This window comes from Arthrobacter sp. BE255, assembly GCF_031457335.1.
Lineage (GTDB): Bacteria > Actinomycetota > Actinomycetes > Actinomycetales > Micrococcaceae > Arthrobacter.
In genome coordinates this window covers 57672-114495 of record NZ_JAVDWK010000007.1, presented here as the reverse complement: position 1 = coordinate 114495, position 56824 = coordinate 57672, and the positions used below count along the sequence as shown (strand labels likewise).

Sequence of the window (56824 nt, the reverse complement as noted above, 5' to 3'; positions counted from 1 at the left end):
GCCGCAGTGACGACATGATCATCCTCCGCGGCGTGAACCTATTCCCGTCCCAGATCGAGGAAATCGCGCTGCGGATCCCCGAACTGAGCCCGCACTTCCAGCTCGAACTCACCCGCCCGGAAGGCCAGCGGATGGACCAGCTGACCGTCCGGATCGAACGCCGGGACGCCGTCACCCCTGAGCAGAGCGCGACGGCGGCGCGCGCCCTGAAGGAACAAATCAAGATCCACGTCGGTTCTTCGTGCGCCGTGGACGTGGTGGAGCCGGGGTCGCTGGAGCGGTCCAACGGCAAGCTGCGCCGGATCTACGACCTGCGGCCGAAGGGCTGACCTGCCGTCCCGGCCTGCACCGACTGACCGACCGTTCATGAGAAACTAGCCACTATGCCCAGCAGCGAAGTATCCAGCCCCGAAGCCCCCACCAAGCGCGGCCGTCCCGGCTATGACCAGCAGTCGGTCCTGGTCATCGCCGTCGACGTTTTCAACCGGCACGGCTATGACGCCACGTCCATGGGCATCCTGGCCGAGAACCTGGGCATCTCCAAGTCGGCGATCTACCACCACGTGCCGTCCAAGGGCGACCTCCTGAAGCTCGCCCTGGACCACGCACTGGGCGGCCTGGAGGCCATCCTGGAGCGCCCCGAAGCGAAGTCCGGGGCCGCCGACGCACGGCTGGAATTTGTGCTCCGGCAGACCGTGGCGGTGCTGGTGGACCGGCTGCCGTTCGTCACGCTGCTGCTGCGGCTGCGGGGCAACACGGAGATCGAACGCGACGCCCTGGAACGGCGGCGCGCCTTCGACCACAAGGTGGCGGAACTGATCTCCGCTGCCCGGGACGAAGGCTCGCTGCGGCAGGACATCGACCCGCGGACCGTGACGCGGCTGCTGTTCGGCACCATCAACTCGATCGTGGAATGGTACAAACCGGGCGGCTCGCTCTCACCTGAAAAGCTGGCCGACGACGTCATCACCATCGCGTTCGACGGGCTCCACGCGCAGGCCTAGCACCCCGGGCAAATCTGTCCGGGACAGGTCAGATGATAAGGGTGCTTGGTATTACTGCCGTTCCCCGGCTACGGTGGAAGGAATCCAGCGTCCCCGGGGAGGTTTTCCTTGAAGCCGCATGCCAGTACCACCGGCCACCGTTCCCTGCGCTGCAACGCCGCGCTTCTGCCCTTGCTGGTCGCTGCAGGACTGTCACTGGGTGCCTGCACGTCGCCGTCGCCCTCGCCTACTCCGTCCACCGCCACAACGGCCGCGCGGTCCTCCACCTCAGCATCCCCTGAGCAGAGCGCCGGCCCGGACGCGTCCACCCCGATCACGGAGATCGTGGAAAACCTCTCCCCCTCCGTGGTCACCATCTTCACCGAGGACGGGCTGGGCAGCGGCGTGGTCTACTCCGAGGACGGCCTGATCCTCACCAACGAGCACGTCATCCGCGGCCAAACCAAGGTGGAGGTGGCCTTCGCGGACGGCCAGCGCGTGTCCGGCACGGTCAAGGCGACCGACCCGGTTACAGACCTTGCCCTGGTGCAGGCGGAGCGCACCGGCTTGCCCAAACCCACTTACCAGACCACGCTTCCCAAGGTCGGGGAAGGAGCCGTTGTTCTGGGTTCGCCCCTGGGTTTTGAGAACACTGCCACCGCGGGCATCATTTCTGGCCTGCACCGGTCCATTCCCGGGTCGGCCCAGGACAGCCTGTCCCTGGTGGACCTGATCCAGACCGACGCGCCCATCAGCCCGGGCAACTCCGGCGGGGCCGTGATTAACATGCGCGGCGAGATCATCGGCATCAGCGAGGCCTACATCCCGCCGTCGTCCGGTGCGGTGGCACTGGGCTTCGCGATTCCGGCGGCCACCGCCGTAGAAGTGGCCGAAGAGCTGCTTGCGGACGGCACCGCCGAGCACGCCTATCTCGGGCTCACGCCGGGCGACTTGACCCGGCAGATTGCCGAGCAGCTGGGCACCGACGCCAACTCCGGCGTCGTCGTCCTTTCCGTTGCCGACGACGGGCCGGCCGGGGCCGCCGGAATCCGCCCGGGCGATGTCCTGGAGTCCATGGAGGGCGTGCGGTTGGACAGCCCCGAGCAACTGCTTGCCGAGCTCAGGAAACGCAACCCGGGCGACACCGTGGGATTCACGGTCAAGCGCGGCAACGAGAGCCTGGATGTAAAAGCCCAACTTTCCGAACGGCCGGCCAGCCGCTAATTCCACACGCTCATCCCAACAAAGGAAAGGTTAGTCATGACGCACCACAAGGAACCGGATCCCGGCTTTGTTGTTCCCGACCCCTCCAGTCTTCGGGAGGACATCCAGGGCGACGCGGGCGACGAGGCGAACGCCATCCGCTTCAGCGAGGAGCAGGCACTGATCGAGGAGCAGTCACACGGAGTCCGCCCGGACACGTACAGCGTGCCTCGGGGCGGACCCACCATGGAGGAAGCGCGCGGCAACATGGACCTGACCGATACCGGCACCGGCCCGTCTGATGACAGCAGCGACAATGGCATCCACGGCGGCGCTGAATCCTAGACGCCGCGCCGGCACGTTGGCGCCTGCAGGATAACCAGGCAGGAGGGGAGTCCCCGTTCGCTGGGACGCCCCTCCTGCGGCCGTTGCCGGGCCTGTATTCAGGCGGCACAGTATTCAGGTCAGAGCTGGTACTCCATCTGCGTTCCCAGGGTTTCGTGGACGCAGAGGATGTTGTGCTCCGTGTCCATGAACCAGGCGCACTTCTCGGAGTCCGTGGTACAGATGTGGTTCTCCGTCTTCAGGTTGGGCAGGTCATAATCCTGGAACCGGACGCCCTTGGCTTCCATGTCCTGAACGATCCGCTCAATGTCGCGCACCTCGAAGCTGAGGGCGGTGTGGGCGGAGTGCTTTCCGTCCGAGACCGGCATCAACTGCAGCATCGGGCCGCCGTCGCTACCGAGTAATTCGCTTCCATCGTCTGTCATTCCGTGGTGCGGGAGTCCGAGTTTTTCGGTGTAGAAACTCCGGGCGCGTGCTGCATCATCGACTGGCAGGATGGTTGTGGCTGTGTTCAGGGCTAGGTTCATTTCGCCACCTCCTACGGAGGAAATTTTACGCCTCAGCGGCCCGGAAAGACCCCGGACCCTCTCGCAGTACCTGTCGCTTAATCCCGGACCCTCTCGCAGTACCTGTCGCTAAATCCAGGACCCTCTCGCAGTACCTGTCGCTAAATCCAGGACCCTCTCGCAGTACCTGCACGACGCGCCCCCGGCCATTCGTGAGAAACTGGCCACTATGCCCAGCACAGCCAGCATGCCAGTTTCGAGGTAGTCCCATCTCCACTGACCTGATCTTCAGCAAACTCTCCCGGCTCCGGTCACGGGTGGTCCCGGCACGGTGGGAACGGGCCTTGAATTCGCGCGCCGGCCTGCTCTGGGGCTACCTGGTCATCCACCTGGCCTTCCTCGCTTTTTCCCTGGCCTTTTCGTTGCGGGGGGCAGCCCTCGGCGATACTGCCATTTACCGCGACTGGATGATTTCCGGCTTCAGCAGCGAGAATCCCACCGGCGGCCCCAGTGCTTCGGTGTATCCCATCCTGGCAGTGGTGCCCATGGCGTTGGCCGGGGTCGTCGGACCCAAGCTGTATTTCACCGGATGGGTCCTCATGGTCGCGCTGCTCAACGGCCTTGCCTTGGCCAAGCTGACCAGGTGGGGCCGGGATCACCATGCGATCAGGGCAGCCTGGTGGTGGCTGCTGTTCCTCTCGGCGCTGGGCTTCGTAGGGTTCTCACGCGTTGATGGGGTGACGGCCCCGGTTGTCCTCGTCGCCCTGGCCTTTGGTGTGTCGGCACCCTTCGTCGCCGCTGTGCTCCTCAGCGTGGGCACCTGGATCAAGGTCTGGCCGGCCGCGGTGCTGCTGTCGTTGTTCGCGGTGAGCAGGAACCGGGTGCGGCTGGTGGCGGCCGGGATCGCGGTCACGGCACTGGCGGTGGGACTCGCCGTCGTGATGGGCTGGCTGCCCAAGCTGCTGAATTTCCTGACGCTGCAGGGCGACCGCGGCATGCAGCTTGAAGCCACCTTCAGCACGCCGTGGGTGTGGCTTTCAGTGCTGGGCGTCGAAGGTTCGCGGACCTACCTGAACGTGGGGATCGGCTCCATGCAGGTGGACGGGCCGGGGACTGAATTCATGTCCGTCCTGATGCAGCCGCTGCTTCTCCTGGCCGCTTTCACGGTGGCTGGCCTGATTTTCTGGGCCCTGCACAACGGCAAGCAAAGGGGCGGCGCTGACCGCACGGAGCTGCTGCTCGTGGGTTCGCTGACCCTGGCAACTGCCTTCGTCGTGTTCAACAAGGTGGGCTCGCCGCAGTTCGTGCTGTGGCTGGGTCCCGCCGTGGCCGTGGGGTTGGCCTACAGCTGGAAGGCATGGCGCGTTCCGGCCGCCCTGGTGATGATCATCGCCGTCGCTACCTTTTTCGTCTTCCCGGTGCTGTTCAATCCGCTCAGCAACGGCCATCCCCTTGCGGTCCTTGTGCTGACCATCCGCAATCTCCTGCTGGTGGTGCTGCTGTGCTGGTCAGTGCGGCGGCTCTATGCGCTCGGGAAGGGCGTTCCCGCCCACCCAGTGCTCCCCCTCCCGGAGCTCCCCCACGAGGGGAGCCCCGGGAGGGAGCAGCAGGAAGTGAGAGAGCGTCCGGGAAAAACCCGCAGGAAGTGAGAGAGCGTCCCCTGGGGCGAGGGGACTTACTTCTCCACGAGGGTGAGGACGTCGTAGGTGGCCACGATTTCGTCGTTCTGGTTGGTCAGGACCGCGTCCCAGGCCACCTCGCCGTATTCGTCGGTCTCGCGCGGGGTGATCTTCTTCGCGGTGAGGGTCACCCGGATCGAGTCCCCGGCGGCAACAGGGGTAATGAAGCGCAGGTTCTCCAGCCCGTAGTTGGCCAGGACGGGGCCCGGCGCCGGCTCCACGAACAGCCCTGCACCCCAGGCAAGCAGCAGGTAGCCGTGCGCCACGATGCCGGGGAAGAACGGGTTGGCTTCCGCTGCCTCCTGGTTGGTGTGCGCGTAGAACGTGTCCCCGGTGGAGTTGGCGAACGCCGTGATGTCCTCCAGGGTGACCTGTCGCAGGTCGGACCGGACGGCGTCACCGATCCGCAACGAAGCCAGCGGCTTCCGGAACGGGTGCGCCCCCTCTGAATCCACAGTGAAGTTCCGGTCGGCGCCCGTGTGCCAGACACCCGTGACGGCGGTGAGCATGTTGGGCGACCCCTGGATGGCGGTGCGCTGCATGTGGTGCATGACCGAGCGGATGCCGCCCAGTTCTTCGCCGCCGCCGGCCCGGCCGGGGCCGCCGTGGACCAGGTGCGGCACCGGCGATCCGTGCCCGGTGGACGAACGGGCGTCCTCGCGGTTAAGCATCAGGACGCGGCCGTGGTGGGCCGCGATGCCCATGACGAGTTCCTGCGCCACCGCGGGATCGTTGGTGCAGACCGAGGCCACCAGCGAGCCGCCGCCGCGGGCGGCGAGGCGGACGGCGTCGGCCAGGTCCGTGTACCCGATCACCGAGGTGACGGGACCGAAGGCCTCCAGCGAGTGGATCGCCTCCGTTTCCGGGTTGGCCCAGCTCAGCAGGACCGGGGACATGAACGCGCCGCCCTCCACCACCCCGGTGGTTCCGTCCGCGGAGGTGACCGACGGCGAATCGAGCGTTCCGTACGCCAGCTCACCGCCGGCGTCGAGCATGGACTGCACGGCGGCCCGGACGTCGGCGAGCTGCTCCAGGGACGCCAGGGCGCCCATGGTGACGCCCTCGGCGCGCGGGTCACCAAGGACCACCCGCTCCTCGATGCGCTTGCCGATCGCGGCGGAAACTGCCGGCACCAGCTCCTGCGGGACGATGGTCCGGCGGATCGAGGTGCACTTCTGCCCGGCCTTGACGGTCATTTCGGTGACCACGGACTTGATGAAGGCGTCGAACTCCGGTGTGCCTTCCACGGCGTCCGGGCCGAGGATGGCGGCGTTGAGGGAGTCCGTCTCGGAGGTGAAGCGGACGCCGCCCTTGACCACGTTGGGGTGCGATTTCAGCGACAGCGCCGTGGATGCGGACCCGGTGAACGCCACCAGGTCGCGGTAGTCGAGCACGTCCATGAGGCCGCGGACCGAGCCGGAGATCAGCTGCAGCGCGCCCTTGGGCAGGATGTTGGATTCGATGATCGCCTTCACCACGGCCGCGGCCACATAGCCGGTGGGGGTGGCGGGCTTGACGATGGTGGGAACCCCGGCGATGAAGGCGGGGGCGAGTTTCTCCAGCATGCCCCAGACGGGGAAGTTGAACGCGTTGATCTGCACGGCCACGCCCGGGATGCGGGTGTAGATGTGCTCGCCCACGAACGAGCCGTCCTTGGACAGGACCTCCATGGGGCCGTCCACGACCACCTGCGAGTTGGGCAGCTCGCGCCGGCCCTTGGACCCGAAGGTGAAGAGGACGCCGATGCCGCCGTCGATGTCGATCATCGAGTCGATTTTGGTGGCGCCGGTCTGGGCCGAGAACGTGTAGAAGTGTTCGCGGCGGGCGTTCAGGTACTGCGCCAGTTCCTTGAGCTTGAGCGCGCGCTGGTGGAACGTCAGCTTGCCGAGTTCCGTCTGGCCGGTGGTGCGGCCGTAATCCACGACGGCGGCGAGGTCCAGTCCGTTGGTGCTCACCTTGGCCAGGACTTCGCCGGTGCTCGCATCCCGGACGGGGACGGCGGAAGCTGCCGAACCGGCGTCGGGAGTCCACCAGGAGTCCTGCACAAAACTGGGGACGGTCTCTACGGTGTCGACTGTGGCTTCAGCTGTTGCGGTGGTGGTCATCGTTGACGGGTCCTTCCAACACGGGGACAAACAAAGTCGGTCAGAACATTACTGACCGGCCGTTCGGTAATATACCTACAGTACATGAATGTCCCGTGCCGCACACTAGAACTTCCAGCAATGCCACAAAGGAGAACCCATGACCGCCCCATCCCCGGACAGCACCGACTCAGCCCCGGAGGTCGCCGACGCCGCGCTCTGGAAGATCACCCTGGGCGAACTCGACGAGAAGATGGGCGTGAAGATCGTGGAGGAATCCGTTCAGCGCGTGGTGGCCACGATGCCGGTGGAGGGCAACAGGCAGTCGTTCGCCCTGCTCCACGGCGGCGCATCCCTGGCGGTGGGCGAGGCTGTGGGCTCCTGGGCCGCCGTCATCCACGCAAGCACCATGGGCAAGACGGCCGTGGGCGTGGACGTCTCCGCCACGCACCACCGCTCCGCGCGCGACGGCCAGATCACCATCACCGCGACGCCCATCCACCTCGGCGGCACTCTGACCACGCACGAAGTCCTGATCACCAACGACGCCGGCCAGCGGCTCTGCACCATGCGCATCACCAACCTGCTGCTGGACCGGAAAAGTAGCCGCGCACCCCGCTCCGCCGATCTGCCGTCGCTTGCACCCGAAAACGTGCGGGGGCGTCGCCAGATCCATGGAGACAAGTGAGAGAGCGTTACCCGAATCCTTGCGAAAAGTGAGAGAGCGTTCTAGGGGCGGGGGGTACGGCGCTTCTTCCGGCGCCGGACCAGCACCATCAGGACACCGCCGACGGCGATGGCCGCCAGCGCTGCGCCCGCTGCGGTCAGCGGGCCGTCGGCTCCGGTGTTGGCCAGTCTTGTGTTCGCCAGACCGGTGCCCGCAGCGGTGGCAGCTGGAGGTTCGACGACGGTCGCGGCACCTGCCGGGGCCACCGTACTGGGGGTGAGGGGTGCTTCCGCCGCCGGCGGGGCGGGATCCGGTTCGGTGACCGGAGGTTGCGGTGCCGGTTCTACGACGGGCGGCAGCGGGTCCGGGGTCCCCGCTCCTGCCGGCGCGAACTCGAAGGCGACAGCCCCCGAGGCGCTGAAGCCGTTGACGGTTTCGGCGGTGAAGCTAAGCGCTCCGGAGGCAGCCGCGGGGGCATCCTCAGGCGCCGTGAACTGCCAGTTCCCCGCACTGTCCACGGGCACGTCGAAGGGTGCCTGCCCGGGGACGGTGATCCGGACGGCGGACCCGGCCGCGACGGCGGAGGCGGGGGCTGCGGGCACGGTCCCGGTGACGGTTTGCCCGGGCTCGAACGTCCCGCCGGGGGCGGGAGCTGTCACCGTGGGCTTGTTGAGGAAGAGTTCCAACTGGTAGCCGGGGAGGACCGCCAGGGCATCGTCCAGAGTGGCGGCCACCGCGAAGTTCACCGGCGCGCCGGCGCCCTCCCCCGCGGCGTGGATGCCCACCGCATAGTTGCCGCTGAGCCAGGGGCCGCCGGAGTCGCCGCCGCTGGACTGGACGGCGAACGACAGGAACCCGCTGAAGGCCCTCAGGTCCGCGGGATTGCCGGAGCGGCCCTGGACCACGTAGATGCCCACCTCGTCGATCGTGCCGCAGGACCACGCGGAGGTCCGTCCGGAGCGGCATACCGGCTGTCCCTCCACAGGGGCCGCGGTGCCGATGATCTTGACGTCCGGGCCGGCCTGGGACGGATCATTCCAGGTGCTGGCGGCGGGCTGCGGTTCAAGTCCCGCCGCCATGGAGCCGATCACGGCAATGTCTGTCCCCACGTTGCCGGGGTTGTCCTCGTCCCCCACGATGCTGGTGTTGCCGGGGCCGCCGAACTGGCTGAACCCGAAGGTCCCCAACGGTCCGGCTTGTGTCCAGGCCGGAAATTCCAGGGCGGCCTGCTGCGCGGCACCGTCGTCGGAACAGTGCCCCGCGGTGAGGACCGACGGCAGGCCGTCAGGGTCGAATGCAGAGAAGCCCGTGGAACAGATCTCGCCGGTATCGGCGAAATAGCCCTGGCCGCCCACGAGGTCCGCTTCCGGCGCGAGGTCCGTGCCGGCGTCGAGCTTTACGTTGGCAAACCGGGCCACAAAGTCCTCGGCGGACATCTTCCCGGCCGCTGCCGCCGGGGAACCCCCAGGGAGCGTCCTGCCCGCAGTCGATTCGGCGGCATTGGTTCCGCCGGTGCGGATGACAAATTTCCCGTCGGAGTAGGCCACGGCCTGCAGGCCCTGCGGTCCCACCTCCCGGACGTAGGCCTGGAAAAGCTGCTGCGTACTGAGGGCCAGTTCGGTTCCGGTGGTGTCGGGCGTTCCGTCGGCGGCCTCCGGGGCAGGTGGCTCGAGGGCCAAGGCGGGAGTCGTGGCGGCGAGCTCCGCCACCCTTGCCTCCAGCTCCGGCCCGGAGCCGCTGACCAGGATGCGGCCGTCCTGCAGGCGAGTGCCGGTGTAGCCGGGGACGCCGCGGAGCGCCGCTGCAGCCTCCGCGGCCTGCCGGCCAAGCTCGCCCGCCGCAATGAACTCCTCCGGGGTGAGGCCGAGGTCCCGGTAGATTGCTTCGGCCAAGCCGGCGTCGCTGACACCGGCCTTGGCGGACATGCCGCCATGGAGTCCGTCGCCCGCTACTGGAGCAACCGCCGTTTCGGCCGACGCCGGGCCAGCCGCCAGCGCCGAACCCAGCATCAGGCCTGCCGCCGCACCAATTGTCAGAATCCGCTTCAAACCAGCCCCCAGATATGGTCCAGATTTCATCGAGCCACCGTGACGCCGAGGACGGACCGGACAGCGTGGAGTTCAGCGTCGGTGAGACCGTGCCGCAGCAGGAACCTCTCAGTGTCCAGGTCCCGGACGAAGGCCACCACGGCGCGGCCACGTTCCTCCAGCACAGGCGCCAGTTCGGATTCCTCGAGGTAGCGTTCGCGGTCGTGCGGCGGCCCGTGCGTACGGTATCGCTCGTTGATGCCGCGGGCAGCCTGCGCGTAGCCGTTGGCGATCTGCCCGTCCGAATCGCCGGCCAGGTCCTGCAGCATGGCGGCCACCATGCCGCTGCGGTCCCGGCCCGCCGCGCAGTGGACCACAACCCCGCCGGCGGATGCGGAATCGGCGATGGCGCGAAATACCGCGACGATGTGCTCCGGAAACAGCCGGACATTGTGGACATAGTGGGCGGGGTCGTTCAGGTACGGCCCGCACAGGGCGGTGAACCGCGGGTCATCGGGTTCCTCGGTGGGCGCGGACACGATCTGCACGCCGGACCAGGCCGCCTCTGCCACGGCGGGGTCGGTGTCCCGGCGCCGGGCTTCACGCGCGTTACGGAGATCCACCACGGTGCGGATGCCGTCGTCGAACGCGTTCTGCCAGCCCGCCGCCGTGAGCCATTCGCGGCGGCCCATCCGGTAGACGCCGCCGGCCACGTGCCAGCCATTTACGGCCCCGTCCCAGTCCAGGGGTCCGCCAGGTTTCTCCATCCGGACAGCTAACCACACGCCGGTGAACGCTGCACGCGCAGGAATAGGTAGTGTCGGCCAAAAATTAGGGTACGCCGGGCCAGTGACCGTCGCCCGGCGCAGGCGTACCGTGGCACATACTCACCCGTGCACTTGATCAGCTAAGGGGAACCCCAATGACAAACCCAGCAGTACGACGGCGGCGCCCGGCTTTTGCGGCAGGCCTCGCCGTTTTCGCCATGGCACTAGGCTTTACCGCTATACCGGCCGATGCGGCGCCGCCGGTTCCCGACGTTGACCTTGTTGCCGTTGGTGATTCCTACACCGCCGGGACCGGAGCCGGGCCGTTCATCCCCAATTTTCCCTGCGACCAGACAGCTGGTGGTTACGTCGACAACCTTAAGGACCTGGCCATTGTTGACGAGGTCATCAATGGGGCATGCCACGGCGCGCTCCTGGACGCAAAGGCATCAGGCATCGTCCCCAGCGTCATGGGGCAGATCGCAGCCCTGACCAGCTCTGGCGGACTCTCGGGCCGTACCGAACTCGTTACGCTGACTGCGGGGGCGAATGACCTTGATTTCAACACCGTCCTGTTCACCTGCGCCTTCTCCACTTCCGAGGCCTGCCAGCAGGTTGTCCTGGGGGCGAGCGCGAAGTTGCCCGCAATAAAGGCAAATCTCGTCAAAGCGCTGACCGCAATCCACCGAGCTGCCCCTCGCGCCAAGATCGCAGTGTTTGGTTACCCGCTCCTGTTTGATCCCGTGGGCGGGATTCCGCTGATCTCGGTGGAGAGCCAGGCCCTGGTCAACGCAGGTACTGGCGCCTTGAACGCCACCATCGCTGCAGCTGTTACCGAGGCCAACGCAGTGTCCAAAGCCAACGCACAATACATCGATGTCACAACACCGTTCGCCCCACATGCGGCCAACACCCTGCAGCAATGGATCGTTCTGGACCTTGTGCCACCCATTGAGTTCGCCGATGACACCTTCCACCCCAATGCGGCCGGACATGATGCTTACTCCGATGCCCTCACCGCTGTGGTGAACCTCCAAGCGCTGGCACGGCGCTGACCTGCACAGGCCCGCCAGGCGCCCTACCGGCGCTTGGCGAGCCTGTACTCCAGGCCGTTCCGGACCATAGGCCACTCGTGCTCGAGGATCGAGAACACCACGGTGTCCCGCAGCACGCCATCAGCGGTGCGCGAGTGGTTGCGCAGCACGCCGTCCTGCTTGGCACCCAGCCGGGCTATCGCTTCCCGGGACTGGTGGTTGAGCCAGTGCGTCCGGAACTCGACTGCCGGGCAGCCGAGGGTCTCGAACGCGTGGCCCAAAAGCAGCAGCTTCGAATCCGGGTTGGTTCCGGTGCCCTGTACTGACGCTGCGTTCCAGGTGGAGCCGATCTCGACGCGGGGCGTGCCGGCGTCGATATTCATGTAGGTGGTCATCCCGATGATCCGCCCCGGGGCGCCGGTGGCAGGATCGATCAGACGCGTGGTGAACGGCAGCATGGACCCCTGCTCCTGCAGGTTGAGGCGGCGGCGGATTTCCGCGGCCATCCCGTCCGGCGCAGGCACGGACGTGTACCAGAGGTTCCACAGCTCGCCATCCTGCGCCGCCGCCACCAGGCCGTCGTGGTGGGACTGGCTCAGGGGCTCCAGGATGACGTGCCTGCCGGTCAGGGTGAGGGGTTCAAAGAGGGTCACCCGAAAATCCTACTCAGGCCAGTCGAAAAAGCCCTTGCCAGTCTTCCGTCCCAGTTCGCCGCGGGCCACCTTGTCGCGCAGGATCTGCGGCGGCGCGAACCGCTCCCCCAGCGTCGAATGCAGATACTCGGCGATGCCCAGCCGCACATCAAGGCCAACGATGTCCGTAGTCCTCAGCGGGCCGGTGGGGTGCTTGTAGCCCAACACCATGGCGGCGTCGATATCCTCCGCGGACGCCACACCCTCCTCCACCATGCGCATCGCCTCCAGCGCGATGGCCACGCCCAGGCGTGATGAGGCAAAGCCCGGAGCATCGTTGACGACGACGGCGGTCTTGCCGAGTGCCTCCACCCACCTTTTCGCGTGGGCGGCCAGGTCCGGGGACGTCTGCTCGCCGAGCACCACCTCGATAAGCGTGGAGGCCGGGACCGGATTGAAGAAGTGCAGGCCGAGGAAATTCTGCGGCCGCTTCAGTTCGCGGGCCAGCCCGTTGACGGACAGGGAGGAGGTGTTGGACGCCAGGAACGCGTCGTCAGCCAGCCGCTCCTCGATGCCGCGCAGCGAGGTGACCTTCAGGTCCCAGTCCTCCGGAACGGCCTCGACCACCAGTTTCCGGTCCTTGAAGTCGTCGTAGTCCACCGTGACTGTGAGCCGCGAGGCCATCTCGTCAAGGTTGCCGTCAACTGCTCCGCGTTCGATGCTCTTGGCGGCTGCGGATTCCACCCGTTCCCGGGCGGCTTCGGCGGACGCCTCATCGCGTTCCACCACCAGGACGTTGGCGCCGTTGATGAGGAAGGCGTGCGCGATTCCCGCGCCCATGCGGCCGCCGCCGAGGACGCCGACGGTGGAGGGGAGGTTCGGGTTCGTCATGGTTTCTTCTTCTCTGATTTCTTGTCGAGCTTCTTGTCGAGGAAAGCCTGCATGCGGTCGAATTTGGCCTGGGATTCAAAGAGGATCCCCTGCGCCAGCTGGTCGATCAGCGGGTGTGCCTCGGCCGGGGCGTGGAACACGGCCTTGGTGATCCGCACTGCCAGCGGATCCTGCCGGCCGATCCTGTCAGCCAGGTTGTGGGCGGCGTCCATCAGGTCCGGTGCCTCGTGGATTTCAGTGATGAGGCTGGCTGCCAGGGCTTCTTCGGCCCGGAGCACCAGGCCGGCGAGCAGGATCTGCTTGGCCAGCGGCTCGCCCACGAGTTCCTTCAGGCGCCAGCTGGCCCCGGCCGCGGCGAGGATGCCCAGTCCGGTTTCGGGGTTGCCGATCCGGACGCTCGGGGTTCCGATCCGGAAGTCGGCGGCGTAGGCGAGCTCGGCGCCGCCGCCCAGGCAGTAGCCGTCCAGTGCGGCAATGACCGGCATGGGCAGCTTGGCAATCCGGACGAAAATCGTGGAGTTGATGCCCTGCAGGGCGTCGTCCCGGCGCCGCTCACGAAGCTGGGCAATGTCCGCCCCTGAGGCGAACACCCCGTCCACGCCGGCGATGATCAGGACCTTGGGATTCTGCTCCAGCGCGGCGCAGACCACGTGCAGCTCATCCACCATCTGCTGGTCGATGGCATTCCTCACCTCGGGGCGGTTGAGCAGGACCACCACACGGTCCTCACGCTCCTCGACCAGCAGGGTGCTGAAGTGTCCGGCCGCGAGGTCCGGGGCGGCCATTACACGCGCTCCAGCAGCATCGCGGTGCCCTGGCCCACGCCGATGCACATGGTGGCGAGGCCGATCCTGGCGTTCTCGCGTTCCATCCGGCCCAGCAGGGTGATGGCGATCCGCGAGCCGCTGGAACCCAGCGGGTGCCCCAAACTGATCGCGCCGCCGTCGTTGTTCACGATCTCCGGGTCCAGGCCCAGCCGCCGCATGCTGGCCAGCGACTGCGTGGCAAAGGCTTCGTTAAGTTCGACGGCGCCCAGGTCACCGACGCTGAGGCCACTGCGCTTGAGGACCTTCTGGGTGGCGGGGACGGGACCGATGCCCATGATTTCGGGTTCGCAGCCGGCGGAGGCGCCGTCGATGATGCGGGCCCGGGGTGTCAGGCCCAGACGCTCGATGGCGGCCTCGGACGCGACGATGATGGCGGAGGCGCCGTCGTTGAGCGTGGAGGAGTTGCCCGCGGTGACCACGGCGCCGCCGGCAACGACGGGCCGGAGGCCGGCGAGGACGTCCAGGGTGGTGCCGGCGCGGGGGCCTTCGTCGGTGTCCACAACTGTTTCGGACTTGCGGGATTTGACCGTGACGGGGACGATCTCGTCCTTGAAGCGTCCCGCCGCGATGGCGGCGAGGGAGCGTTCGTGGGAGCGTACGGCGAAGGCGTCGGCGTCCTCCCGGGTGATGCCGTCTACCCGGGCCACTTCCTCGGCGGTTTCCGGCATCGAGTAGGTCATCTTCCCGTCCCGGGCGAGGGCGCCCTTCTGGAAGAGCGGGTTGACGAAGCGCCAGCCGATGGAGGTGTCGAAGATCTGGCCGGGCTTGGCAAAAGCGGCGGAAGGCTTTTCCTGGACCCAGGGCGCGCGGCTCATGGACTCCACCCCGCCGGCGATCACGATGTCCGCGGCGCCGGACTTGATCATCTGGCTGGCCTGGATGATGGCGCTCAGGCCCGAGGCGCAGAGCCTGTTGACGGTGATCCCGGGGATGTGGAGGGGAAGTCCGGCCAGGAGGGTGGCCATCCGGGCCACGTTCCGGTTTTCCTCGCCGGCGCCGTTGGCGTTGCCCAGGATGACCTCGTCGATGGTGTCCGGATCCAGCCCGGTCCGGGCCACCAACTCCCGGATCACCAGCGCGGCCAGGTCGTCGGGGCGGACGGCGGACAGGGCCCCGCCGTAACGCCCCACCGGGGTGCGGACACCGCCAACAAGGAAAGCCTGCGGTCCTGCGGTAGCTGACGCCATGGAAACACCCTTCACGCGATAAACGGCACTGTCATCGTCGGCGGCCAAGGGAAACCATCCACTTACCGACCGTTCGTTCTGTAAAGACTACACTGCACGCGCAAGGGGCACCAAGGAATCTAAGCGCGAACGTACACTTGAGGCCCTTCGCGGGGCCCCCAAAGGTACGTTCGCGCCCCTCCCCGTACGAGGCTAGAGAACCACAACTCCCAGATGGGCGGCCAGGAGCGGGGCGAGGAGGCTTAGCTGGTAGTCGTCAATGATGACCCCGGCGAGGCTGCCCAGGCCGCTGATGGTGCGGAAATCGGTGCCGCGGAGGTCAAAGTCCTTCAACCTGGCGCCCGTGAGGTCAAGGGTGCCGATGGTGCAGTTCTTCAGCGTCACCCGGGTGGCCGCCGCGGAGCCCAGGTCCAGCTCGTTGATAATGCAGTCACTGATGAGCACATCGGTCAGCTTGGCACCGCGGAGGTTGAGGAAGTCCAGTTTTCCGCCGTCGATCCGCACGGACTGCCAGCCGCTTTCATACATTTCAGCGGAACCGAGCCGGGGGTTCGCGATGTGCACGTCGCGCCAGGTGGTGCGGGCCGCGGTGAACACGGGGGCATAGAGCTCGGCCAGGATGCAGTCGCGGAACGTGGCGCCGCGCAGCTGGGTGTCGTTGAAGGAGACGCCCTGGAACTCGCACTCGGCGAAGTCCGTGCCGCTGAGCTCGAGACCGTCGGCCGCCGCACGGCTGTACCGGACGCCGTCGTACCGTTCTCCCCGCTCGAATTCCGGTGCGGGATCGTCCCTAAGGTCCTCCAGGAGGACCGGCGAGAGCCGGGGTCCGGTGATCTTGGGTGCCTTTGCCGCCACTAGAGCGATTCCGCTTTGGCCGCGATTTCCGCCAGGTCCTTGGCCAGCGCCTTGCGTGTCATGCTCATGCCGATCTTCCCGAACAGTGCCATGGTGATCTTGCTGAACACGGTGGGCTTAACGACGTCGGCGCCGAAAGTCAGCGTCAGGTCCGTGCCGCCGTCGCGCTCGGCAAGGCTGAACCGGGAGGTGTAGTCGGCGCCGCCCTGGAGGGCCTTGACCGTGGTGCTGCGCGGCGGGTCAGCCTGGGCCACCCACATTTCGACCGTTTCCGATCTGCCCATCATGGTGCGGGTTTCCTTCCAGCGGGTCCCTTCGCCATACGGGCCCTCGCTGAGCATCTGGATGGAATCAATGCCGGACAGCGTGGCCGCCGAGCCTGGAATGTCCGAGATGACGGACCAGACCTTTTCCGGCGACGCGTGGATGTGCTGGGTGAGGCTGGTGGTGTGTTCCATGATTCGAGCCTAGTCCGGGGCAACGACAATCAACAGATAATGGGGTATCCCGGGGACTTGAAATAGTAAGCATGCTTCGTGTTATGGTGAAAAGGCATTGTTTGATCCACCGGAAACGAAAGGCGGCACCACCATGGGCCTCGGAGACAAGATCAGTAACGCAGCAGAAGACATGGGCGGCAAGGCCAAGGAAGCAGCCGGAAACGCCACGGACAACGACCGCCTCAAGGCTGAAGGCCAGAAGGACCAGGTCAAGGCCGACGCCAAGAAGGTCGGAGAAGACATCAAGGACGAGTTCAAGCGCCACTAGTCCCCCCGCCGCTCCCCGGAGCGGCCACAGACGGGCGACGGCGGATTCCCATGGGGGATTCGCCGCCGCTCTTTTTGTGCCCCGCGATTTTGCGCCCCGCGGCTACCCTTAGGCCATGACGCACGTTGACCTCAGCCCCGAGAGCACCGCGGCCGGCGGCTCCGCTTCCCTTGGCGGCTACCTCGCCACACCGTCCGGCACCGGCCCGTTCCCCGCCGTCGTCATGATCCACGAGGCATTCGGGCTGAACGACATGACCCGGCGGCACGCGGACCGGCTGGCACGCGCCGGCTATCTGACTCTGGCCCTGGACCTGTTCAGCGACGGCGGCACCCGCCGCTGCCTGGTCAGCACCATGCGGAGCATGCTCAAAGGGAGCGGTCGCCCCTTTACGGACCTGTCCACGGCCAGGAAGTGGCTGGCCAATTCGCCGCTGTCCAACGGCAAGACCGGCGTGATCGGGTTCTGCATGGGCGGCGGATTCGCGCTGCTGGTGGCCCGCGACGGCTTCGACGCGGCCTCGGTGAACTACGGCCGGCTGCCTTCCGACCTTGAGGACTCGCTCCGTGGCGCCTGCCCCATCGTGGCCAACTTCGGCGGCAGGGACACGACCCTCAAGGGTGCGGCAGGCAGGCTTGAGGCGGCCCTGACCAACCTGGGTATCCCGCACAGCGTCAAGGAATTCCCCACTGCCGGCCACGCGTTCCTCAACGACGCCGACCTCGGCCCCGCGGTGTTCCGGCCGCTGATGCGGGTCATGGGCATCGGCCCGGACCCCGAGTCCACCCCCGAGGCGTGGCAGCGGATCGAAGACCACTTCGCCCGACACCTCAAGTACTAGGCATCTCAAGGACTCGGCGCGAACGTACACTTGAGGCCCTGCGCAGAGGGCCCCAACTGTACGTTCGCGCCTCCCCAAGGGCCGCAACTGTACGTTCGCGTTCCTCCCGGGGAGAACGACGACGGCGGGCCGCCGAGAGGGTGACCCGCCGACGTCGTACTGCTTGAGTTGAAAAGCCTTAGCTGAAGAGCTCGCTCTTCGGCTCGTTGTTCCGGACCTTCTGCCAGCCCAGCCACAGGACCAGCGCGAAGAACGGGATGGTGCCCAGGGTCCAGAGGCCGAGGTGGAAGACCTCGCCGGTCTTGCTGGTCATGGTGTCGAAGCCGATCAGCACCGTGATGGCCAGCAGGGCAACCAGGCCGGCCCAGCTGCTCCAGGTTCCGCCCGGCGCAGGCAGGGAGGAGACCTTGCCCTTCTTCTTGCGCAGCGCGATCTGGCTGGCGAAGATGGCGCCCCACGTGAAGATCACGCCGATCGAGGCGGAGTTAAGTGCGAGGTCGAAGGCGTGCGAGCCGCCGAGCCAGATGTTCAGCAGGATGCCTACGAGGTAGACCGCGCCGATGGCCAGGATGGCGGCGTACGGCACGTGGCTCTTGGACATCCGGGTCAGCCACTCCGGTGCGTGTCCGTTGTTGGCCATGGTGCGGAAGATCCGGCCGATCGAGTACAGTCCCGAGTTGCAGGAGGACAGCGCGGCGGTGATGACGATCATGTTCATGACGTCGCCCATCCAGCCGAGGCCCATCTGGCCGAACACGGTGACGAACGGCGAGGTGCCGGCCACGTATTGGTCCGAGGGCAGCAGCATGGCCAGGAGGGTCACTGAGCCGACGTAGAACACCACGATGCGGAAGACGACGGCGCGGATGGCCTTGGGAACTTCCTTGGCCGGATCCTGCATTTCGCCTGCTGTAATGCCGACGAGCTCAATGCCGTTGTAGGCGAAGATCACGGCATTCAGGACCAGGATCATCACCAGCGCGCCCTTGGGGAACATCCCGCCTTCGGCCGCGAAGAGATTGTTCACCGAGGCGTGGCCGTCGCCTACCTGGGCGTTGGTGACCACCATGAAGGTGCCCACGGCCAGGAAGATCATGATGGCGCCGACCTTGAGGCAGGAGGCCCAGAATTCGAATTCGCCGAACGCCTTGACGCTCAGGAGGTTGACGCCCACGAGCAGCAGCAGCGCTGCGATGGCAGACAGTTCAACAGGTACGTTGGGGAAGAAGAACTGGAAGTACAGTCCGATCGCGATGAGTTCGGCGATGCCGGTCATGGCCCAGTTGATGAAGTACATCCAGCCGGACAGGTACGCGCCCTTTTTGCCGAACATTTCGCCGGCGTAGCTGACGAACGAACCCGACGTCTGGCGGTACATGATCAGCTCGCCCAGTGCGCGCATCAGCAGGTAGGCGATGACGCCGGCAATGGCGTAGGAGAAAATGAGGGCGGGGCCCGTGGAGGCCAGCCGCCCGCCGGCACCCATAAAGAGGCCGACGCCGATGGCGCCGCCCATGGCGATCATGGTGACCTGGCGGCCGCTCAGGGATTTTTTGTAGCCCTCGGCGCTGAGGGTGGAGTCGACGACGGCGGATGGCGCCGTCGGGCTCGCGAGATCTGTGGGGGTACTTTGAGGCACAACAATTCCTTGTGGGTAGGGGATTGGCCGGCACCCTTGGCAGCGGACTTTCATCCCGAAAATTCGGCTTCGTGTTGTTTGAAGGAATTTTCTGTATGGAAAGTCTCAGTACGTCGAAGGTTCGCGCGGCCTACCCATCCTACAAGATTCGAACCACAGCAAGTGACGCGGGCTACACCCAGCGCGGGTTAAGCCGAACTATTGGCTCACATCCCGGGGCTTTGCAGAACAATGTTCTGTTCTGCATCCTCCCGGACGCTGTATGTGCGCAAAGGTTCGGCCCCGGTGCTGGAGCACCCAGTTTCCAGGCTGAACGCGTGCTGGTGCAGCGGGCACATCACGACTTCCCGGTCGATGGTTCCGTCGGCGATGGGACCGCCCTTGTGCGGGCAGACCGCGGACAGGGCGCGCAGGGTCCCGTCCCGCAGCCGGAAGACGGCCACCTGCTCGCCGTCCACTCCAAAGGCCCGGCCCTCTCCGAACGGGATCTGGTCCACCGGGCCCAGGATGTGGCTGCTGGCGGTGATCGAATCCGCGTTCGTCGGGTCGGCGCTCATCGGACCGGCACCTGGGGAAGGACTGTAAGCGGCAGGGACGTCCGGAACTGGCCGGGCGTAAGCGGGTCGTCGCGTTCACTCCACGGGTCCACGTAGCTGTCCACCGACGCCTGCATGGCCGCATCAAGCGCCTCGGCGAGGCCTTCCGAATCCTCGACAATGACCGCCCGGAGATGTTCGATGCCTACCCGCGGCACAAACGAATAAGTCCGTTCCAGCCAGTTGGCGTTCTCACGGTAGTACTGCATAAAGCGGCCGGTCAGGACCTTCACCTCCTCCGGGTCGTCCACGGTGGCCAGCAGGTCGCCCTTGCGGATGTGCGCCCCCGCCGCTCCCCCGACGTAGAGTTCCCAGCGGCCGCCTTCCACGGCCACCACGCCCACGTCCTTGACCAGCGATTCGGCGCAGTTCCGCGGGCAGCCGGACACCGCCAGCTTCAGCTTGGCCGGCGACTCGATGCCCTGGAACCGGGACTCGATCTCGATCCCCAGCTTGGTGGAGTCCCCCGTGCCATAACGGCAGAAGTCCTTGCCCACGCAGGTCTTCACCGTGCGGAAGCTCTTGCCGTAGGCGTACCCGGAGGGCATGTCCAGGTCGGCCCACACCTGCGGCAGGTCCTCCTTGGGGATCCCCAGCAGGTCGATCCGCTGCCCGCCGGTCAGCTTGATCAGCGGAACATTGTGCTTCTCGGCGACGTCGGCAATCCGGCGCAGCTGCTGGACGCTGGTCACGCCGCCCTTCATCTGCGGGACCACGGAGAACGTGCCGTCGCGCTGGATGTTGGCGTGCACGCGGTCGTTGATGAATCGGGCGTCGCGTTCGTCGATGTACCGGTCCGCAAGCATCATCTTCATCAGCGAGGCAAGGCCCATCTTGGACTTCGCGTCCTCGGCGCTGCCCGGAGCCAGGGCAGCAAACACCTGGGACACGGAACGCAGGCCCTGCTTGCGGATGGCGGCCATCAGGGCCGGCTTGTCCAGCGGGATCCCGGGCACGTAGTAGCTGGCCGCCGGGTCCTCCTCCACGGCGCCGTCCGCGGCCCACTCGACCACCTGTTTGACCAGGAGCTTGCAGGAACCGCAGCCCTTGCCCGCCCGGGTGGCGTCCATCGCGCCGGTGACAGAGGTGCAGCCGCCCTTCACGGCGGCCACAAGCGCCCCTTTCGACACGCCGTTGCAGTTGCAGACCTGGGCGCCGTCGTCGAGCTCGGCCACACCCACGTCCTCACCCGGCCCGCCGACGTCGAACATCAGCGCGATCCGTTCCTCCGGCAGCGGCAGCCCGCGGTCGAAGGCCTGGGTCAGGAAGGCCACCTTCCGGCTGTCGCCCAGGAGCGTGGCACCCACCATCTTGTTGTCGCGGACCACGATGGACTTGAAGATGCCGCGGCTGGGTTCCGAGAAGACGATGTGCTCGTCGGTGTCGAGTTCGGGGCCGTGCAGCCCCATGGACGCGACCTCCACGCCGGCCACCTTGAGCTTGGTGGCGGTCCGGGAGCCGAGGTAGGCCGACGACGTATCGGCGCCGGTCACGTGGTTGGCCAGCACCACGGCCTGTTCCCACAGCGGCGCCACGAGCCCGTAGACCTCGCCCCGGTGCTGGACGCACTCCCCCACGGCATAGATGTCGTCTTCGTCCTGGACGCGCAGCCGGTCATCCACCACGATGGCGCGTTCCACCGGCAGCCCGCTCAGCACGGCCAGGTCCACGTTGGGCCGGATTCCGGCGGCCACCACCACCATGTCGCAGGCGATGTCGTCCCGGTCGCGGAGGCTGACGCCGGTGACCCGGTCGGTGCCGAGGACGGCGGTGGTGCGGCTGGACGTATGCACCCCAATGCCAAGGGCCTCCACGCTCCTGCGCAGCACCGCACCGCCGTCGGGCCCCATCTGCGCGTTCATGAGGTGACCGCCCGAGTGGACCACCTCCACCTCAATCCCGTGGCTTTTCAGTCCGTAGGCAGCCTCCAGGCCCAGCAGGCCGCCGCCGATCACTACGGCGCGGCGATGGTGGTCCTGCTGGGCGTGCTGGACCATTTTGCGGGTGTCATCGATGGTGCGGAAGCCGAACACGCCGTGCTTCACGGATCCGCCCGGCGTGTAAAGCCCGTCCATCGGCGGCATGTGGGAGCGGCTCCCGGTGGCGATGATGAGGGTGTCGTACGGCGTCACCCTGCCGTCGTTGGAAAAGACGTGCTTGGTGACCTTGTCGATCCGGTCAACGCGGACCCCGGCGTGCAGGGTGATGCTGTTCTCGCGGTACCAGGAGAGCGCGTTCAGGAAGATGTCGGCGTCGCTTTCCTCGCCGGAGAGGACGTGGCTGAGCATGATCCGGTTGTAGTTGCCGTAGGGCTCGTCGCCGAACATGGTGATGGTGAACTGGTCCGCGCCGCCCCGGGCGAGGATCTCCTCCACCGCCCGGGCGCCCGCCATCCCGTTGCCGACCACCACCAGCCGGCTGCGGGGCACCGCGCCCGCGTGCCTGCCCTGCGGCCGGTCCAGCACGCTGGTCATCAGTGTTCCACCATGCCCAAATCCACCACCACGGACCCCCCAACACCATCCGGGGCGGCGAGATAAAGCTCCACTACCGAGCCGCCTTCGATGTCCTCCACCACCCGCAGCGGCACATGGACATCGCTCTTGGCGCCGATGGGGAAATAGCGCATGGGCACGCCGTTCCGCATCAGGACCACCGTGATCAGTTCACTGCTGGAGTTGCCGCCGCGGAAATACAGGGCCTGGTTGATCACTCCGTCCGGGACATAGTGCGAGAGTTCGCTGTGGATCGGGACGGGTTTCTCCAGCCCGGTGCCCTCAAACGGGAAGATGCCCTGCAGGAAAAGGTTCTTGGCGATCACGGACAGATCCTTTCGGCCGGCGGGAAGACTGGTATGGGCCTATCTTCCGCCGCCGATGTTTCCGCCTGCCGGTCCCTGCGTAACTTTCCCTTAACGCAAACCTCACCGTTGCCGGGGGAAGCCTCCACGGGCTTGCGGCGCCGTTTCGACGGTTCCCTGCGGAAACGACGGCTGCAGACGTCGAGCGGGCACGGAACCGTCGAAACGGCCACGGGCTGGGCCGGCCCCACCTCCTCAGGCCGGCGCGAGCACGCCCTTGTCCATGGAATACCGGACCCAGTGCCCGACGGCGGCCTGGCCGGGCTGGGTGCCCTGGTGTCCGCGTGCTGCCTGGCCTCGTCCGGCCTCACGGCTTCGTCGCGCGCACCCGGCGAACCATTCCCGGAGGGCGCGGTCGTGGCTGACCATCACCAGGGTCCCGGCGAACTCTGCGAGCGCCGCCTCCAGCTGTTCCACGAGGACCGGCGCCAGGTGGTTGGTGGGCTCGTCCACAATGAGCGTGCCGTAGCCGCCCAGCAGCAGCCTCGCCAGGGCCAGCCGGCGCTGCTGGCCCGCGGAGAGGCTGCCCACCGGGACGTGGAACTCGCTGGTCCGGAACAGCCCCAGGCGGAGGAGCGCCTCGGCATGCTCATCGATGTTTCCGCCGAGGCCTGCTGCGAAAGCCGGCAGCAGCCGGAGTGCGGGCCGCTGCGGAAGTTCCAGTTCCTGCTGCAGGTAACCGATCCGTCCGGGCCGTTGAACGGATCCGCCGGCGGGTTCCAGGGTTCCGGCCAGGACAGACAGCAGCGTGGACTTGCCCGCCCCGTTGGGCCCGGTGATGAGGATCTTCTCGCCGGCGCCGGCCTGGAAGTCGGTGGTTTCCAGCCGGCCGGGGACACTGACACCACGGGCAGCCAATACCGGCGCGCCATCCTGCGCCGCGCCGGCCTGGTCCCCAGACACCGCCCCGGCAGGAACCGTGGCGTCCACTGCAAGTTCCGCGTTGAGCCGGAGCGGCACGGGCGGCCGGTCCACGGGGCTGGCTTCGAGCCGGCGCAGGCGTTCCTGGGCGTTGCGGACTTTGCTGCTCGCCGCCTTCTGCCAGGTGCCGGCCTTGAAGCCGAAGCTCATCTTGTCGCCGTCGCGCTTGCGGCCGTAGCCCATGGTCCCGGCCACGGTGTCTGCCTGGAGTTTCTCGGCTTCCATCGCATCAATCCAGGAGTGGTACTGCTGGACCCAGCGCTGGCGTTCGGCGGCCTTTTCGCGGAGGTAGCCGTCGTAGCCGTTGCCGTAGCGGGTCACGGCGCGGCGCTCGGCGTCCACCTCGATGACAGTTGTGGCCACCTTGCGGAGCAGCACGCGGTCGTGGGACACCACCACCACGGTGCCGCGGTGGGCTGCCAGCCGGTCCTCCAGCCAGGCGGTTCCGCGGGCATCCAGATGGTTGGTGGGTTCGTCCAGGAGCAGGATGTCGGCGGGATCGGCCAGGACGCATGCCAGCGCCACGCGTTCCTGTTCGCCCCCGGACAGCGAGCCCAGAATCCGGTTCCGCTCTAGGCCGCCCAGCCCCAGCCGGTCCAGTGCGGCCTCCACCCGGGACTCGGCGGCGTAGCCTTCGCGCAGCTGGTACTCGGTCTGCAGCCGGCCGTAGGTTTCCAGCTCGTCGTCTTCGGCATCGGCCAGCCCGGACTCCAGCCGGTCAAGCTCCGCCTCAAGGGCACGCAGCGACTCCAGCGAAGCGTCGATGGCCGCCCCCACGGTGAAGGATTCCGGCAGGCCGTGCGTCTGGGCGAGGTAGCCCACCCGGCCATGGCTGGCGGCAGCGCCTTCGTCGGGAGCTTCGAGGCCGGCCAGGATCCGGAGGAGCGTGGATTTGCCGGCACCGTTTTCGCCCACGATCGCCACGTGCTCGCCGGCATTGATGACCAAGCTGATGCGGTCCAGGAGCTGGCGGTCGCCGTAGCCATGGGAGACGTCGGAAAGGTTCAGGTGTTCAGTCAAGGGAAGTCCTCGCAGTGTTCCGTGGTGTGGCCGCCGGGGCTGAACCGGACGGTTCATCCAGCGCTCGACGGCGGCCCTGGTTTTTCGGAAACAGTCCGGCGTTGCCGGGCTGCTGGTTAGGACTTCATCGCACCAGCCTGCCCCGCCCGACGCCGCGGCGTCAAGCTGCACAACGGCGCGACGGCGGCACCCGGCCAGGTGCCGCCGTCGTACGCCGTTTCGACGGTTCCCTGCACCTACGATGGCGACAAACATCGAGTGTGCCGGGAACCGTCGAAATGGGCCCGGTAACCACGAGGGACAGAGCCCGCTCACCCGGCGAGGGCCACAGCCTTCCTGCGCCGCGCCTTCGCCAGCCGGGTCCCGATCAGTCCCTGGCGCGGGCTGAAGAGGTAGACGGCGGCGAAGACCACACCCTGGGTCAGCACCACCATGGCGCCGGAGGCGGTGTCCAGGTAGTAGCTCACGTAGATTCCGGCGATGGAACACACGGCCGAGACCACCGGGGCGATGACCAGCATGCGGTTGAAGCGGTCGGTCAGGAGGTAGGCGGTGGCGCCGGGGATGATGAGCATGGCCACCACCAGCACCACGCCCACTGTCTGCAGCGCCACCACGGAGGTCAGCGCCAGCAGGCCCAGGAGCAGCGCGCCAAGCCGTTTCGGGGAGAGCCCGATGGCGTGGGCGTGCGTGGGGTCAAAGGCGTAGAGGGTCAGGTCGCGGCGCTTCAGGATGAGGATGGCGAACGCCACCACGCCGAGCACCAGCACCTGGATGAGGTCCGGGATGCTGACGCCGAGGAGGTTGCCGAAGATGATGTGGTTCAGGTCCGTCTGGCTGGGCGTGACGGAGATGAGTACCAGGCCCAGCGCAAACAGCGAGGTGAACACGATGCCGATGGCGGCGTCCTCCTTCACCCGGCTGGTGTTGCGGACCACGCCGATCAGGGTGACCGCGATCAACGCGAACACCAGGGCGCCGAGGGCAAAGGGGGCCCCGACAATGTAGGCCAGCACGACGCCGGGAAGCACGGCGTGGGAGACGGCGTCGCCCATCAGGGACCAGCCGATCAGCACCAGCCAGCAGCTGAGGACAGCACAGACGACGGCGGCGAGCGCCGTGGTGACGATGGCTCGGACCATGAAGTCGTAACTGAGCGGTTCAAGCAGGATGTCCAGGAAGTCCACGGGTCAGCCCCTGTTCTCGGCGCGGGCGGATTCGGTTTCGGTTTCGGAGCCGGGGTCCGGTTCGGGGAGGTCGCGGTTCAGCACGTCCAGGCCGAACGCCATGGCCAGGTTCTCCGGCTGCAGCACCAGCTCCGGTGCGCCGTGCATCAGGACGCGGCGCATCAGCAGCACGGCTTCGTCGCACAGCGCCGGCATGGCATGCAGGTCGTGGGTGGAGATCAGGATGGTGCAGCCGTCGGCTGCGAGCTCGCGCAACAGGCGGCTGATGGTGGCCTCGGAGCGTTTGTCCACGCCGGCGAAGGGTTCGTCCAGGAGCATCATGGTGGCACCCTGGGCGATGCCGCGGGCCACAAACGCCCGCTTCTTCTGTCCGCCGGAGAGCTGGCCGATCTGCCGGCCGGCATACTCGCCCAGTTCCACGCGGTCCAGGGCTTCGTCGACGGCGGCGCGGTCCGCCTTGGACGGGCGCCGGGTGAATCCCTGGTGCCCGTAGCGGCCCATCATCACCACGTCGCGGACGGACAGCGGGAACTGCCAGTCAACGTCCTCGCTTTGCGGCACGTAACCGATCCCGCCTTCCTTGCGTGCCTTGGACGGTGACTGTCCGCCGATCAGGACAGTGCCGGCGTCGGGCTTCACCATTCCCATGATCACTTTGAACAGTGTGGATTTCCCCGAACCGTTCATGCCGATCAGGCCGCAGATCCGCGCGGCATCCAGGCTGAGCGACGCGGAATCGAGCGCCAGGACTTCGCCGTAGTGGACGGTGACGTTCTCCACCAGGATGGCGGGGGTGCTCATGGCTTTGCTCCGGCTGTTGCCCCTGCCGATGCGCCGGCCAGCGCCTTGGTGATCAGGTCGGCGTCGTGCCTGATCAGATCCAGGTACGTGGGCACCGGGCCGTCCGCTTCGGACAGCGAGTCCACGTACAGGACGCCGCCGAACTTGGCTCCGGTGGCACCAACCACCTGCTGCATGGGGGCGTCCGACACCGTGGATTCACAAAACACGGCCGGGACCTGGTTGGCCTTGACGTACTCGATGGCCCGGGTGATCTGCTGCGGGGTGGCCTGCTGCTCGGCGTTGACCGCCCAGATGTAGACCTCCTTGAGCCCGGCGTCGCGGGCCAGGTAGGAGAAGGCGCCTTCGCAGGTCACCAAGGCGCGCTGGTTCTCCGGGAGGCCGGCGAGGCTGGTCTTCATCTCGTCCTGCACAGCCTGCAGTTCGGCCTTGTAGGCGTCGCCGTTGGCTTTGAAGGCCGCGGCGTAGTCCGGGTCGAGCTCGCTGAAGGCCTTCACCATGTTGTCCACGTAGATCTGCACGTTCACCGGCGACATCCAGGCGTGCGGGTTGGGCTTGCCCTGGTAGGAGTCCTCGCTGATGGACATCACCTCCACACCGTCGCTCACCACCGCGTGGGGCACGTCCAGGCCCTCCACGAACTGGGCGAACCAGGCTTCGAGGTTCAGGCCGTTGTCCAGGATGAGGTCGGCTTTGGAGGCCTTCCGGATGTCCCCCGGGGTGGGTTCGTAGCCGTGGATCTCTGCGCCTGCCTTGGTGATGGACTCCACGGTGAGCTTGTCCCCGGCAACGTTCCGGGCGACGTCGGCCAGCACGGTGAAGGTGGTCAGGACCACGGGCTTGTCGCCGCCGGCGGCACCACCGCCCGCGTCACCGCCGCAGGCAGCAAGAGTCAGGGATAGGAGGACGACGGCGGAAGCGCCGGCAGCGCGGAGCGCCGCCGATGTCCGGGCGAACGTTCGGGCGGCTACTTTGGCGCGCCGAAACAGAAAGTTAGGCATGCCGAACATTCTACTGGACGCCGAACCGGCCCCGCAATGTGACGCCCGCCCCACCGCCGCCACTCCCCTCCAAGCCTGCCGCCCCCGTTGACCTATCACTTTTGGTCGCTTCACCCCCGGTTTAGGGACCAAAAGTGATAGATCAACAGGTGGGTTGCGTGGAGCTAGGCTGAACGTATGACCACGACACACCGGCGACCACCAGCACCGCAGCCTGAGCTGTACCGGTTCACCGGCCTCGATTTCGGCACGCTGGGCCTGTATGTGGCGGTGGCGGCGTTCTTCGCCCTGGCCGGGGAACTGCTCCGGCCGTTCCTGCGGCAGCTGGCCCCCAGCCCTGCCGTGGCGTCCTACGGCGTCACCCTGGTTATCTACGGCAGCATCGGCACCCTGGCGCTGCTCGCCGCGCGCCGGGTGGTGGCGCGTGACCTCCGCGTCCTGGCCACCCGTCCGTGGTTCACGCTGATGATGGTGCCGGCGGCGGTGGTGGCCATGATGATCCTCACCGCACTCGTGGTGGCGGCCGGCGGCGACGTCCAGACCTCGGCGAACCAGGCCGGCCTGCAGGCACTGATGCAGCAGGTCCCGGCCTGGCTGATGATTCCGGTGCTGGTGGTGATCGGCCCCTTTGTGGAGGAGTACATCTTCCGGCACCTGCTGATCGGCAAGCTCAGCCGCCGCCTCAACATCTGGCTGTGCTGCGCGATATCCGTGATCCTGTTCGCAGGCATCCACATCGCAGGCCAGGAGGCCATCACGCTCACGGCCCTGCTTCCCTATCTGGCTATGGGCGCCACGCTGGTGTTTGTGTACGTGTGGACCGGGAAGAACCTGATGTTCTCCTACTTTGTGCACGCCGCCAAGAACCTGCTGGCGGTGGTGTTCATCTACGCCATCCCGCCCGAGCTGTTCGAGCAGCTCCAGCAGGTCCAGGCCTGAAACAACCAACGCGGGGTCAGATAACGCCCAAAAATGGGGTGTTTAAGGGCCTAGAGTGACCCCGCGTTGCTTTGGCCAGGAACGTCTAGGAGAGGCTGCGTCCGCGCAGCGTGAAGCGGTGGGTGCCGCGGGTCCGGCCGGTGATGTAGACCCTGACGCCGTCCGTGGCGTTGGTGCCGGAAAGGTACCGGTAGGCCTCGCCCGGGTTGTACAACGGCGGGTTGTCCGGGTCCGCGGGAATGCCCGGACCGAACTCGATGGCGTCGTCCCCCACCCGGTAGCTTCCCGTGCCGGATGTCAGCTGGAATGCCTCCCCACCGGAAGCCCCGGAAGGTACGACGGCGGGACCCGCCACCCCGGTCAGCTCGCCACCGGGACGGAAGGTCAGCTCAAGCGCGAACGACGTGTCCGCCCCGCCGAAGTCCAGCTCCACCTCGACAACATCGCCCCCGGCGCCGCCGCCCGTGTGAACGCTGATGGCCGTGGACAGCCGGTGCTCCACCGTGGGCCGGTGGCCGAAGTCCATGCTGGCGCTGAAGCGGCCCTCGTGCACCAGGGCGTAGATGCCGTCCTGCCGGTGCTTCTCCGGCGGCAGGGGCAGGTAAAAGTTCGCCCGCTGTTCCTCGCTCAGACGGACGGTACCCGCGCCGGGGTCGGCGCTGACCGTTTGGCTCCGGAACGGGCCCAGGTCGAAGAAGCTGCGGGACAGCCGCACGTCGGTCAGGACCGCATCGCCGTGGGCAAGGCGCAGGAACGTGGGGTTGCTCGAAAGCCCTGACACCACGCCCGGCACCAGTTCGTCGCACCCGCCAAACACGGTCACCACGTTTCCTGCCTTGCGGAACCGGTGGACCCCGCAGGTGGCCAGCTCGGCGCGGTCCGGTGCCATGACCGGCGGCAGGCCGCCGTCAAGGACGCCTGGGGCGGCAGGAAACTCGGACCCCAGCCACGGATCCAGCCGGGTCCTCGCCAGCGCCTTGGCCGGTTCCAGCAGCGGGAACTGCTGCAGCCAGGCAGCCGCGGCGGCGAAGTCTGCCCTGCCGTCCTGGTTGGCCATCCGGCGGTACAGCAGCTGGAACGACTCGCCGTCGAACGTAAACCACTGGTCCTGGCGGCGCGAGAACAGGGACTCGATGCTGCCGTCGGCGTTGAACCAGGGCAGGAACGCGGCCAGGTTGCCCCGGACATGTTCCAGCAGCTCCGCCCGGCCGGCGCAGTCGGCGATGGCCAGCAGCGACGGGTTGGTGACCGCGGTGGCGTACAGCGGGCTCCGCTCCGAATACATGCCGTCCGGCAGCTGGTCGATCCCCTCGGCCAGCCACTGCCCGATGCGCTCCGAAATCTCCGGCCGGGGGCTGCCTTCGCGCTCCTGCAGCGCATGGATCCGTGCGAGCGCGGCGCACAGCTCCCACCGGTGGTTGGGGGTGTGCACTCCCCCGGTGACCAGGGCGTCGGTGATGCGTCCGACGACGGCGCGCAGCCGCCGTCGAACGTCTGCCAGACCGCCGTCCGCCCCGCCGCCGTCCCTGGCCGCCCCGCCGTCGTCAATCCCGCCGTCCTTGGCAGCGTCCATAATCTCCAGCGCCATGCAGGCGTCGTTGATGGTGAAGGCCGAGTCCGGCGGAGAGCTCAGGTTGGTGCCGTCGAACAGGCCGGTGGGCCCCTGCAGGTGCTCCAGCCGCGCCACGCAGGCGGCCATGGCCGCGGGGAGCCCCGGGGCGCCGCGGTGCGCGGACCCCGGTTCGGTGTACACCGTGGCCAGGGCCAGCAGCCTGCTCATGGCGGCGCGGTGCGGAAGAGCCGCCACGCCGCCGTCGTCCGCCGTCAGCAGCGCGTCCACGTAGGCGTCCGCGGCCTGCACCAGGCCGCCAACGAACGCGGCGTCGGCGGCCGATACCTGCGGCTGGTCTATGCCGTCCTTCACAACGATCACTCTTTAGTCCTTCAGGCCGGCCGAGACGTCGGCGTTGAGCACGTACTTCTGGAAAACCGCGAACACGAGCACCAGCGGCAGGATGGAGATCACCGAGGCGCCCAGCAGCACCGGCCAGTCGATGTTCTCCGCACCCACAATGCTGCGCAGTGCCACCTGGAGGGTGTACCACTTGGGGTCATTGAGCACGATCAGCGGCCAGATGTAGTCGTTCCAGCGCCACTGGAAGGAGAAGATGGCCAGCGTGAACAGGATGGGCCTGGACAGCGGCAGCATGATCCGGAAGAAGATGGCCAGCTCGCTGGCACCGTCGATCCGGGCCGAATGCAGCAGGTCATCCGGAACCGTCAGGAAGAACTGGCGGAACATAAACACACCCGTGGCCGTCAGCACGGACGGCACGATGATGCCGGCCAGCGAGTTGTACAGGCCGAGGTCGCGGATCACCGAGAACGTCGGGTTCAGGATCACCTCCGTGGGCAGCATGGTGGTGGCCAGGATGCAGACGAAGAACAGCCGGGTGCCCTTGTTGTTGTACTTGGCCAGCGCGTAGCCGGTGCAGGCACTGAAGAACACGGTGAGCACGGTGGTCACGAGCGAAACCGTGGCGGTGTTCAGGAAGTACCGGGCAAAGTCCACCCGCTCCCACGCGTCAACGAAGCCCTGGAACGTCCATTCCCGCGGGATCATGGACAGCGGATAGCTGAACAGCTCGCTGCCCGGCTTGAACGAGCTCAGCAGGAACCACAGCAGCGGCAGTGCGTAGATGGCCACGATCAGCCAGAGCACACCGGTCAGCGGCGCGGACAGCTTGGTCCGGCCCTCACGGTTGTTGCGTTTGGCCGTGCCGGCAGCGGCCTTCTCGGCGCCGAGGGCGGACTCTTCCGCGACGGCGGGAGGCAGGTTGGCAGCGGTTGCCATGGGTCAGCCCTTCTTCCTGTTGAAGCGCAGCTGGATGAGGGCGATGGCCAGCAGGACCACCATCAGCACCATGGACGCGGCACTCGCGTAGCCCACCTTGGACTGCTCAAAGCCGGTCTTGTAGATGTACTGGACGATCAGGGTGTTCTCCGTGCCCGGGCCGCCGTTCGTCAGCGCCTGGATCATGGCGAACTCCTTCATGGCATGGATGGTGGACAGCAGGATGACCATGAACGACGTCGGCGCGATGCCCGGCAGCGTGACATGCCGGAACCGCTGCCACGCGTTGGCGCCGTCCAGCTCGGCCGCCTCCAGCAGCGCCTCCGGGATGTTCTTCAGCGCCGCGATGAACAGCAGCATGTTGAAGGCGGTGCCGCCCCAGGCCGAGGCGAAGATGACCACCATCAGCGCCAGGTTTCCGTTGCTGGACCACGGAACCGGGCTGCCGCCCAGCGTGGAGATCACGAAGTTCACGAACCCGAAGTCCTGGCCGAACATCCACTTCCAGATGACACCCACCACGATCGGGGAGATCAGCCAGGGAAGGAAGATGATCACCTTCGCCGCGGTCCGGCCCCTGGTGGCCCTGCTGACCAGCAGCGCCGCAATGCCCAGCGACGATACGTAGACCAGCGGCACCGAGAACACCGTGTACAGGAAGGTCCGGCTCAGGGCGGCGTAAAACGTGCTGTCCGCGAAGAGCTTCTGGAAGTTGGCCAGGCCGATGAAGTTCAGCTTGCCGACGCCCCGGTAGTCCGTGAAAGAGTAGATCAGCCCGAGGGCTCCGGGCCAGACGAAGAACACCAGGAAGAGCACCACGTTGACGCCGACCAGGATCAGCGGCGCGATGACGTAGCGGTTGTGCCGCTTCATCTGGGATTTGCTCCGTACGGCGCCTGTGCCGGGCGTCCCCGGCGTCACCGTGGAGCTCAATGTTGGATTAGCCACGGATCAGGCACCGTTGTAGAGCTTCACGATGTTCGCCACCGTGGTCTTGGCGTCCTGGCTGCCGCCGAGCATCTTGACGGTTTCCTCACGCAGCGGATCACCGGAGAACGGCGTCTCGGCGTAGGCCTCGGCCACAACGCGCTTGATGGCGTTGTCACCCTTGGCCTCATTGCCGGCAATCTGCTTCTGGTACAGCTCAAAGGAGGACTGCTGGAACGGGTAGTCAACCTTCAGGTCTGCCTTGACCGGCAGGTACCCGCCGAGCTTGGCGAACTCCGTGTAGTTGGCGTCGTCGTAGAACCATTCGATGAACTTCTTGGCTTCCTCGTCGGCTCCGGTGTCCTTGAACGCGATCATGAAGCCGCCGCCAAGGTTGGTGGCGTTGGCTTCCTTCTTGGGCAGCGGCACGGACATCCATTCGAAGTCCTTGATGTTCTTGTTGAAGTCGGCAACCTGCCAGCTGCCGGAGTAGTACGCGGCAACCTGGCCGCTCTTGAACATGGCGTTGCCGTCCTCGCCGCTGAGCCAGACGGACTTGGGCATGGTCTTGTCGTCGTTGAGCTTCTGGAAGTATTCGAGCGTCTCCACAGCCTCGTCGTCCGCGGCGTACTTGTCGCCTTCCTTGGCGAACGCCGTGCTGCCGAACTCGTACATCATGGCGCGCAGCCGGTGGCCGGAGCGGTCCATGACCACGCCGTATTTGGCGCCGGCCTTCTCGCGGACCTCGTTGACGGCGGCGACGAACTCATCCCAGGTCCAGGCGTCCTCGATGGCGGTGGGGAACGCCACGCCGGCCTTGGCGAAGAGGCTCTTGTTCACGAACAGCCCGACGGCGGTGAGGTCGGACGGGATGGCCGGAATGGTTCCGTCCGGGGCTTGCTGCAGGAACTTTTCGTCGATCTTCCGGGACTTGGCGATGTCCGTGAGGTCCTGGAGCTGGTTGACCCACAGCGGGTCGAGGCCGGTGACGCGGGCCAGGGCCGGCAGGTCGTTGGCGGTGGCGGCGTTCTTGAGCTTGGTGGTGATGTCCGCGGTGGGAACGTCCACCACCTCGATGGTGATGCCGGTGGCTTCCTTGTACTTCGCGGCGGCTGCGGCGAACGCCCCGCCCTGGTTGGTGTCACCGGAAAGGACCAGCTGAAGGGTCTTGGCCCCGCCGTCAGTTGTACCGCCTCCGCCGCCCCCACAGGCTGAAAGTCCGACGGCGAGGGCTGAGAGGCCAAAGGCCGTCAGTCCGAACTGCCTGCGGCTGATGCTGGAGATTCTTGTCTGCTCTGACAATGCTCTGTCCTGTCTCACGATGCGTGCCGTGCCTGGGGGCATGGCTGGAAGATGCTGGCGGCGGGCCCGGAGGCCGCATTGCCAACGATTCGGAAAAGCCTTTCCTCCCCCAACTGTGATCCATGTCATGACAATATGTCAAGATAACGTACGCACAATTTCCAACGATGCAGAAGGGGGTGCCTACCCTACCGGCCAGCCCGCCGCCGTCGTAGTTTGGTCGCATGGGACTGAACATTCAGATTGTCACGGATTGCAGGAACCCCCACGACCTCGCGGATTGGTGGGCCGAGACCCTGGACTGGGCGGTGGAGCCGCAGGACGAAGGCTTCATCCGGTCCATGATCGAGCAGGGCTTCGCTACGGAGGACCAGACCCTGATACACAAAGGCAGGCTCGTGTGGCGCGACGGCTGCGCCATCCGGCCGCCCGAGGAGCTCGACGTGGCCAAGCCGGAACGGCGCCTCCTGTTCCAGACCGCGCCCGAATCAAAGACCGTCAAGAACCGGGTGCACTGGGACGTGGACCTGGCCGGCCGGGACAAGGACGAGGTCCGCCGCCAGCTCGAAGCCCGGGGAGCGACGTTCCTCTGGAGTGCCAGCCAGGGGCCGCATTCCTGGCACACCATGGCGGACCCCGAGGGGAACGAGTTCTGCATCAGCTGAGCCGATTACTAGACTTGTCCGGTGAGCAACCAATTCCCCGCCAAGGTGTCCGACGTTTTTGATCCGTCCCGCTGGCGCACCGTGTCCGGCTTTGACGACTTCCAGGACATGACGTACCACCGCCAGGTGGAGCGAGCCGCGGATGGTTCCGTCACCAGGGACCTGCCCACGGTCCGGATCGCCTTCAACCGGCCGGAGGTCCGCAACGCCTTCCGCCCCGGCACCGTGGACGAGCTCTACCGCGCCATGGACCACGCCCGGATGACCCCGGACGTGGCCACCGTGCTGCTCACCGGCAATGGCCCCTCCCCCAAAGACGGCGGGCACTCGTTCTGCTCCGGCGGCGACCAGCGGATCAGGGGACGGGACGGGTACCGCTATGCCGACGGCGAGACCCAGGAAACCATCGACCCCGCCCGCGCCGGCCGGCTCCACATCCTGGAAGTCCAGCGGCTGATGCGCACCATGCCCAAGGTGGTCATCGCCGTCGTCAACGGCTGGGCGGCCGGCGGCGGCCACTCGCTGCACGTCGTCTCGGACCTCACCATCGCCTCCCGCCAGCACGGCAAATTCAAGCAGACCGACGCCACGGTGGGCAGTTTCGATGCCGGCTACGGCTCGGCGCTGCTGGCCCGCCAGATCGGCCAGAAGGCGGCCCGTGAAATCTTCTTCCTGGCCCGCGAATATTCCGCCGAGGACATGGTCCGGATGGGCGCGGTGAACGAGGCCGTGGACCACGAACGGCTTGAGGACGTTGCCCTGGAGTACGCCGCCGACATCGCCCGGCAGTCCCCGCAGGCCATCCGCATGCTGAAGTTCGCTTTCAACCTCGCCGACGACGGACTGGCCGGCCAGCAGGTCTTTGCCGGCGAGGCCACGCGCCTGGCGTACATGACGGACGAAGCCGTGGAGGGCAAAGAGGCGTTCCTGGAAAAACGCGACCCCGACTGGTCCCGTTTCCCGCACTATTTCTAAGGCAGGACTCCCATGAATATCGGCCCCGTAGACATCGACCCCGCCCTCAAGGCGCTGGCCGCCGCCCTCCACGGTGAGGGACCCGCCGTCGAACTTTCCGTCGGCGACGACGGCGGCCTGGTGGTGGGCCACGTGGAGACCCCCGGCTGCGACGACGCCGTGGCAGTGGTCCGCACCTCCGGCTCCACCGGAACCCCCAAGGCCACCATCCTCACAGTGGAGGCCCTGGCCGCCTCCTCCATGGCCACCGCCTTCGCGCTCAAAGGCGAAGGCCAGTGGCTGCTGGCCCTGCCGGTGCAGTATGTGGCCGGCGTGCAGGTGCTGGTGCGTTCGCTGTTCGCCGGTACCCGCCCGTGGGTCATGGACATGTCGCACGGCTTCACCCCGGAGGCCTTCACCGCGGCGGCCCTGGAGCTGACGGACAAGCACCGCTACACCTCCCTGGTGCCCACCCAGCTGCAGCGGCTCCTGGAGGACCCGGCCCCGGAAACCCTGGCGGCGCTGCGGCGCTTCAACGGCGTCCTGCTCGGCGGCGCCCCGGCCCCTGCCAGGCTGCTGGACGCGGCTCGCGAAGCCGGCGTCCGCGTGTTCACCACGTACGGTTCCGCCGAAACCTGCGGCGGCTGCATCTATGACGGCTACCCGCTGGAAGGCTCGGCCGTCCGGATCGCCGAGGACGGCCACATCCTCCTGGGCGGCGACACCATCGCCGCCGGATACCTGGACGCCCCGGACCAGACCGCCGATGTTTTCTTCGAGGAGGACGGCGTGCGCTGGTACCGCACCAGCGACCTCGGCAGCCTCGACGCCGACGGCCGGCTCACTGTCCTCGGCCGCGCCGACGACGTGATCATCACCGGCGGCGTCAAGGTCTCCGCGGCGCACGTGCAGGAAGAGCTGGAGAAGTCCGACGGCGTCACGGCGGCTTTTGTGGCCGGCGTACCGTCCGCGGAGTGGGGGCAGGCCGTGGCCGCCTACGTGGCCGTCTCGCCTGGGTTTGCCGCAGCCGCCCCGGGCGATGCCCCGGGCACTGCCGTATCCGGCGGGGATCCCGCCGTCGTCCTGCACCAGGAATGGCACCGTACGCTGGGGCTTCTCGCGCCGAAAACGGTGCTCACCGCGCCGGAGCTTCTCATGCTGCCCAACGGAAAACCCGACCGCCTGGCCATGACCGGCCGGCTCAACTCCCTGCACCAGGGAAAGTAAAGTAGTCCTGCACCGGTCGCGGCTTCGCGGCAGGTGCGTCACCGATTCGCCGAACCCCGACCCAACACGAGGTACTTACCGTGGCCACAGCCGCACAATGGATCCAAGGCGCCCGACTCCGCACATTGCCGGCGGCGATCGCCCCGGTACTGATCGGCACCGCCGCAGCCTACGAAATGGATTCGTTCCTGCTCTTCAACGCGGTCCTGGCCGCGCTTGTGGCGCTGCTCCTGCAGATCGGTGTCAATTACGCCAACGACTACTCGGACGGCATCCGCGGCACGGATGAGGACCGGGTGGGCCCGTTGCGCCTGGTCGGATCCGGCGCCGCACAGCCCGAGCACGTCAAGTACGCGGCCTTCGGCGCGTTCGCTGCCGCCATGGTGGTGGGCCTGGTGCTGGTGGTGATCACCCAGAGCTGGTGGCTGATCCTGGTGGGACTGGGCTGCGTGATGGCGGCCTGGGGCTACACCGGCGGCAAGAACCCCTACGGCTACATGGGCCTGGGCGACGTTTTTGTCTTCGTCTTCTTTGGCCTGGTGGCAACGCTGGGCACCACGTACACGCAGGCCGGGCAGATCAACCTCGCGTCCATCATCGGCGCGATCGGGACGGGGCTTATCGCCTGCGCCCTGCTGATGGCCAACAACGTCCGGGACATCCCCACGGACATCCAGGCCGGGAAGAAAACGCTGGCGGTGCGCCTCGGCGACAAGCATGCACGCGAAAGCTACGTGCTGATGCTGGCCGTGGCGATCCTGCTGGTGATCATCCTGGCGCCGGGGCGCCCGTGGATGCTGATCGTCCTGCTCCTGATCCCCGCCTGCCTGATGCCGGCGTGGCTGATGATCAACGGGCGCAAGCGCAAGAGCCTTATCCCGGTGCTGAAGCAGACCGGCCTGATCAACCTCGGCTACAGCCTGCTGTTCTCACTGGGACTGGTGCTCAGCCACGGCTTCTAGCTGGTGGTGCCCTTGGGTTCCGTGGGAGCAGGGCTTGCCGGCTTGGGGCTTGCGGGCTTGGCGTCCGTGCGGATGGTGACGTCCGGGTTGCTGTCCACCAGGGCATCCTCGGCCTGTGCGTCGTCCACCTCACCGGCGGTGCGCAGCGGCTGGGCTTTGCCGGTGAACCGTCGGCGCATGGCCGCGGTGGCGTCGTCGCGCTGTTGCTGGAAGAACAGGTAGCTGACCGCGAACGCGATGCCGGCGGCGCAGATGACGGACATCACTGCCCCCAGCCCGAGGTAGAGGAACAGCACAAAGAGCGGCGCGAACAGCGCCAGCCGGATCAGGGAGTATTTCAGGAAAGCCACCATCCAAGTTTAGCCGTCCTGCCTGAACGCCCGCCCCGTCCGGACGATAGACTTAATGCCATGCTCTTCCGTGTGGTTCTCGCCGTCGCAGTACTTGCCATCTTTGTGTATGGCCTGGTGGACGTGATCCGAACTGACGGACGCCTCACCCGGGGCATCTCCAAGCCCGCCTGGATCATCGTGATGATTGTCCTGCCCGTGCTGGGCGCCATTCTCTGGCTCCTGATCGGCCGTCCGCGCGGCAATCCGCCGGTCCGGCAGAACTACAGCCATCCCACCGCCCCGGACGATGACCCCGATTTCCTGCGCAACCTCGAACTCCGCCGCCGCAACCAGGCGGAGGCCTCGCGCCTGAAGAAGCTCAAGGATGAGCTGGAGGCCAAGGCCGACGGCGGTTCCTCCGGCGCCAGCCCGGACGCCGGCGGCCGTGGGCCCGGTGCGTCGGGCAGCGCCGACGGCGGAGCGGCCGGCGATGCCAGCAGCGGGGATGCCGACACGCACGATACGGACGAACGGAAGTAGCACCCGTGGCTGACGAACCCGACGGAGAACAGCAGCTGCGGACCACCCGGCCCGCACCCCCGTCAGGCGAGCCAGCCGCGCCACCAGGTCCCGCCCGGCCTGCCCCTTCCCGGCCTTCCGGTCCACCTGCTCCGCCGCGTCCGGGTCTGTCGTATTCCTCCCCGGCGCCAATCGTGGTGACACCTCCCACGCCGCGCTCAATCCGTGCGGCCCAAACGCTCTGGGTGTTCAGTTTCGTCGCCGGTTTCGCCGTGCTTGCAGGTTCCTTCCTCACCCGTGATTCACACCTGGAACGGCTGCGGACCGTGGTGGATGGGATGGCGCCCGGGGGCGACGCCGATGCCCTGACTGCTGCGTCGGCCATCGTCTTCTGGGGCAGCATGGGCGCCATGCTGCTGGTGATCCTCCTCGAAGCGGCCGCCCTGGCGATTGTCAACGGCCGGCAAGGCTGGGTCCGCTGGCTGATGATCCCGTTGCTGCTCGTCCATGTGGGGGCGGTGCTGGTGGCCGAGGCCTTCCTTGTTCCCGAGGGCGACGGCGGCAGCTATGTCTGGCTGCTGTGGGGGACGCAGATGCTGATGGCATTCGTGGGGCTGGTGCTGCTGTTCATGCCCGCCAGCAATGCCTGGCTTCGGTCCCGGAAGCGGGGCTAGTGGTTCAGCTGCAGGGCGGCGACCTCGGCGAGGACGCCTTCGCAGCTGCGCATGACCACGCGGCAAACGTCCTGCCCTGAACGGTCCGTCAAAGGACTCTCCGACACCAGCCGCCAGCGGCGCAGGCATTCGCGGGCCGCTGCGGTGACAGCCTCGGGTGTGGCCTCCGGTTCAAGGCCCAGCCGGAGATGCGCCGCGGTGCCCGCGCCGCCGATCAGCCTCTCGGCTTCGAACGCCAGATCGTCGTTGAGGGACGTTCCGGTGGTGCGCAGGGTAGCCAGCAGGCGCAACTCCCGGAATTCGTGGGCGTTGACCTGGAGCCGTTCCAGTGCCGCCGCCAGATGTCCTGCGCCCTCGGGCGGCGGCGAGGTCCGGAGCAGGGTTTCCAGGCCCACCAATGCGGTGCGTGCCTTCAGGGCGTCGGCACGGGAATGGAACTGCCGGGCCACCATGGCCAGCAGCGGGTCAAGGCCGCTGCGCCTGGCAAGTTCGTGCGCCAATGGCGTGGGATCCGTGAAGCCCGCCCGGATCAGGACCACACCCAGCCTGATCCCGAACAGCCCGAACCGCGCCAGGAGCGAGGCCCTGGCTTCTGCGCCTAAGCCCTCCGGCACGCCGGCCCGCAGGAACCTGTCCGCGGAGAGCAACAGCTTCTCCCGGGCCGCCCGGTCCATGCCGGCAAGGAGGGCCAGCGAGTCGAAGTCCGACTGTCGCATGCTCCGGGCGCTCTGCGCCAGGAGGCCGGCCACCGGGACCACCCCCAATGCCAGCTTTCGCAGGCTGTGGTCCCGGCGATACCGCTCGGCGATATCCCCGGCAGAAAGCAGGGAATCGATCCGGCCCGCGCCGATCTCGTCGGCCCTGGACAGCACGACCAGGGCGTTGACAGTGCCGGATCGCCCGGCTTCGGTATCCCTGAACGACTCTAGGAACCGAAGGTCGGAGGCATGCATATGCCGCATGAGGTATATGACGGCGTCGGCCTCGGAGGGTGAGTCCTCCGGCGTGAGGAAGCTGACGGACCGGGCAGAAACATCTTCGGACAGGGACGCGATTCCCGGTGTGTCGATCAGGGTGACGGCCCGCAGGCTCTCCGAGGGCCATTCCACCACCAGCCGGTCCACGTCCTGGGCACGTTCGGTTCCCAGGACGAACACCAGCCGCCCGTCAACGCGCTTCAGCGGCAGCGTGCGCGGCGCACCGTCCACAGGGTAGAGGGTGATCCGCGGCGAGTGCCCGTACCGGTACCAGGTGACGATGCGGGTGCATTCACCGGTGTCGGTGGGCGCAATCTCCTCGCCGATGATGGCGTTGAGCAGGGTGGATTTGCCGGCTTTCACCATGCCCGCCACGGCAACCCGCAGCGGCTCGGCAAGCCTTGTAGCGTAGCCTTCCAAGGCTGCCGTCGCCGCCGGGTCATTCCGGTACACGGCGCGGGCCTCCTGGATCAGGTCAGCCACTCCGGCGCTGGTAGCCTCCCTCATCCGGCCGCCACCACTGCAGGGGCCGCCGGTGGTGCGGCGGCCGGTGTGCCTGCGGGCGTCGCTGTTGCGTTGGCCGTCACCGCTGTGGCTGTCACCGGTTTGGCTGCCGCCGGCTCGGCCGCCACCGACTCGGCCATGCGGTGCAGGGCATCCACCCGCTTGAGTTCAGCCCTGATGTCCCGGATCCGCATCTCCTTTTCCAGCTTGTAGGTTGTGGCGGCTTTCTGTGCGGCGGCCACGGAGTCGGAGAGCGAGCGGTGATGCTCTTCAGCGATTTCGGTGAAGTGGTCGCGGGCGGAGCGTTGAACCAGCCGGAGCCGGTCCTTGAGTTGCTTTCCCACCTGGAACACCACATCGTCCAGCTGCCGCCGAACCAGGGCCTTCGCCTCCGTCTGCCTCCGTTTGAGCCTGGCTTCCTTGTCTTCCCGATACGCCTTGCGGCCCAGCAGCAGTCCAGCACCGACTGACAGCGGATTGATCAGGGCCATCCCGAAAATCCCGGTGAGAAGGCCAAACATCAGCACACCGCCGTAGGAACCGCGCATGCCGATCAGGACCTTCTGCATGGGATGGATCTTTCCGTCGTCCAGCCCGGGCATGTCGTCCACGGGATCCAGGACGTCCCCGGTGTCCGATACGCGCAGCACAGGGAGAGCCACTTCCTCCTCGGAAAAGTGTTCAGCCACCTGTGCTGCGAGCCATTGCGAACGTTCGCTGGTCCAAACAAACGTGTCCGAAATTGCGGCTGCGGCGCATTCTTCCAGCCATTTCGAGAACTGCGGCCAGGTGGGGCCCGGGTCGCCCAGGTCAATGGCGGTCTCGGCCTCGCGCTGGATCCGCCGCAGCCGATCCCGGAGGTCGTATTCCATGTCGGCAATAAGATCGCCGATGCCGTCGTTCAGGGTTATCTGCCAGCGCGCTGATCGCTTGCGGAGGTCGTCGGCCTCAAGTTTGGCCGCTTCCAGCCCGGCGATCATCGCCGGTGTTCCTTCCGGGTCCTCCAGTGCCGCCAGCTCCGACTGAAGCGACAGGCGGAGGTTGTCCGTGACGGAGAGGAGGTCCTGGCTCACGGCGCGGCGCTGGATCCGTTCGGCTTTGCCCACGATTTCGTTCCGGAGGTGGCCGATCAGGCCCGGGAAACCGGACTCCGCATTGAGTTCTCCGTCCTGCAGCCGGGCGGCTTCCAGGCGAAGATCCGAGGAAACAGGAAAAAGCGGGATGTCCGGCGATACCAGGGAGAGGTGGCCCCGGTCCAGGTCGGCAACCCTGCGCCATTCCGGGTAAAGGTCGGTCTTGGACAGCACACCCACCACGCTCGGCGTGATCCTCATGGCCTGCTTCAGGAACCTGATCTCCGGTTCGGTGTACTCCTGGGAAGCATCCGAAACCAGCAGCATGGCATCTGCCGTGGGCAACGCGGTAAGGGTGGTCAGTGTGTGGGTGGACCCCAGGCCGCCAACGCCCGGCGAGTCAACGACCGTCAGGCCGCCGGCCAGCACCTTCCGTGGCAGGAAGACTTCGGCGGCCACCAGTTTCCTGGCGTTGCCGGGGTTCCCGCGTTCGGAAACGTAGGTGGCGAGTTCGGCGATGTTGACCGGCTGGCGTTCGAGGGCCGCCTCGTCGCCGGGTTCCGCGTCAGCCCGCGGAAGGAGGACGGATGCCGACGCCGGATCACCGTGCCGGACCAGCGTTGGCACCGATGTGGCGATGTCGTCGTCGACAGGGCACACCGGGGCGTTCACCAAAGCGTTGATGAGCTTGCTTTTGCCCTGTTTGAATTCACCCACCACGATCACCCGGATGCTTGGATCCCGGAGCCGGCGCAGCGTCTGGTCCAGGCGCTTGCGCAGGTCGGCACGGTCTCCGGCGCTGACCAGTTCGATGCCCTGCTCCACGAGCTTTGCCAGTTGCGCGGCAGTGGGGGGCGCCGAGGGCCTTGCCGGTCCTGCCGGGTCTGGCGTCCTTGCCAGTCCTCCGGGGGATGGTGTTGCAGCCACTGCCAGTCCTTTGCTTCAAGTCTCGAAAATGGGACGTTGGGGTTCCCGTGAGAAGTGCCCGACAGGTGTACTGGGCCACCTGCCGGGCACTCCCGGCACCCCGGGACTGGCCGCTACAGAGCTACGTCATCACCAGCAACGACCGAATCTTCGACATCGACATCCACATCCAAATCGGTGTTGGTCGAGTTGTCCTGGAAGGAGTCCTCGATTTCCACCGCGGTGCTCTCATCATTGAACGAGTCGGCAACAGCCACCTCAGTCGAGTTGTCCTGGAAGGAGTCCTCGATTTCGACTTCCGTGTTGGTGGAGTTGTCGGAGTTGTCCGTGAACGTGTCCTCGATTTCGATGGAGTTGTCTGAATTGTCCGTCGTGGTCGAGTTGTCCGAGTTGTCGTTGAAGGAGTCCTCAATGTCGACGTCAACATCGGTCTCAGTCGAGTTGTCGGAATTGTCCGAGTTGTCCGAGTTGTCGTTGTACGAATCATTGATGGAGTTGTCGGAGTTATCCGAGTTGTCCGAGTTGTCGTTGAACGAATCCTCCACGTCGACGTCCACATCGGTGTTGAAGGAGTCGTCGATGTCGGTGTCGGCGTTGCCGATGTTGACATCGCCGCCGGCGTAGATCGAGTTGTCCGTCGAATTGTCCGTGTTGGTTGATTCGTCAGTGTTGTAGGAGTCCCGGATGTTGTTGGAATCCGAAACGTCAGCGTCGTCGCCGGCCGCGATGGCACGGTCACCGGAAGCAACCACGGAGTCGTTGTCGAACCACTGCCGGACGTCGCCGTCGGCCCAGATGTTCTGGTTCACGGACTGGTCGGTGATGGTGTCGCGGTCATCCACCGTTGAGGTGTAGGAGTAGTTGTTGACGACGTGCTGCAGCTGCTGGACAGCATGCGCGTGGTCGTCGTGGTGTCCGCCGCCGCCGTGGGGAGGCGGAGGAGGAGTGGCGCCGGCACCGCCACCGCCCCCGTTGTGACCGGTTGCTGCGCCGTTGCCGCCGGTGTTGTACTCCCGGTCGAAGGACGAGTGGTTGAGGGTGATGGGGGCGTAGTCCAGAACTACCGGCATGGCCGCATCGACATCTGCAGAGCAGACGTCGCCGAGGCCGGCTTTGCTAAGAGCCTGCTCCGGGTCGTCCAGGAACTCCTCTGCTGCTTGCTGGTTTCCAAAAAGGCTCATCAGGAACTGGACGAGCTCGTTGGCGAGTGTAGGCATTGGGTGTCCTCAAATCTTCTCTGAGTTGTGGATGGCCTGGCGTCGTTACCCGGCTTGAATCAAACGTACGGTCCCACCCAAAGACCGGGCATCGGGTCAGTTCCCCCTACCGTCCCGACCCCTGCTAGGGGATCGCCGGCAGTCCCGTTAGGGGTACTAGGGGGTTACTCCCGTTGGGGGTTTTCGGCCCCCAGGGCAAGCCGCAGCCGGACCAGCAGGTCAGAGCGGTTTTCGGCGCCGAGGCGGCGGCGCATCCGGGCAATGTGGTGTTCAGCGGTCCGCGGGGAGATGTAGATGGCCTCCCCGATCTCGCGATAGGTCTTGCCTTCCAGCACCAGTCTCGCCACTTCCTTTTCGCGCTCGCTCAATCCGCCGCCGTCCGGCGGCAGGCTTCCGTTGTTGTCCGCAGCGGGAGCGTTGCGGACCTCCGGGGGTCCGGAAGCACCCGTGCCGGCCGAGCTTCCCTGCGGGTGCAGGTCCCTGGCGCAGGACAACAGGCGCACCATGTCCTTGCGCTCGTCCGCGCGGGCCGCGGCGTGCCCGGCAAGGCGCGCACCCTCCCACGGCATTCCGACGGCGTTCAGGCCCCGCGCGGCAGCCTCCACATCGGAGGCCAGGAAATTTGCCGCGAGGACCGAAACCCAGGCCTTGCCTGCGGCAGCGAGCACCCACGCGAGATGGCTGTGGTCTGCCGCCCGGGCCAATGCAGTGGCATGCGGTGCCAGGTCTGCCGGGCTCTCGTTCAGCAACGCCGCCTGGACGCCCGCCCAGTGCAGCGGCACCGCCCACAGCGGGGGGTCGCCAAGGCGGTGCAACAGCTTCCACGCGTCATCCAGGTAGTGCGACACCCGCCTGGTCTCCCGGAGCCGTGCGGCTGTAATCATCAGCTCGCCCCACGGGAGCAGGCTGTAAAGGTCCACGGACGTGTGCAGCATGGCTTCCCGGGCGCGTTCCCACGCCAGGACCAGGCCGTGGACTTCACCGCTTCTGCGTGCAAGGCCCACCTCCAGTGCTGAGCACATGAACTCATCACGCGGGACCAGTGGCCAGTGGTTGGCTTTTGAGGCTTCGTTGATGGCCAGCCTGGCGTCCTCGGGGTTGTCCTGCTGCATGGCTGACCATGCCTGGAGCAAGAAGAGCCTCGGCTTGGCTGCGTCGCCGCCCTGGCCGCCAGCGATGGCGGCCCGCACGATGGTCTCGGCCAGGTGCGGTTCACCGCTGTGCAGGGCCACCAGCGCAGCGAGGCTGCCGGGTGTATCAGGGAACGGGACCGAGGCGCCTGACGCATTCATCATGTCGGACGCGTGGATCAGCAGAGGAAGCCCCTGGTGCGGGTCCCCGGCAAGCGATTCCAGGACACCTTTGGCCGTCTGGGCCTGCGCCACGGCCAGGAGCGTGGGAGACGCCGGAGACGAGCCGCTGGGGAACATGGACTCGGCCCCGGCGCGGTTGCCGCAGCCGATCATGGCCACGGCGGCAGCCGGCGCGGACGGTCCCACCTTTCCCGCGCCCAGCCAGCTGTAGACGTCCGCGCTGCGGCCCAGCATCCCCCGCTGCGCCCATACGGCTGCAGCGACGTCCACAGCGAGCCGGAGGTCGGGCGGTTCCGGGCGCACGAACAGGCCTTCAATGATGCGGTCCGCGGTATCCAGGTCTCCGGTGGCCGAAGCGGCATGGGCGCGGCGGGCCGCAGTGGCCCACTCGTCCGCGCCCGCCAGGAGTGCCTCTTCGTAGAGCTGGGCGGCCAGGCCCGGATCGCGCTCGAGTGCCTTGTTTCCGGCCCCTTCCAGCTCCGCCGCCACGCGGGGATCAGCGAGCCCGCTCCGCGCCAGTTCACGCGCGAAGTCACCGAGCGGGCGGCACTCCGCGGCGAAGCTTCCCACGAGTTCGCGCTGCAGCGCGTGGATCCTGGCTGTGGGCGTCAGCGTCAGGAGTGCGTGCTGGGCAGTCCCGACGACGGTGCCGTCCGGGTGGAGGAGCCCGGAGGCGTCAGCCCTTGCTACGAGGGAGTCGAGGCTCTCGACCTCCCCGCCCGCGACCTTCCGTTCGAGTTCCGCGGGCAGCGGACCGGGCAGGCTGAAGCCCACCGACAATGCCAGCAGAAGTTCCCGGACGGCTGCGTTCTCGCCGCGAAGCTGCTGCGCCATGTAGTGCGGGCTGCCCGGTGCCAGCAGGTCCGTTTCCGGCCCGGCGGACGGCTCAGCGGGGTCGGGGCCGTTAACGTACGACGGCGTGAGGTGCGTCCCGCGCCCGTTGCCGTTGAGGAGTTCCCGGGCTGAGGGCTGGTGATCGCCTGCCATGCGTCAGATCACCGGCTCGATTGGGACCGGGTCGGCAGTGGGCGCCGGAGGATCGGTGGTCGGGTCAGGCGCCGGCGTCGTTGGATCGGGATCCGGCGCGGGCGTCGTTGGGTCAGGCGCCGGCGTTGTGGGGTCCGGGTCAGGCGCGGGCGTCGTCGGATCCGGCGCGGGCGTCGTTGGGTCCGGGTCAGGCGCGGGCGTCGTTGGGTCCGGGTCAGGCGCCGGCGTTGTCGGGTCCGGATCCGGCACAGGCGGATCCGTCGTCGGGTCCGGCACCGGGTCAGTGGTGGGGTCAGGATTCGTTGTGGGCGTTTCGGATCCGCCGGTGCCCTGCGTCGGATCGGACGGTGCACCCCCTGTTTCACCTAATGTGGTTCCTGCCGCGGCGGCACCGTCTCCGTTGCCCGCGGACGCCGCTGCGGGCGAACTGTCGGACGGCCTGCTGGTGGGCGATGCCGCTGACTCGATCCCGGCCGTGCCGGCGGGCTTGTCCGTTGACTTTTTTGCATTGGCTTCGAGGCCCCTCAGCGGAGCCTGGGCCCCGCCCGCGGCGCCGGCCGCAGCTCCTGCTGCGCCAACGCCCGCCGGAGCCGGGCCACCCGGATCCGCAGCGGCGGCCGCCACGGACCCGTTCGCTGAACCTTCCACCTGCGGTGTGAACATTGCGGTGAGGCTGCCCAGTCCGTCGGGACTTTGTGCGGCCGTTGCAGTGAGGACGGTAAGCATGGCCGCCGCGGCAGCCACTGCCGTAAGCCGCACCGTGGGCCGCGGGCTGTGCTGTCCGGCCTTCGCGCCAGGTGCATGGGCTCCGGCGTGGGCCCCCGAATGCCCCCTGGCACCGACGGACATGTCGCCGGTGCCAGCCAGGGAGCCAAAAGCTGCCCCGGGCTTCCGGGACCAGCTGGCACGGCGGCTGTCCCCGTGCGGCTCAACGTTTGTCAGGGCAACGCTTGTCAGGGCAACGTTAGTCAGGGCCGTGTTTGGCAGGGTTCGCTTGGTGGCGGGATCCAGGGCGGCGACGGCGGCGGCCACGCCCGCGCTGATATCCCAGGCGGTGACGGAGTCCTCCGTAACCGCCGAAACCACTGCAACCGGCCGGGCACGAAGCGCTGCCACCACCGCACCCAGGCATATGGAGGACTTGGGGTCAGCGTCCACAGCGATGGGCCGGTCCAGTTGTTCCGAAATGAGCTGTGCAACGAGCGGAATCCGCGAAGAACCGCCGATCAGGAGCACCGCGGTGAGGTCATCCGCCTCCAGGCCGAGCTCGTCGAGGGAACGTTCCAGTGAGTCAACCGTCTCACGGATGGGTTCCTCGATCATGGCCTCGAGTTCGGAGCGGACCAGCCGCACCTGCTGGTGGACGGCGGGCAGGAATACGGAAATGCTGGCCTCGCTGTCGGCCGAGAGCGCTTCCTTCGCCTCCACGCATTCACGCCTGAGCCGGGACAGCGCCGCCATGGCCGCCGGATCGGCGGGGTCGAGGGCGGTGAACGCTTCCCCGGTGTGGGCCGCAACGTGGCGGAGGACCGCCGCGTCGAAGTCGGCGCCGCCCAGGTCTTCGATCCCTTCGGGCCGGCCGAGGAACTCAAAGTGCCCGGCGTCTGCCTTCTTCAGGATGGCCGTGTCAAAGGTGCCGCCGCCAAGGTCGTAGACGGCGATGGTGCTGCCGTCCTCCACCCTCACCTGCGAGGCGTAATGCAGTGCTGCCGCTTCCGGCTCACTGACCAGCATGACGTCATGGATGCCCCGGGCCGTGAGGGCCTCCTGGATGACGGCGATCCGGTGGCCGCCCCAGGCTGCCGGGTGGGACAGGATGATCTGCGACGGCGGTTCGCCTTCGCGTTCCGCGGCCCGGTCAACCACCCAGCCGGCCATGGTGGCGAAAACTTCTTCCGCCGGCAGGGAGAGGGTGCCCACGGCGATCGGGACGTTGTCTCCGATCCGGCGTTTGAATTCCCGGACCACCCGGTCCGGCGAATCGAGGCCGCGGCGTTCCGCGGACTCCCCCACCAGGATGGGGCCTTCCTCCGGGTAATAGATCACGGAGGGCACCGACGTTCCGCGGAGCCCGAGCGGCAGGCTCTCCGGAACAGGCGGGGCAATCCGGTCAGTACGTGCAATAGCGGCGGCGGTAAAACTGGTCCCGACATCTATGGCGAGAACGTAGCTCATGTGCACCTCGGAAAAACGCAGCATGCCGTCCGCGAGCTTCATCACAGACGAGCTTCCACCAAGGTAGCATTACCGATTCGCCGGCAACACCCTTATTGCTACACCGATTTTACTTTCCCCTGCGCGGGAATGGCGTCCGGCAAAGAAACCCCTGCTCAGAGGCCTGAGTAGGAGTGCAGGCCGTTGAAGAACTGGTTGACAATGGTGAAGTTGAAGATCACGCAGAGGTAGCCGACGATCGAGAGCCAGGCCGCGCGGGTGCCGGTCCAGCCGCGGGTGGCGCGGGCGTGCAGGTAGCCGGCGTAGACCACCCAGATGACAAACGTCCACACTTCCTTGGTGTCCCAGCCCCAGAACCGGCCCCACGCCTTCTCCGCCCAGATGGCGCCGAACATCAGCGTGAACGTCCAGCCGATGAAGGCGATGGCGTTGATCCGGTAGGACAGGTTTTCCAGGCTGAGCGCCGACGGCACCAGCCGCATGAAGCCGAGCTTGTCACCGCCGCCGGAGGCGACGGTTTTCTGCCGGTGCGCCTGGACCAGCTGCAGGGCGGACATGGCAAACGTAAGGGTGAAGAGGGCCGAGGACATCACGGCGATGGAGACGTGGATGATCAGCCAGTAGCTCTGCAGCGCCGGCACCAGGTGGCCCACCGGAGTCCAGTAGGCCACGGAGGCGGCCACCAGCATGATGATCGCCAGGCCGACGACGAACGTACCCAGGAAGCGCAGGTCACGGCGGATCAGCACCAGGAGGAACACGGCAACGGCCACGAAGGCGCCGGTGGTCAGGAACTCATACATGTTGCCCCAGGGCACGCGGCCTGCGCCCAGGGCCCGGGTGATGACCCCGGCTGCGTGGATCAGCACACCTAGGACGGTGAGCGCGACGGCGACGCGCGCCGGGGCGCGGCGTTCCGCGGCGTAGCGCATGTCCGCGTCGGCGGTCTGGCCCGCACCTGAGGCGCCGCCGGCCTGCTTGGCGGCGGACGACGTCGGCCGTTCAGCCCGGCCCGCGGGCCCGGCAAGGTGCGACTCGGTCCTGTCCGTGCCGGCAGAAGAGCCCGCGCCAACGACAGCTGCACCGACTCCTGCACCGATTCCTGCACCGACGGGGACCTTCGCTGCGGCCTGCTCCGCCTGGGCCGCTTTGAGATCAATGGCGCGCAACGCCTTGCTGCTCTTCGCCAGGTCCCAGGCGAAGGCGATGAAGGCCACGGTGTACGTGCCGGCGGCGAGCAGCATAAACAGCTCGCTGTACTGGCCCATGGTTTCGTTGATGGCGAACAGCATTACTGGTCCTTTTTCGGCCCGGTGGGGCCAGCTGGGGTGGTGAGAGAGTCTGCGCCATTATCGTCCTGGCGGCTGGGAGTTTGCTGGATGCCGGCGGAGCGTTCGGCCTCGCCGTCCCCGTGTTCGGCAGTCAGCTGCCACTCGTCGGAGAGAAGCGTCCTGATGGCTGCCGCCTCGGCAGCCAGGCGGTGGTCCTCGCCGCGGGCGAGGAGTCCGTATTCCACCATGGTCCGGCCGTCCTCGTGGGCTCCGGTGCGGACCCAGACACGGCGGCGGTTGACGTAGAGGGAGGTGATGAGGCCTGCCACTGCGAGCAGGGCGAAGATCAGGGCGTACAGCTGGCCGGGGTTGTGGTGGATGTCCACGCCCACGTAGCGTTTCACGCCGTCGAAACTGATGGTCCCCTTGCCGTCCGGCAGGGTGTAGCTCATGCCGGGCGCCAGGGTGATGCCGCCGGCGTCCAAGTTGCGGGCGTTCAGCGGGGTCAGGTCCTTGACGTCCAGTTCGAACACGTTCTGCGGGGCGCCGTCATCCAGGCCAAGATCCCCGTAGAACGAGTTCAGGGTCAGCTGCGGGTTGATCAGCTCGGGGTCCCCGCTGAAGGAGACACCTTCCTCGGTGACGAACGCGGTGGGCAGGAAGAAGCCGGCGAAGCCGAGCTGGTCGGGCTTGGCGTCCGGCACCTTGATCACCACGGAGGAGTAATAGTTCTCGCCCTGGAGCTTGGCCACCACGGGGCCCTGCATGGCCACATTGCCTTCGCCGTCGCGGATGGTGACCACGGGGGCGTAGCCGTTGCCCGTGAGGTAGATGCTGGTGCCACCCAGGGTCACCGGATCATTGACCTTCAAGACCTCCTGTTTGGCCGGCGAGTCCGGGGTTTCCCGGGTGGTGACTTCGGCGTTGAAGTCGATGGGCTGACCAAATTTGCCCGGGGATTCACGGTCGAACGTGACGGCGAACTTGTCCAGCTGGATGGAGTACGGCTGCAGCTGGCTGGACTGGAAGTTGGTGCCGGGGGTGAACTGGTCGTAGCCCACCAGGGTGTTGACGAAGGTGTCGCCCTCCACCAGGATGCGCTGGCCGCTGTAGCCAAACAGGCCGCCCACGGCCACGGACACCAGGACGCCGATCAGCGAGGTGTGGAACACCAGGTTCCCCACTTCCTTCAGGAAGCCGCGCTCGGCTCCCAAAGACGGCCGCGCGCCGTCGTCGTCCCTCACCTCAACGCGGTAGCCGCGCTTCCTGAGCAGCCCGGCGGCGCTGCGGATGGCGTCCGACGCCGGGAGGCCGGCGTCGGCGGGAACCACCAGGGTGCCGTACTCGGGGAGGCGGGAGAGCCGTTTGGGGGTACGCGGCGGCTGGGAGCGCATCGCTTTGTAGTGCGCGATGGCGCGCGGAACCACGCAGCCGATCAGCGAGATGAACAGCAGGATATAGATGGCCGAGAACCAGGCCGAGGAGTAGACGTCGTAGAGCTGGAGGGTATCCAGCAGCTTCCCGTAGTCCGGGTTGTCCTTAATGTACTGCGTCACGATGGACGGGTTGGCCGGGCGCTGCGGGAACAGCGAACCGGGCACGGCCGCGACGGCCAGCAACAGGAGCAGGAACAATGCCGTGCGCATGCTGGTCAGCTGCGTCCAGGCCCAGCGCAGCATCCCCACCGGCCCGAGGGCGGGCAGGGCTGCCTCAGCCTTGGCGGCGGCAATGGGGGCCGGGGACAACTTGTTGGATTTCACGCGCTCGCTCATCAGATCGGCAACTTCACATCGGTTTGGAACCAGTACTGCAGCCCTGTCACCCAGGTGCCCCAGACGCCGCTGGCCATCAGCAGCCCCAGCACAATCAGGATGCCCCCGCCGGTGCGCTGGATCGCCAGGCGGTGTTTGCGGAAGAAGGACATCACGCCCATGCCGCGCCGGACCGCCAGGGCAATCAGCAGGAACGGGATGCCCAGGCCCAGGCTGTAGACAAAGGCAAGGAAGGCGCCCTTGGCGGCGGAGGAACCGCCGGACAGGCTCAGGAGCTGGACGGCCGAGTACGTGGGACCGATGCACGGCGCCCAGCCCAGCCCGAACGTGATACCCAGCAGGGGCGCACCCCACAGGCCGGCCGGCGGCTTGGCGTGGATCTTGGCATCACGCTGCAGCCAGCCGAAGCCGCCCATGAACACCACGCCCATGATGATCACCAGGACGCCCAGGAGCTGGGTGATCCAGGCGTTCTGCGAGCCGGTGATCAGCGTGCCCAGCTGGCCGAAGGCCCCGCCGAGCAGCACGAAGATCACGGAGAATCCGAGCACGAAGAGCCCGATGCCTGCGAGCATCCGGCCGCGCTTTTGCCGTTCGAGGTCCACGCCGCTGAGGCCGGTGACGTAGCCCAGGTAGCCGGGCACCAGGGGCAGGACACAGGGCGAGAGGAAGGAAACCAGGCCGGCCAGCAGCGCCACCGGGATGGCAAGCAGGAGCGAGCCGTTCAGGATGGCTTCGGCGAAGGGGCTGTTCACGGTCCGGGGCCGCCGCTACTCTGCCACGGCGGCGGTAATGAGGGCTTTGAGGGTGCCCTTCTGGATTTCGCCCAGCACGCGGGAGGCAACGCGGCCCTGCTTGTCCAGGACCAGCGTGGTGGGGACGGCACCCGGCGGGACAAGTCCGGATACGGCCAGGAGCACGGCGCCGTTCTTGTCGTCGAAGCTGGGGTACGTCAGGCCGAACGTTTTGTCGAAGGCCTCTGCGGTGGCTTTTTCGTCGCGGAGGTTGACGCCGAAGAACTGCACACCCTGGTCCGTGAACTCCTGGTGCAGCTCCTCCAGGATGGGCGCTTCCACCCGGCAGGGGGCGCAGGCGGCAAACCAGAAGTTCAGGACGGTCACCTTGCCCTGGAAGTCTGCGGGAGTCACGGCGGTGCCGTTAAACAAGGTGCCGTTAACGGCGACGGCGGCCTTGCGGTCGGCGGCGGCAAACTCCGTCACCGAGCCGTCGCCGGCAACGTAGTTCTTGTTGTCTCCGGCTTTGGCCTGCTTGGCGAGGGCGTCCTCCTGGGCGCAGGCGGACAGGCCAAGGGTCAGTGCAGTCAGTGCGGCGCCACCCGCGGCGAGCATGCTGCGGCGGGAGGTTTGGGGGTTAAACGTCACTGTCAGGCTCCCGGGGTGGTGGCGGCACCGGGAAGAAGGGCGGCAGCGGGCTCGCTGTACTCAACGCGCAGGAGGGAGCCGTCGTCGTCGAACACCAGCGAGGTGATGGACGTCAAAGTGCACTCGCGTTTGCGCGGATCGTGCCACAGCGGGCGGCCCTCGGCTCTGAGCCGGGTGGCCCAGATGGGGAGCTGGTGGCTGACCATAATGGCCTCGGGCCCGTTCGTCCCGTAGTCGTCGCCGGCCAGTTCGATGGCACGGAGCCTGGCGTCCTCGACCGCGGCCCGGACCCGGGCGGCCTGGGCTTTGTATGGCTCGCCCCACGAAGGCTTGAGCGGGTTGACCAGGTGCGGCCAGTGCTTGGGCTTCCGGAGCTCTGCCTTGGTGACCCTGATGCCCTCGAAGTAGTTCTGGGCCTCAATGATGCGCTCATCCGTGTGGACCTGCAGGTGCAGGGCTTCGGCCGTGGGCGCGGCCGTCTCCTGCGCCCTGACCAGCGGCGACGCCGCGAGATAGACGATCCGGGCACCCTGCGCGGCACGCTCGCTGAAGTGCGCTGCGAGGGTCTGCGCCATCTCCCGGCCCAGCTCGGAGAGGTGGAATTCGGGCAGCCTGCCGTACAGAACGCCGTCGGGATTGTGGACCTCGCCGTGGCGGAGCAGATGGACAGTGGCTTGGGGCATGTTTACCAGTTTCTCAAAGATGGCGTGCTATCCGAAATCTTCTACATCCAGTAGAACTCAAGGTTTTCAAAAAATGTTCCGAAAGTGGGAACAAAAGATGCAAATGCATGTTTATACTGGATGCAGCAGTTAGTTGAGACTTCAACAAATGAAGCGTCAACTTTTCTAAGTACTACCCGACACACTCCCAAGGAGAAACACCATGTCACTTCCCGCAGACGTCACCACCGGCACCTGGACCCTGGACAACTCGCACAGCGAAATCGGCTTCACGGTCCGCCACGCAGGCATCAGCAAGGTCCGCGGCCAGTTCAAGGATGCCGCAGCAACCTTGGACCTGGCTGACAACGTGGCCGACTCCAGGATCAGCGCCACCATCCAGACCGCCAGCTTCGACTCCGGCGATGCGAACCGCGACGGCCACGTCCGCGGCGAAGACTTCTTCGATGTGGAGAAGTTCCCGGAAATCTCCTTCGTTTCCAACGGCCTGGTGGCCAAGGGCAACACCTACGAGCTGACCGGCGACCTGACCATCAAGGGCGTCACCCGGCCCGTCGCGCTGGAAACCGAGTTCAACGGAGTGGCCGTTGACCCGTTCGGCAACACCCGCGCCGGTGTTTCCGCCGAGACCACCATCAGCCGCAAGGACTTCGGCCTGACCTGGAACGCAGTGCTGGAAGCCGGCGGCGTGCTGGTCAGCGACAAGGTTGCCATCAACCTTGAGCTCGCGTTCATCGCACCCGCAGCCTAATTTCCCGCCCTCTGTGCCCGGCCGCGGATCCCCTTGGATCCCGCGGCCGGGCACAGTACTTTAACTGCCTCCAGCGGTCCCGCCCTGGCCGTCCGTCCCTCCTGTGGAAAACCCCGGCTGTTCCCCGCGATTTCGCCCCGGATCTCCTAGATACCAGGGAGTGCCCGGTCTACAGTGAGAGCCATGACCAACCCTAGTGAAGTTCCGCCGCCGCAGCAGCCGGATGCCCAGCCGCCGGCCAGCAACGTTCCTCCCGCCGGCTACCAGCCGCCGCAGGGTTTCCAGCCGCCACCGCAGGGATACCAGGCCCCCGGCCAGGCTTATCCCCCGCCGGGCCAGGCCTACCCGCAGCCGGGCCAGCCCTACCAGCAGCCAGGCCAGCCAATTCCGCAGCAGGGCCAGCCGGGTAGCTTCAAGTTCGAGATGCCAACGGACGGCCCGCGGAACTTCAACGACGTGCTGCCCAAGGGCGGGTTCGCGGGAATGTTCAACGTGGCCGGGCTGCCCACCGAGCTCAAGGTCTCCTACTGGATCTGGCTCATTGGCGGCATCCTGGGCGTCCTGGGCGGAGTCCTCGGGCTGTTCGCAGCGCTGGCGTTGTTCACCGTTGCGCCCGCCGCCGCCATTGTGGTTCTCCTCCTGGTCCTGGTGGCGCTGGCCATCGCCGCCGCACAGATTGTCCTCGTGCTGAGGATGAAGGAAGGCAAGGAATGGGCACGCCTGGCCTTGACCATCGTGGCCGGCGTTTCCCTGGTCCTCGCCGTGATCGGCGGCAGCGTGGGCGGCGGCATCGGCAACAACTGGCTCGGATTCCTGATCAGCGCCGCGGCAACCGTACTGATGTGGGTACCCAACTCGCAGGCCTGGTTCGCCGCCGTTAAGGGCCGGGGCTGATCGGCCACCGCTTAGTCCGTTGACCCGAAGGCCGCAGCCTGGCGATCCAGCCGGGCGGCGGCCTTTCCGGCGCCTCCGGAGCTGCCACTGCCTGGGCGCGGAATGCCGCGGGAATACCTCTCCGGAATGACCCGCTCAGGGGCTGCCCGGGGGTACGGTGGAAGTAAGCCTTGCTGGGGGTAGGGCCAGTGCACCGATCCCGGCAGCCGATCCGCACTCCGACCTGAAAAGGACCGCTCATGAGCACGCCTCCTGTCCAGCCTCCCAACCCCAACGAGCCGGAGTCCGGCGGCCAGCCCCCTGCTCCCCGCTACGGCGAGAATGCGCCGCAGTTCGGCCAGCCCACGCCGCCCGCACCGCAGCCCACGCCCCCCGCTCCGCAGTACGGACAGAACGCCCCCCAGTACGGCCAGGTCACACCGCCCGCTCCGCAGTACGGACAGAACGCTCCGCAGTACGGCGAGAACCCGCCGTCGTTCGGCCAGAACGCCCCGCAGTACGGCGAACAGGGCTCCCCGGCGCCCCAGTACGGCCAGAACCCGCCGCCGTTCGGCCAGAACCCGCCGCAGGCCCCGGCCTACGGCCAGCAGCCGTTTGGCCAGCAGTACGGGCAGTCACCGTACGCCCAGTACCCGTCTGAGCAGCCGGCGGCATCGGGCAGCAACGGAGTCCCCCAGCTGGTCAACATTTCCTTCTGGCTGCTGGTCGCGTCCGGCGTTGTTTTTGTCATCTCCATGCTGATGGGCATTGGCCAGCTGGATGATCCGCTGATGCGGAGCACGTTTGAAGAGGCCATGCAAAGCGGCGGCGCCGCCGGCCAGGTCTCCTACGAGGACCTCAAGGGCGTCATTGCCGGCACCCTGGTGGTCTTTGCCATCATCGGGGCCGCGCTTTACGCCCTCGTGGCCCTCTTCGTCCGCAAGGGCAAGAACTGGGCACGGATCCTCGGAACCGTGTTCGCGGCGCTGTCCGTCTTCGGCCTCTTCCAGGTGCCGAACATCGGAACGCTGGGAACGCTGATGGGAATCGCAGCCATCGTTTTGCTTTACCTGCCTGCCGCAGCCCCGTACTTCCGCAAGCAGCAGCCGTTTGCCAACCCGTACGGCCAGCCTGGAAACCCTTACGGCCGCTAGCCTGAGGGCCCGCCGGAAACCATTCCGGCCCTGAACAACATCAGCAACCACACCCTGCGGGCGTGGATCCCGGAGCCGCCGGATTGCTAGGCGGTCTGGCCCGGGGTCTGCGCCCGCTGTGCGTGGTAGGCCAGGATCTGGAGTTCGGTGGCCATGTCCACCTTCCGGAGGTTGACATAGTCGGGCACCTGGAGCATCACGGGTGCAAAGCTAAGGATGCTGCGGACGCCGGCGGCGACCACGCGGTCGCACACGCCCTGCGCCACGGCGGCGGGCAGGGCCAGGACCACCATGTTGGCGCCCGTGCGCTGCAGGACGGGTTCGAGGTCGGCGGCGTCGCTGACCCGCAGCCAGCCCACTTCGTTGCCCACCACCATCTGGTCGGCATCAAATATGGCCACAACGTCGAACCCACGGGACTCGAAGCCGCCGTACCTGGCCAGCGCCTTGCCGAGGTTGCCGGCGCCGACAATGGCCACCTTCCAGTCGTGGGTGAGACCCAGCGCCGCGGCTATGTGGCGGCTGAGGTACTGGACCTCGTAGCCCACGCCCCGCGTGCCGTACGAGCCCACGTGCGAGAGGTCCTTGCGCAGCGTGGCGGAGCTGACGCCGGACGCTTCAGCCAGCGACTCGGAGGAGACCCGCTCGACGCCTTCGGCCAGCAACGTATTGAGCGCACGCAAGTAGAGGGTGAGGCGGGCTACCGCGGCCGGCGGAATCTGCTTTGCAGCGGCGGTCTTGCCATCCGCGGCGATCTTGCTGTCCTGCACGTCCGCCGCGTCCTGGCTGCCGGCCCTGTCCGGGGCACCGTGGACAGCCTGGGGAGATGAATCCAGTGAACTCACTATCCCCTCCCTTGCGTCGCGTTGTGCTTCCACTCTAGAGCCCCGCGCCTGATGCCAACAAAGCCGGTGCCATTGCCCGGAACCGATGCCCTACTGCGCCATGGCGCGCTGCAGGACGCGCTCCAGCCGGGACTCGTCGATCTTCCAGAAATCGCGCTGGATACCGTCCACCAGCACCACCGGGATCTCTTCCGCATAGCGGTCACGCAACTCGGGATCGTCGTCGACCCGCTGTTCCGTCCAC

General features: G+C 66.9%; 54 protein-coding genes (2 of these 54 only partly in view). 19 read left to right on the top strand and 35 right to left on the bottom strand.

Annotated features, from left to right (window positions below; all coding sequences use genetic code 11):
* From paaK to J2X42_RS13565, 4 genes are all read left to right on the top strand, one after another.
* On the top strand, positions 1 to 329 hold the 3' end of the coding sequence (paaK, locus tag J2X42_RS13580) for a phenylacetate--CoA ligase PaaK (protein WP_310165966.1). 1033 nt of this gene lie to the left of the window's left edge; only the last 329 of its 1362 coding nucleotides appear in the window; its start codon lies beyond the left edge, outside the window; its stop codon occupies positions 327 to 329.
* A 54-nt stretch (positions 330 to 383) separates the two neighbouring features.
* Positions 384 to 1004 (top strand): TetR/AcrR family transcriptional regulator, encoded by a 621-nt coding sequence (locus J2X42_RS13575; protein ID WP_310165963.1) that lies wholly within the window; start codon positions 384 to 386, stop codon positions 1002 to 1004.
* Between the two features lie 108 nt (positions 1005 to 1112).
* Entirely contained in the window at positions 1113 to 2207 is a 1095-nt protein-coding gene (locus J2X42_RS13570) for a S1C family serine protease (RefSeq protein ID WP_396134076.1), read from the top strand.
* A 36-nt stretch (positions 2208 to 2243) separates the two neighbouring features.
* Complete coding sequence (locus tag J2X42_RS13565) at positions 2244 to 2531, top strand: hypothetical protein (protein ID WP_310165961.1); 288 nt, start codon at positions 2244 to 2246, stop codon at positions 2529 to 2531.
* 119 nt (positions 2532 to 2650) lie between these two features.
* Here J2X42_RS13565 and J2X42_RS13560 read toward each other — a convergent pair whose 3' ends face one another.
* The gene (locus J2X42_RS13560; protein WP_310165960.1) at positions 2651 to 3058 is read right to left on the bottom strand and encodes a VOC family protein; all 408 of its coding nucleotides are present in this window, start codon (positions 3056 to 3058) and stop codon (positions 2651 to 2653) included.
* Positions 3059 to 3306: 248 nt separating this feature from the next.
* Between J2X42_RS13560 and J2X42_RS13555 the strand changes: the two genes are divergently transcribed.
* The gene (locus J2X42_RS13555) at positions 3307 to 4686 is read left to right on the top strand and encodes a glycosyltransferase 87 family protein (RefSeq protein WP_396134081.1); all 1380 of its coding nucleotides are present in this window, start codon (positions 3307 to 3309) and stop codon (positions 4684 to 4686) included.
* A gap of 26 nt (positions 4687 to 4712) precedes the next feature.
* Here the strand turns inward: J2X42_RS13555 and paaZ are convergent, their stop codons facing one another.
* A complete protein-coding gene (gene paaZ, locus J2X42_RS13550) occupies positions 4713 to 6821 on the bottom strand; it encodes a phenylacetic acid degradation bifunctional protein PaaZ (RefSeq protein WP_310165958.1) in 2109 nt (702 codons plus the stop codon).
* A gap of 139 nt (positions 6822 to 6960) precedes the next feature.
* Between paaZ and J2X42_RS13545 the strand changes: the two genes are divergently transcribed.
* Complete coding sequence (locus J2X42_RS13545) at positions 6961 to 7488, top strand: PaaI family thioesterase (RefSeq protein WP_310165957.1); 528 nt, start codon at positions 6961 to 6963, stop codon at positions 7486 to 7488.
* A gap of 41 nt (positions 7489 to 7529) precedes the next feature.
* Here J2X42_RS13545 and J2X42_RS13540 read toward each other — a convergent pair whose 3' ends face one another.
* Positions 7530 to 9545, bottom strand: coding sequence for a S1 family peptidase (locus tag J2X42_RS13540; RefSeq protein WP_310165956.1), 2016 nt, complete (start codon positions 9543 to 9545; stop codon positions 7530 to 7532).
* Positions 9542 to 10261 carry a tyrosine-protein phosphatase gene (locus J2X42_RS13535; RefSeq protein ID WP_310165954.1) on the bottom strand — a complete coding sequence of 240 codons (720 nt, stop codon included), beginning with the start codon at positions 10259 to 10261 and terminating at the stop codon, positions 9542 to 9544. The genes J2X42_RS13540 and J2X42_RS13535 overlap by 4 nt, the downstream gene beginning before the upstream one ends.
* A gap of 155 nt (positions 10262 to 10416) precedes the next feature.
* Between J2X42_RS13535 and J2X42_RS13530 the strand changes: the two genes are divergently transcribed.
* Positions 10417 to 11316 (top strand): SGNH/GDSL hydrolase family protein, encoded by a 900-nt coding sequence (locus J2X42_RS13530; protein ID WP_310165952.1) that lies wholly within the window; start codon positions 10417 to 10419, stop codon positions 11314 to 11316.
* A 23-nt stretch (positions 11317 to 11339) separates the two neighbouring features.
* On the opposite strand, the gene J2X42_RS13525 is transcribed toward J2X42_RS13530, so the two are convergent.
* From J2X42_RS13525 to J2X42_RS13500, 6 genes are all read right to left on the bottom strand, one after another.
* A complete protein-coding gene (locus J2X42_RS13525; protein WP_310165949.1) occupies positions 11340 to 11948 on the bottom strand; it encodes a GNAT family protein in 609 nt (202 codons plus the stop codon).
* Positions 11949 to 11957: 9 nt separating this feature from the next.
* The gene (locus tag J2X42_RS13520; RefSeq protein ID WP_310165946.1) at positions 11958 to 12818 is read right to left on the bottom strand and encodes a 3-hydroxyacyl-CoA dehydrogenase family protein; all 861 of its coding nucleotides are present in this window, start codon (positions 12816 to 12818) and stop codon (positions 11958 to 11960) included.
* The gene (locus tag J2X42_RS13515) at positions 12815 to 13603 is read right to left on the bottom strand and encodes an enoyl-CoA hydratase/isomerase family protein (protein WP_310165943.1); all 789 of its coding nucleotides are present in this window, start codon (positions 13601 to 13603) and stop codon (positions 12815 to 12817) included. Before J2X42_RS13515 ends, J2X42_RS13520 begins: the two co-directional genes overlap by 4 nt.
* Positions 13603 to 14832: a thiolase family protein gene (locus J2X42_RS13510; protein ID WP_310165941.1), complete on the bottom strand. Its 1230-nt coding sequence runs from the start codon at positions 14830 to 14832 to the stop codon at positions 13603 to 13605. The genes J2X42_RS13515 and J2X42_RS13510 overlap by 1 nt, the downstream gene beginning before the upstream one ends.
* Positions 14833 to 15024: 192 nt before the next feature.
* Positions 15025 to 15687, bottom strand: coding sequence for a pentapeptide repeat-containing protein (locus J2X42_RS13505; protein ID WP_310165939.1), 663 nt, complete (start codon positions 15685 to 15687; stop codon positions 15025 to 15027).
* The gene (locus J2X42_RS13500) at positions 15687 to 16145 is read right to left on the bottom strand and encodes an SRPBCC family protein (protein ID WP_310165937.1); all 459 of its coding nucleotides are present in this window, start codon (positions 16143 to 16145) and stop codon (positions 15687 to 15689) included. The genes J2X42_RS13505 and J2X42_RS13500 overlap by 1 nt, the downstream gene beginning before the upstream one ends.
* A 133-nt stretch (positions 16146 to 16278) precedes the next feature.
* Here J2X42_RS13500 and J2X42_RS13495 point away from each other — a divergent pair, with 133 nt between their 5' ends.
* Complete coding sequence (locus tag J2X42_RS13495) at positions 16279 to 16455, top strand: CsbD family protein (RefSeq protein ID WP_310166133.1); 177 nt, start codon at positions 16279 to 16281, stop codon at positions 16453 to 16455.
* 115 nt (positions 16456 to 16570) lie between these two features.
* Positions 16571 to 17296, top strand: coding sequence for a dienelactone hydrolase family protein (locus tag J2X42_RS13490; protein ID WP_310165934.1), 726 nt, complete (start codon positions 16571 to 16573; stop codon positions 17294 to 17296).
* Between the two features lie 178 nt (positions 17297 to 17474).
* Here the strand turns inward: J2X42_RS13490 and J2X42_RS13485 are convergent, their stop codons facing one another.
* The 8 genes from J2X42_RS13485 to J2X42_RS13450 all read right to left on the bottom strand — a co-directional run bounded on the left by J2X42_RS13485 (position 17475) and on the right by J2X42_RS13450 (position 27321).
* Positions 17475 to 18935 (bottom strand): amino acid permease, encoded by a 1461-nt coding sequence (locus J2X42_RS13485; RefSeq protein ID WP_310165932.1) that lies wholly within the window; start codon positions 18933 to 18935, stop codon positions 17475 to 17477.
* A 206-nt stretch (positions 18936 to 19141) separates the two neighbouring features.
* Positions 19142 to 19492, bottom strand: a complete 351-nt coding sequence (locus J2X42_RS13480) for a Rieske (2Fe-2S) protein (protein WP_310165929.1) — start codon at positions 19490 to 19492, stop codon at positions 19142 to 19144.
* Positions 19489 to 22005, bottom strand: a complete 2517-nt coding sequence (gene nirB, locus J2X42_RS13475; protein WP_310165927.1) for a nitrite reductase large subunit NirB — start codon at positions 22003 to 22005, stop codon at positions 19489 to 19491. Before nirB ends, J2X42_RS13480 begins: the two co-directional genes overlap by 4 nt.
* The gene (locus tag J2X42_RS13470) at positions 22005 to 22352 is read right to left on the bottom strand and encodes a molybdopterin oxidoreductase (protein ID WP_310165924.1); all 348 of its coding nucleotides are present in this window, start codon (positions 22350 to 22352) and stop codon (positions 22005 to 22007) included. The genes nirB and J2X42_RS13470 overlap by 1 nt, the downstream gene beginning before the upstream one ends.
* A gap of 234 nt (positions 22353 to 22586) precedes the next feature.
* Positions 22587 to 24332 (bottom strand): ABC-F family ATP-binding cassette domain-containing protein, encoded by a 1746-nt coding sequence (locus J2X42_RS13465; RefSeq protein WP_310165922.1) that lies wholly within the window; start codon positions 24330 to 24332, stop codon positions 22587 to 22589.
* 311 nt (positions 24333 to 24643) lie between these two features.
* Positions 24644 to 25474, bottom strand: a complete 831-nt coding sequence (locus J2X42_RS13460; RefSeq protein WP_396134080.1) for a metal ABC transporter permease — start codon at positions 25472 to 25474, stop codon at positions 24644 to 24646.
* 48 nt (positions 25475 to 25522) lie between these two features.
* Entirely contained in the window at positions 25523 to 26320 is a 798-nt protein-coding gene (locus J2X42_RS13455; RefSeq protein ID WP_310165916.1) for a metal ABC transporter ATP-binding protein, read from the bottom strand.
* A complete protein-coding gene (locus J2X42_RS13450) occupies positions 26317 to 27321 on the bottom strand; it encodes a metal ABC transporter substrate-binding protein (protein ID WP_310165913.1) in 1005 nt (334 codons plus the stop codon). The genes J2X42_RS13455 and J2X42_RS13450 overlap by 4 nt, the downstream gene beginning before the upstream one ends.
* A gap of 177 nt (positions 27322 to 27498) precedes the next feature.
* Between J2X42_RS13450 and J2X42_RS13445 the strand changes: the two genes are divergently transcribed.
* Positions 27499 to 28260 (top strand): lysostaphin resistance A-like protein, encoded by a 762-nt coding sequence (locus J2X42_RS13445; RefSeq protein WP_310165911.1) that lies wholly within the window; start codon positions 27499 to 27501, stop codon positions 28258 to 28260.
* Between the two features lie 85 nt (positions 28261 to 28345).
* On the opposite strand, the gene J2X42_RS13440 is transcribed toward J2X42_RS13445, so the two are convergent.
* The 4 genes from J2X42_RS13440 to J2X42_RS13425 are packed head-to-tail and all read right to left on the bottom strand — an operon-like array spanning position 28346 to position 33343.
* Entirely contained in the window at positions 28346 to 30193 is a 1848-nt protein-coding gene (locus J2X42_RS13440) for a hypothetical protein (protein ID WP_310165908.1), read from the bottom strand.
* A 3-nt stretch (positions 30194 to 30196) separates the two neighbouring features.
* Positions 30197 to 31114 (bottom strand): carbohydrate ABC transporter permease, encoded by a 918-nt coding sequence (locus J2X42_RS13435; protein ID WP_310165905.1) that lies wholly within the window; start codon positions 31112 to 31114, stop codon positions 30197 to 30199.
* Between the two features lie 3 nt (positions 31115 to 31117).
* Positions 31118 to 32062, bottom strand: a complete 945-nt coding sequence (locus J2X42_RS13430; RefSeq protein WP_310165903.1) for a sugar ABC transporter permease — start codon at positions 32060 to 32062, stop codon at positions 31118 to 31120.
* A gap of 3 nt (positions 32063 to 32065) precedes the next feature.
* A complete protein-coding gene (locus J2X42_RS13425) occupies positions 32066 to 33343 on the bottom strand; it encodes an extracellular solute-binding protein (protein WP_310165900.1) in 1278 nt (425 codons plus the stop codon).
* Positions 33344 to 33567: 224 nt separating this feature from the next.
* On the opposite strand from J2X42_RS13425, the gene J2X42_RS13420 reads away from it, so the two are divergent.
* From J2X42_RS13420 to J2X42_RS13405, 4 genes are all read left to right on the top strand, one after another.
* Positions 33568 to 34008 carry a VOC family protein gene (locus tag J2X42_RS13420; protein WP_310165898.1) on the top strand — a complete coding sequence of 147 codons (441 nt, stop codon included), beginning with the start codon at positions 33568 to 33570 and terminating at the stop codon, positions 34006 to 34008.
* A 21-nt stretch (positions 34009 to 34029) separates the two neighbouring features.
* A complete protein-coding gene (locus J2X42_RS13415) occupies positions 34030 to 34983 on the top strand; it encodes a 1,4-dihydroxy-2-naphthoyl-CoA synthase (protein ID WP_310165896.1) in 954 nt (317 codons plus the stop codon).
* Positions 34984 to 34995: 12 nt separating this feature from the next.
* Positions 34996 to 36189, top strand: a complete 1194-nt coding sequence (locus tag J2X42_RS13410) for an AMP-binding protein (RefSeq protein ID WP_310165895.1) — start codon at positions 34996 to 34998, stop codon at positions 36187 to 36189.
* A gap of 80 nt (positions 36190 to 36269) precedes the next feature.
* Positions 36270 to 37151, top strand: a complete 882-nt coding sequence (locus J2X42_RS13405; RefSeq protein WP_310165894.1) for a 1,4-dihydroxy-2-naphthoate polyprenyltransferase — start codon at positions 36270 to 36272, stop codon at positions 37149 to 37151.
* On the opposite strand, the gene J2X42_RS13400 is transcribed toward J2X42_RS13405, so the two are convergent.
* A complete protein-coding gene (locus tag J2X42_RS13400) occupies positions 37148 to 37504 on the bottom strand; it encodes a DUF4229 domain-containing protein (RefSeq protein ID WP_310165892.1) in 357 nt (118 codons plus the stop codon). The two genes, J2X42_RS13405 and J2X42_RS13400, sit on opposite strands and share 4 nt — an antisense overlap.
* Positions 37505 to 37561: 57 nt before the next feature.
* Between J2X42_RS13400 and J2X42_RS13395 the strand changes: the two genes are divergently transcribed.
* Both J2X42_RS13395 and J2X42_RS13390 read left to right on the top strand, forming a co-directional pair.
* Positions 37562 to 38023 carry a PLD nuclease N-terminal domain-containing protein gene (locus J2X42_RS13395; RefSeq protein ID WP_310165889.1) on the top strand — a complete coding sequence of 154 codons (462 nt, stop codon included), beginning with the start codon at positions 37562 to 37564 and terminating at the stop codon, positions 38021 to 38023.
* Between the two features lie 224 nt (positions 38024 to 38247).
* The gene (locus tag J2X42_RS13390; protein ID WP_310165888.1) at positions 38248 to 38676 is read left to right on the top strand and encodes a hypothetical protein; all 429 of its coding nucleotides are present in this window, start codon (positions 38248 to 38250) and stop codon (positions 38674 to 38676) included.
* On the opposite strand, the gene J2X42_RS13385 is transcribed toward J2X42_RS13390, so the two are convergent.
* From J2X42_RS13385 to J2X42_RS13340, 10 genes are all read right to left on the bottom strand, one after another.
* Complete coding sequence (locus J2X42_RS13385) at positions 38673 to 40160, bottom strand: dynamin family protein (protein WP_310165887.1); 1488 nt, start codon at positions 40158 to 40160, stop codon at positions 38673 to 38675. The genes J2X42_RS13390 and J2X42_RS13385 overlap by 4 nt on opposite strands.
* Positions 40157 to 42067, bottom strand: a complete 1911-nt coding sequence (locus J2X42_RS13380; RefSeq protein ID WP_396134079.1) for a dynamin family protein — start codon at positions 42065 to 42067, stop codon at positions 40157 to 40159. Before J2X42_RS13380 ends, J2X42_RS13385 begins: the two co-directional genes overlap by 4 nt.
* Positions 42068 to 42270: 203 nt before the next feature.
* Complete coding sequence (locus J2X42_RS13375) at positions 42271 to 43374, bottom strand: IniB N-terminal domain-containing protein (protein ID WP_310165885.1); 1104 nt, start codon at positions 43372 to 43374, stop codon at positions 42271 to 42273.
* A 164-nt stretch (positions 43375 to 43538) separates the two neighbouring features.
* A complete protein-coding gene (locus J2X42_RS13370; protein WP_310165883.1) occupies positions 43539 to 45674 on the bottom strand; it encodes a LuxR C-terminal-related transcriptional regulator in 2136 nt (711 codons plus the stop codon).
* A gap of 3 nt (positions 45675 to 45677) precedes the next feature.
* A complete protein-coding gene (locus J2X42_RS13365) occupies positions 45678 to 47849 on the bottom strand; it encodes an Hsp70 family protein (protein WP_310166130.1) in 2172 nt (723 codons plus the stop codon).
* A gap of 155 nt (positions 47850 to 48004) precedes the next feature.
* On the bottom strand, positions 48005 to 49141 hold the full coding sequence (gene ccsB / locus J2X42_RS13360) for a c-type cytochrome biogenesis protein CcsB (protein WP_310165881.1): 1137 nt from the start codon (positions 49139 to 49141) through the stop codon (positions 48005 to 48007).
* Positions 49141 to 50892 (bottom strand): cytochrome c biogenesis protein ResB, encoded by a 1752-nt coding sequence (locus tag J2X42_RS13355; RefSeq protein ID WP_310165879.1) that lies wholly within the window; start codon positions 50890 to 50892, stop codon positions 49141 to 49143. The genes ccsB and J2X42_RS13355 overlap by 1 nt, the downstream gene beginning before the upstream one ends.
* On the bottom strand, positions 50892 to 51647 hold the full coding sequence (locus tag J2X42_RS13350) for a cytochrome c biogenesis protein CcdA (RefSeq protein WP_310165878.1): 756 nt from the start codon (positions 51645 to 51647) through the stop codon (positions 50892 to 50894). The genes J2X42_RS13355 and J2X42_RS13350 overlap by 1 nt, the downstream gene beginning before the upstream one ends.
* Before the next feature lie 15 nt (positions 51648 to 51662).
* Positions 51663 to 52241: a TlpA disulfide reductase family protein gene (locus tag J2X42_RS13345; RefSeq protein WP_131134946.1), complete on the bottom strand. Its 579-nt coding sequence runs from the start codon at positions 52239 to 52241 to the stop codon at positions 51663 to 51665.
* Between the two features lie 35 nt (positions 52242 to 52276).
* Positions 52277 to 52957: a histidine phosphatase family protein gene (locus J2X42_RS13340; protein WP_310165875.1), complete on the bottom strand. Its 681-nt coding sequence runs from the start codon at positions 52955 to 52957 to the stop codon at positions 52277 to 52279.
* 202 nt (positions 52958 to 53159) lie between these two features.
* Between J2X42_RS13340 and J2X42_RS13335 the strand changes: the two genes are divergently transcribed.
* The 3 genes from J2X42_RS13335 to J2X42_RS13325 all read left to right on the top strand — a co-directional run bounded on the left by J2X42_RS13335 (position 53160) and on the right by J2X42_RS13325 (position 55735).
* Positions 53160 to 53708 (top strand): YceI family protein, encoded by a 549-nt coding sequence (locus J2X42_RS13335; protein WP_310165873.1) that lies wholly within the window; start codon positions 53160 to 53162, stop codon positions 53706 to 53708.
* Between the two features lie 183 nt (positions 53709 to 53891).
* The gene (locus tag J2X42_RS13330; RefSeq protein ID WP_310165871.1) at positions 53892 to 54602 is read left to right on the top strand and encodes a hypothetical protein; all 711 of its coding nucleotides are present in this window, start codon (positions 53892 to 53894) and stop codon (positions 54600 to 54602) included.
* Between the two features lie 239 nt (positions 54603 to 54841).
* Positions 54842 to 55735, top strand: coding sequence for a hypothetical protein (locus J2X42_RS13325; protein WP_310165869.1), 894 nt, complete (start codon positions 54842 to 54844; stop codon positions 55733 to 55735).
* Between the two features lie 86 nt (positions 55736 to 55821).
* On the opposite strand, the gene J2X42_RS13320 is transcribed toward J2X42_RS13325, so the two are convergent.
* A complete protein-coding gene (locus J2X42_RS13320) occupies positions 55822 to 56580 on the bottom strand; it encodes a redox-sensing transcriptional repressor Rex (RefSeq protein WP_310165868.1) in 759 nt (252 codons plus the stop codon).
* Between the two features lie 90 nt (positions 56581 to 56670).
* Positions 56671 to 56824, bottom strand: partial view of a glutaredoxin family protein gene (locus J2X42_RS13315; RefSeq protein ID WP_310165866.1) — the 3' portion only. It continues 101 nt past the right edge of the window; the window shows 154 of its 255 coding nt (coding positions 102-255); its start codon lies beyond the right edge, outside the window — the gene reads right to left on this strand; its stop codon occupies positions 56671 to 56673.

Coding starts and splice junctions, on each gene's coding strand:
- J2X42_RS13575 (WP_310165963.1), top strand. CDS start 384: ATGCCCAGCAGCGAAGTATCCAGCCCCGAAGCCCCCACCAAGCGCGGC.
- J2X42_RS13565 (WP_310165961.1), top strand. CDS start 2,244: ATGACGCACCACAAGGAACCGGATCCCGGCTTTGTTGTTCCCGACCCC.
- J2X42_RS13560 (WP_310165960.1), bottom strand. CDS start 3,058: ATGAACCTAGCCCTGAACACAGCCACAACCATCCTGCCAGTCGATGAT.
- paaZ (WP_310165958.1), bottom strand. CDS start 6,821: ATGACCACCACCGCAACAGCTGAAGCCACAGTCGACACCGTAGAGACC.
- J2X42_RS13545 (WP_310165957.1), top strand. CDS start 6,961: ATGACCGCCCCATCCCCGGACAGCACCGACTCAGCCCCGGAGGTCGCC.
- J2X42_RS13540 (WP_310165956.1), bottom strand. CDS start 9,545: ATGAAATCTGGACCATATCTGGGGGCTGGTTTGAAGCGGATTCTGACA.
- J2X42_RS13535 (WP_310165954.1), bottom strand. CDS start 10,261: ATGGAGAAACCTGGCGGACCCCTGGACTGGGACGGGGCCGTAAATGGC.
- J2X42_RS13530 (WP_310165952.1), top strand. CDS start 10,417: ATGACAAACCCAGCAGTACGACGGCGGCGCCCGGCTTTTGCGGCAGGC.
- J2X42_RS13520 (WP_310165946.1), bottom strand. CDS start 12,818: ATGACGAACCCGAACCTCCCCTCCACCGTCGGCGTCCTCGGCGGCGGC.
- J2X42_RS13515 (WP_310165943.1), bottom strand. CDS start 13,603: ATGGCCGCCCCGGACCTCGCGGCCGGACACTTCAGCACCCTGCTGGTC.
- J2X42_RS13510 (WP_310165941.1), bottom strand. CDS start 14,832: ATGGCGTCAGCTACCGCAGGACCGCAGGCTTTCCTTGTTGGCGGTGTC.
- J2X42_RS13500 (WP_310165937.1), bottom strand. CDS start 16,145: ATGGAACACACCACCAGCCTCACCCAGCACATCCACGCGTCGCCGGAA.
- J2X42_RS13495 (WP_310166133.1), top strand. CDS start 16,279: ATGGGCCTCGGAGACAAGATCAGTAACGCAGCAGAAGACATGGGCGGC.
- J2X42_RS13490 (WP_310165934.1), top strand. CDS start 16,571: ATGACGCACGTTGACCTCAGCCCCGAGAGCACCGCGGCCGGCGGCTCC.
- J2X42_RS13480 (WP_310165929.1), bottom strand. CDS start 19,492: ATGAGCGCCGACCCGACGAACGCGGATTCGATCACCGCCAGCAGCCAC.
- nirB (WP_310165927.1), bottom strand. CDS start 22,005: ATGACCAGCGTGCTGGACCGGCCGCAGGGCAGGCACGCGGGCGCGGTG.
- J2X42_RS13460 (WP_396134080.1), bottom strand. CDS start 25,474: ATGGTCCGAGCCATCGTCACCACGGCGCTCGCCGCCGTCGTCTGTGCT.
- J2X42_RS13455 (WP_310165916.1), bottom strand. CDS start 26,320: ATGAGCACCCCCGCCATCCTGGTGGAGAACGTCACCGTCCACTACGGC.
- J2X42_RS13450 (WP_310165913.1), bottom strand. CDS start 27,321: ATGCCTAACTTTCTGTTTCGGCGCGCCAAAGTAGCCGCCCGAACGTTC.
- J2X42_RS13445 (WP_310165911.1), top strand. CDS start 27,499: ATGACCACGACACACCGGCGACCACCAGCACCGCAGCCTGAGCTGTAC.
- J2X42_RS13435 (WP_310165905.1), bottom strand. CDS start 31,114: ATGGCAACCGCTGCCAACCTGCCTCCCGCCGTCGCGGAAGAGTCCGCC.
- J2X42_RS13420 (WP_310165898.1), top strand. CDS start 33,568: ATGGGACTGAACATTCAGATTGTCACGGATTGCAGGAACCCCCACGAC.
- J2X42_RS13410 (WP_310165895.1), top strand. CDS start 34,996: ATGAATATCGGCCCCGTAGACATCGACCCCGCCCTCAAGGCGCTGGCC.
- J2X42_RS13400 (WP_310165892.1), bottom strand. CDS start 37,504: ATGGTGGCTTTCCTGAAATACTCCCTGATCCGGCTGGCGCTGTTCGCG.
- J2X42_RS13395 (WP_310165889.1), top strand. CDS start 37,562: ATGCTCTTCCGTGTGGTTCTCGCCGTCGCAGTACTTGCCATCTTTGTG.
- J2X42_RS13385 (WP_310165887.1), bottom strand. CDS start 40,160: ATGAGGGAGGCTACCAGCGCCGGAGTGGCTGACCTGATCCAGGAGGCC.
- J2X42_RS13375 (WP_310165885.1), bottom strand. CDS start 43,374: ATGCCTACACTCGCCAACGAGCTCGTCCAGTTCCTGATGAGCCTTTTT.
- J2X42_RS13370 (WP_310165883.1), bottom strand. CDS start 45,674: ATGGCAGGCGATCACCAGCCCTCAGCCCGGGAACTCCTCAACGGCAAC.
- J2X42_RS13365 (WP_310166130.1), bottom strand. CDS start 47,849: ATGAGCTACGTTCTCGCCATAGATGTCGGGACCAGTTTTACCGCCGCC.
- ccsB (WP_310165881.1), bottom strand. CDS start 49,141: ATGCTGTTCGCCATCAACGAAACCATGGGCCAGTACAGCGAGCTGTTT.
- J2X42_RS13355 (WP_310165879.1), bottom strand. CDS start 50,892: ATGAGCGAGCGCGTGAAATCCAACAAGTTGTCCCCGGCCCCCATTGCC.
- J2X42_RS13345 (WP_131134946.1), bottom strand. CDS start 52,241: ATGCTCGCCGCGGGTGGCGCCGCACTGACTGCACTGACCCTTGGCCTG.
- J2X42_RS13340 (WP_310165875.1), bottom strand. CDS start 52,957: ATGCCCCAAGCCACTGTCCATCTGCTCCGCCACGGCGAGGTCCACAAT.
- J2X42_RS13335 (WP_310165873.1), top strand. CDS start 53,160: ATGTCACTTCCCGCAGACGTCACCACCGGCACCTGGACCCTGGACAAC.
- J2X42_RS13330 (WP_310165871.1), top strand. CDS start 53,892: ATGACCAACCCTAGTGAAGTTCCGCCGCCGCAGCAGCCGGATGCCCAG.
- J2X42_RS13325 (WP_310165869.1), top strand. CDS start 54,842: ATGAGCACGCCTCCTGTCCAGCCTCCCAACCCCAACGAGCCGGAGTCC.